Origin of the sequence: Alteromonas sp. KUL106 (assembly GCF_009811415.1) — a bacterium.
Classification (GTDB): domain Bacteria; phylum Pseudomonadota; class Gammaproteobacteria; order Enterobacterales; family Alteromonadaceae; genus Alteromonas.
Map to the genome: position 1 here is coordinate 57,672 of NZ_BLIG01000051.1, position 41,486 is coordinate 99,157.

Genomic DNA, 41,486 nt, shown 5'->3' on the forward strand with positions numbered 1-41,486 from the left:
AGAAATATAATTCTCCCGAAGATCCTTACTTCGAAGATGCGCAAGCAGATGAGTTCGAAGAGGAAGAATTAGTCAGTAAAACTGAGCTGAAGCGTCAGGCTAAAGAACTTCACAAGCTAGGTGAAACCCTTGTGAATCTGACCGACGCTAACGTCGCTACTATCCCTATGGATGAAGAGTTAGCAGAGGCTGTAGCCATAGCTCGCAGAGTCAACAAGAAGAAGGATGGTTATCGACGCCAACTTCAGTTCATAGGCAAAACCTTGCGTAACCGGGATACCACTGCAATAGAAGAAGCCTTGGCAAAACTGACCCATCAGCATCAAGCAGCTAACGCAGCCTTTCATGCGTTAGAGAAAGCCCGTGAATCGATAATTGAACAGGGCGACCCAGCTATTCAAAAGCTGATCGAAGCACACCCTGAGCTAGACCGTCAAAAACTGCGTCAGTTTCACCGCCAAATTAAGAAAGAGCGTGAAAAGAATGCCCCACCCAAAGCGTTTAGAGAGCTGTTTCAATATCTAAAGGATGTGATGCACGACGATAAGTAGTATTTCACTTTCGTAGAGACAAAAAAGGTTGGTACTAACGCCCAACCTTTTTAGTTTCGCTACGTGTTGACTACCGTCTATTTACGCAGTTCCGCCCACAGTAAGTTCATCTATTTTAAGGGTTGGCTGACCCACACCCACTGGCACACTTTGACCGTCTTTACCACACACGCCCACGCCTTTATCAAGCGCGGTGTCGTTACCAATCATGGAAATTTTTCGCATCACTTCAGGCCCATTACCGATTAAGGTAGCGCCTTTAACTGGGGCGGTAATTTTGCCATTTTCAATAAGGTACGCTTCTGCGCTAGAGAACACGAATTTGCCTGAGGTAATATCTACCTGACCACCCGCAAAATTCGGCGCGTAAATACCTTTATCGATAGACGCAATAATTTCTTGCGGGTCGTGTTGCCCTTCCAGCATATACGTGTTTGTCATGCGCGGCATAGGCAAATGAGCATAAGATTCGCGGCGACCGTTACCGGTTGGCGCAACGCCCATCAGTTTGGCGTTGTGCTTATCCTGCATGTAACCTTTTAAAATGCCGTCTTCAATTAACACGTTATGCGCCGTAGGCGTACCTTCGTCATCCACTGATAGTGAACCTCGGCGGTCGCTTAATGTGCCATCATCGACAACGGTGACACCTTTAGCCGCTACCTGCTGGCCAATGCGGCCACTGAACGTCGATGCGCCTTTGCGGTTAAAATCACCTTCTAGACCGTGGCCTACTGCTTCGTGAAGTAGCACGCCGGGCCACCCGTTACCTAGCACAACGGGCATAGCGCCTGCCGGAGATGCCACAGCCTGCATGTTAACGCGTGCCATGTGAAGGGCATCTTCTGCCAACGTTTCGTAATACGGTTTACCGTTCTCGTCCTGCTTAAAGAACGAGTAGGCATAACGACCACCAGCACCAGCAGAACCACGCTCGCGTCTATCGCCTTGTTCTAGCAATACTGAGCAGTTTAAGCGCACTAGCGGGCGAATATCGGTAGCCAAAGTACCGTCGCTTCCAGCAACTAAAATTTCTTCATACACACCGCTTAAGCTCACCACTACTTGGTTGGCAGACGGTTCTTGCTTGCGAATATAAGCGTCTACCGCTTTTAATAACGAAATTTTTTCAGCGTCCTGCATAGCAAGGATCGGGTTATTTTCGCTATAACGTGCTTCAACGTTTTTTTGACCCAGTGCCGCAACTTGCTGTGTACCACCACTTGGAGCAATACCCCGAGCCGCTTTACAGGCTTTAGTTAACGCTTCTTCACTTATTTCGTCTGAATAAGCGAACCCCGTTTTCTCGCCGCTTATAGCACGCACACCTACGCCGCGTTCGATGTTGTAGCTGCCTTCCTTGATAATGCCGTCTTCCAGCACCCAACTTTCGTGCTGGCTAGACTGAAAATAGAGATCGGCATAGTCAGTGTCGTGGCGATGAATGGTGGCGAGAGCCTTCTCTAGCTTAGAAATATCTAGCCCTGAGTCAGATAATAAATGACGCTCAACAGATTTAGACAAAGTGACTCCTGAATCGGTTATGTTCGGCAACCGGCATATTCTGTTTAATGGTTCTTCTTTCTGCAATATCGACTTTGGCCGATACCAACCCTACATCGGTTGCGCGTTCGGCAAGGGTTTTACCCCATGGCGACAAAACGATGCTATGGCCGTAAGTCTCACGACCGTTGGCATGCACACCGCTTTGGTTTGCTGCCACAACAAAGCACTGTTTCTCTATGGCCCTAGCCTGCAACAGAGCATGCCAGTGCGCTTCGCCAGTGCGTTGGGTAAACGCCGCAGGCAATACTAAAATATCAATATCGCCCATTGCAGAAAACAATCCTGGAAAGCGTACATCATAGCACACCGCAAGCCCAATGTTGCCAATTGGCGTATTAATGGTAACAACTTCGGTGCCTGCCTGCGTTGTTGCCGATTCGCGATAACTTCCCGTATTGTCGTTTACCGAAACATCAAACATATGTATTTTTCGATAGTCGGCAAGTAACTCGCCATTCGTACCAAACAACATGCACGCAGCCGAAAATTTTTCAGGGTTCCCCGTTTTTACTGGAAATGTACCTGACACGATATAACACTGATATTGTGCAGCAAGCTTTGACAAGCGAGCCTGTATTACACCTTCGCCTTTATTTTCAGCAACGGCTAACTGCCCTTTGTCTTTGCCACCAAAAAACGCAAAACATTCAGGCAGTACAACCAAGCTATTTTTTTCAATATTAGCCGCGGCCATCTCTTTTGCTACTGTATCAAGGTTTTCATCAACGTCGGGCGTTGATGTCATTTGCAGTGCAACTAAATTAACCATCGATCACCTCCATTTTCACCCTGCGCAAATCATCTTCCGTTAACGGCCTGTCCTGAGGATTTGCAGGCGCAGGCGTATTTTGCGCAGGTAAACTAATGTCTTTACTGTTGCGTTCAACTTCATCGAACTTGGGATCTTTTATGGTGCCGGTCACGCGATAGTTCACATTCGAAATCACTTTCGCAGAGGTTAGCACTTGGTCTATTGCCAGTGCCGCCAACGCAGTAGGGGGTGTCGCCAAAAAATACACCAAGAACGGTAAGTTACCCGTTACATTTGGCGCAAACGACACATTGTAGTTCAGACCGCCTGTATTTAAGTCTGTGTAACCGTTGATTTCTATCTCACCTGCGCCGCCGTCAATTTCGGTGTCATCCGTGTACGCTTTCCCGTTGACAATATTGAGCGTTCCGCTCATATCATCGTAAAAGAACCCTTTTGCGAATACATCTCTAAAATCAAGACTGAGTTTTCTTACAATCGAGTTCAAGCTAAACAAGGTGAATATTCTGGAGCCTTTGTCACTGAGCTCAGTCAAATACCCATCAGATAAAGACCATTCTACGTCGCCATTGAGTGCTTCAAACCCGAAATCCATTGGCGCATTTGGCCAATTGATATTGAATTTAATATCAGCGTTTGAATCTTTGATACCCGACTCAACCCCGTATTCTTTTAGCATTTGTCCAACGTCAGGTGATGTGAGCGTACCGCTTAACGCGCTGAGTATTTCTCCATCGACATGTTTCCAATAACCACTTGCAGTAATGTTAGTTTTGTCAGATTTAAGTAAAAGCTGACGTATGGCTAACCCATTATCTTCTTTCGCAATATTGAGCGTCACTTCACCTAAATCTATGCCGTGGAAACCACAGGACTGGCAATAAAAATAAATAGGCGGTAACGAGTTAGGGTCAATATTGTAGGGCGAGCCGTCCTTTGATGAATCTTGCTCTACAACAATGATGTTACCCGCGGAAGTCATATCGTTATTTGATGCGGTGGACGCTAAATTCACCGGCTTGTCTAACGACAAGTAGTCTGCGTTTACCTCAATACCCTGCTCTGTTAAGTCACTATTAATCCTGATGGTGGCGCGCGCCTGAGGTGACGCTAAATCTACTATCCAGTCTTTATTCCGTTCAGCCGCATTAAGCTCAGCATTTTTGATGATGTGCCCCGCAAAGCTGAGTCGCTCGGCTTTTGCAAAAATGCGTGACGGTGTACCAAATAAATTCGGACGCTTCGTTTCTTCAAGATCGTCCGCTAGAGCGCGCTCGGCACTGGCTTTTTGCTTAATGCCCTCTCCTGTACCAGATAGCAACATATCAATCGTGCTAAACCACTCTTGCACGTCGGCGTCCGCTAAGTTCGCGCTAATGCTAAAACCTGTTCCAATATTGGCGATGTCGCTGTCACCTAATGCAAGATGGGCGCGAGAAAACTGCATTTCTTTGTGCGGTAAAATACCGTCAAAACGAATACTGTCGCCAAGCGTCGCTACAATATTTGAGGCTTTGCCGTTACCCTTACTGCTAATCACCAAGGGCAGGCTACTTCCTGCAGGTGTGTTAAAAGGAGCAGGTAAAACGCTTTGTGTTGCCGTCAAATCTGCTGTTAAGTTTGCCGCATATTCAAAGCCATCGTTTGACAGTGAAAGGTCAACGTGGGTCTTCCACTCACTTTCACCATCAACATAATCGGTAAGGTCAGTATTGACATAATTGGCCAGAGGATGCGCATGCCAACGCCCTCCTAACTCAACGGACAGGTCGTATGTTTCGTTCTGTCTACCCGATAGCGAAAGATTGATGGGCTGCTTTAGAAAGTTTGCTTTTATATTGCTGGCATCTATGTCACCGTTGGTAAATGACACATCTCCCGATGCATTATCGAATAGCATGTGGGTCGTTGCGACATAAACGGGATTGTTAGCTAAATGCGCCGTGCCTGACGCCATCACGTCTTTACCTTTAAAAGGAATGTCGAGCTTGATATTTGCAGAGAGCGGGCCGCTAATTTGTACTTCTTCATTAAGGACTTTGCCTAAAGAGTTTTCAAGAGATGAGTCCATCATCAGTGCAGTAAGCGCATCTCCAGTTCCCTCTCCGGTAGCATAAATTGCCAGCCTTGCGTCAGGCGCAAAGCTCGGAATGGCCGCTGACATATCGCTTATTCGCATACCCGCCAGCATCGCGCTTGGACTCTCCATCACCAATGCATTATTGACAAAGTAAAGCGAAAGGTCTAACTCACTTAGCGCAGGCCAGTCTGGCGCAAATAAGAAATCCCCCTGCTCTATTTCTACATACGCTTGAAAAATGCCTGAGTTGTCATCGAAAGGAAATTTACTGGCTGCGCCATGCCACAGAATTCGCGCATTATCTACTTTTCCTTTTCCGTTGAAGGCCCGAGTCAGGTAACTGTCAATATTTTTGCCCATTACGCCCACGGGGAATAAATCGCTGACTTCATTTAGAGGTATTGAGCTTACGTTCATATAAAGAGACATGAACCCCGTGGATGTATTAAGCATAAATTGGGGCTTAAGCGTGACCGCATCGCTGTCAAACAGCATGTTGTTGCCTTTCACTATCCACTGCTTACGCGCGTCGCCTTCCGTCTCGGGATAAATATATAAGTGCGATGTGAGCGATTTTATCTGAAGATCTTTTTTAATCACCCCATTGGCACTTAAAACGCTGTCGGTACTTTCTAAGTAAATAGCACCGTTGTTCTTATACCAAAATAGTTCTGCATTTAGTGAGGATAATCCCGGGATCTTTTCTGTTTTATCCCACTGCAAATCTAACACTTTTGCGGCCAACGAAGGTGCACCGTTATGTAATTGAATCTGCAGGGTCGCGAGCTCACCTGTGGGATTTAAACCGCGTATTTCGTCCTCACCCGTATCGTCCATAAAAAGGGGAAGAAGCAGTAAAAAGGGGTTTACCTGAACGGGCTTTACGGTATTTATCAATACATCGCCACTTGGCGCGATACTGCCAATGAGATCCGTCGTCATCGTCTCATCGTTTGAGCTAAGTACAAGATTGTCTAATCTGACGTTCCAACCACCACGCTGGCTCGCCGTGTTAGGTATTACTTGCAAACTTCCGCTGCTGATACCTGTTACAGTTTTTGCGCGACCGCCGCCCCATTCCAACAAGCTATTATCGAGTTCAGCCTGCACACTGGTAATTTCACTATTAGTAAAATCAGCCCACACCTCAAAATTGGCGCGACTTTGCGTAAGCGGACGCTTTGTATTAATTAAATCGCTGACCCACGGTGATATGTCGAGTTCTTCTGCTTTGGCATAGAAAACCCCCTTAAAGTCTTCACGCGTACCATTGATATCGATAATAAATGAAGCAGAGTTTGCCGCTAATTCGGCAACTTTTAACTGGCCTAAACCTTGGTGTCGTTCGTCTTGGTTATTCCAAGACAAGCTCTCTATATTGAAGGAGTTTGTCTCGTTAAGATGTGTGATTGAAACGGCGCCATCTTCAAGCGAAAAGCTTTGTAACTGCTCTAGAAATAAACGTTCTAGCGCACTCACTACAGGGAAGTTATTTTTTCCTCCACCTGATAAACGGTCTGCATCCACATCTAGACGAAGACCTCGTAACTCAAAACGATTAGAAGAAATAAGCCGATGGCGCAGGGATTGCCAAAAATCAAGTTCGACATAAATTTGGCGAATATCAAGGGCAACGGGCGAGGCATCATCTTTGGCAAGCGATACCGAATTTAATACAATGCTAGGGCCACTGCGCTGCCAAACAGCATGCACACTTTTGATGGATAGGTTAACGCCATACTGCTCGTTAATATAGTTTTCCAACAAATGTTTGTTGTGCTCAATATGCGGCAAAGCATAGCGTGCAGCGCTTAAAAGAAGCGCGAAAAGTACCAGTAATACGGCGAGTAGCAGCCAGAACTTCTTGAGTAGATAAGCCGCTACCGACGAAAAATTTGTCACATTTTGCCTTTGTATAACGTTAATGCATTACATCATGACGACGTCGTACTTATCCTGGTTGTACAATGTTTCTGTTTGAACCTTAATTTGCTTAGATACAAACACTTCGAGCTCGGCCAGCATATGAGACTCTTCTCCCATTAGGGCTTCAGCCACTTTTGGAGAAGCGTAAACCACAAATTTGTCAGCGTCGTAAGCGCGATTAACGCGCACAATTTCACGCATTATTTCAAAACAAATGGTTTCTATGGTTTTCACTGTGCCTCGCCCTTTGCATACGGGGCACTCACCACAGAGAATATGCTCAATGCTTTCACGGGTCCGCTTACGGGTCATTTCAATTAACCCTAACGCAGTAAAACCGTGGATGTTAATTTTGGCTCTATCCTTGTTCGTCGCTACCTCTAATGAGTGTAAGACACGGCGTTTGTGATCTGGTTCAATCATATCGATAAAGTCGATAAGGATCATTCCGCCAAGATTACGTAGTCTTAGTTGACGTGCTATTGCCTGCGTCGCCTCAGTATTGGTATTGAAAATGGTTTCTTCTAAATTACGGTGCCCAACAAAGGCCCCGGTATTGATATCGATAGTGGTCATGGCTTCAGTTTGATCAATAATCAAATAACCACCAGACTTTAAGTCGACTCTGCGTTCGAGGGCTCTTTGCGCTTCGTTTTCAACGTCGTACAGATCAAAAATCGGTCTATCGCCAGTATAGTACTCAAGCTTGCCATTCATTTCCGGCACGTACTCTTTGGTGAACTGAAAAAGCTCTTGGAACGATAACTTCGAGTCTATGCGTATTCTGTCAAGTTCTGTACCAACGAAGTCGCGCAAAACACGCCGTGCAAGCGGTAGATCCTCGTAAAGAACATTCGACTTTCGCTTTTTCATGCGAGACTGAATTTTATCCCACAACCTGCGTAAGAATGCGGCATCTGACTGTAATTCATTCTTGCCTACCCCCTCTGCTGCAGTGCGCAAAATGAAGCCGCCGTTCTCATCACAAAACTCTTGTACCAGCGATTTTAGACGCTCACGCTCGGCTTCTTCTTCAATGCGCTGAGACACGCCCACGTGCGTGACTGACGGCATAAAGACAAGATAGCGACTTGGAATAGTAATGTCTGTCGTTAAGCGTGCGCCTTTTGTACCGATTGGATCTTTTACCACCTGAACGACAATGTCTTGCCCATCGCGAACCAGTTCACGTATATCCTGTTTTTGGATATGACTCGCCGAGACTTCTTCTGCAATTTCATTGTGAATAACGATATCCGACGCGTGCAAAAAGGCGGCTTTTTCAAGCCCGATATCAACAAACGCCGCCTGCATGCCCGGCAATACGCGGCTTACTTTCCCGCGATATATATTGCCAACCAGGCCGCGCTTGGTGTGACGCTCTACATGTATCTCTTGCAGTATTCCGTTTTCAATCAGCGCAACGCGTGATTCTGACGGAGTAACGTTAATAAGTAGTTCAGCACTCACGACACAACTCCAAATGCATTGAGTAATTGGCGGGTTTCGTACAGAGGTAAACCGATCACGGCGCTTGCACTGCCGTTTATTGAGACCACAAATTCACCGCCAATACCTTGAATAGCGTAACTACCTGCTTTATCGGCAGGTTCTCCGGTTTCCCAGTATGCGTCAATTTGCTCATCCGTCAACGTTGCAAAGGTCACAGATGTCGTAATGACTTGCGTCTCTTGCTGAGTATCACTCGCTGCACAGATAGCCGTGAGCACATCGTGGGTATTACCAGAAAGCATAGTAAGAATACGTTTAGAATCGGCCTTATTTTCAGGCTTACCAACACTTTGCCCGTTGAAGGATATTAGCGTGTCGCTTGCCAGAATGACGGTATCTTCCGTCATGGCTTGCGAAGACAAAAGCTGCGCTTTTACTGCTTGGGCTTTTTCACCAGCAAGCCTTGCTACAAGTGCCATCGGCGACTCGTTTTCACGGGGCGATTCATCAATATCGGCAGGATGTATTGTGTGTGCTATGTTCATCTGCCTGAGCAACGCAGTGCGTCTAGGTGATGCTGACGCTAACACGACCGATTTTGTCATTAACTTACCTTTGGTTCTAGCAAAAAGAAGGATGAATCACACTATAGAAAACTGTCTTCGGGTACGTCTAAGCAACCAAAATACCCAAGGCCATAACACCATGGACGTTAATACCGGCCACAAATAGTCAACCTGAAAATAAATAGCTGTCAAAAGATGTTGAACCCAAAATGTCATCAGGTGATATAACGATGACATAAGACCAATAATAATCGCTTGCTGCCAAACAGAATAGTTACGTAAGCGTTGGTAATTCGCCGCCAATATGTACACGCTAAGGCTCAAACCTAAACTGTGAATACCTAACGTCGTGCCGACTAACACATCCATTGCCACACCGGTTAAAAAGGCCACTCCTACATTCACTCGGTGAGGCAGTGCCATACTCCAGTATGCCAACACCACCAACACCCAATCAGGGCGATAAACATCCACCTGCGTAGGTAGGGGCACAATTTGAAGTACCAGTGCGACCAAAAGGCTGATCCAGATAACGAGGTTACGTTTACGCATCTGACGTTTTCTCCTCGTTTTCAGCGGCTTCTTCCAATTCGTTATCAGGTGCAATGTCATCCTGATTATTCCGCCAGAGAAGAAGAAGATGGCGAAGCCTGTCTAAATCGGCTAAGGGTGCAACGGTAACGCGGGCAAAGGGCCGACTTTCGTCGCGTACCACTTGCGTGACTTTAGCCACTGGGTAGCCCTCTGGAAAAACGTCACCTAACCCTGAAGAGATAAGGGTATCGCCTTCTCGAATATCAACGCTATGGGGGACATGTTCAAGAAAGAGTTCATTAAGCGCACCACTTCCTGTTGCTATAAATCGGATGTCATTGCGAAGTGACCGCACGGGAATAGCATGAGTGACGTCCGCGATAAGTAAAACACGGCTGTTTGTCGACCCGACTTCCATCACTTGGCCTACAATGCCTTTGTCATCTAGCACCGGCTGAGACAAATAAACGCCGTCTATGGCACCTTTATTTATCACCACCTGCTGGCTGTATGGGTTTTTATCAACGGCCATGAGCTCGGCAACCATTTTATGCGAAGACTCGCGCACTGGTGCTTGTAATAACTCACGAAGCTGCGCATTTTCTTTGGAAATAACATCGAATTGCTGAAGCTTTTCACTCATAAGCAGCAGCTTGTTATTTAACTTTTGGTTCTCAGCTAAGAGTTGTTCTTGCGAAGTAAGACGCTGCGCGCTCTCGCTCAGCATGAGCCCCGGAAGATTAGCAATGTATTGAAGAGGACTCATAAGAGAGTTTAGATAGACTCGCGTAGATTTAAAGCCATCCATTTTATGATCGACAAATATCAGGATAACCGACAGGACAAGTGCCAGTGTTAATCTGATATTTAAAGAAGGCCCACGAGTAAAAATAGTATCCATGATACAAATAAGGCAACCTTACGGTTGCCTTTCCTGTTTATTCGTAGCTAAACAGGTCGCCACCGTGAAGGTCAATCATATCGAATGCCTTGCCACCGCCGCGCGCCACACACGTTAACGGATCATCAGCGATAACCACTGGAATACCCGTTTCTTCCATGAGCAGCCTATCTAAGTCTTTCAACAATGCACCACCGCCGGTCAGTACCATACCGCGCTCAGAGATATCAGAAGCGAGTTCAGGTGGAGACTGCTCTAGTGCCACCATGACGGCAGACACGATACCCGTTAGCGGCTCTTGAAGCGCTTCAAGAATTTCATTTGAGTTAAGTGTAAATCCACGAGGTACGCCTTCTGCAAGGTTACGGCCGCGCACTTCAATCTCGCGCACTTCTTCACCAGGATAAGCTGCACCAATTTCATGCTTTATACGCTCAGCGGTCGCTTCACCAATCAGTGAGCCAAAGTTGCGACGAATATAGTTGATAATCGCTTCGTCGAATTTATCACCACCAATACGAACAGAAGAGGAGTAAACCACGCCGTTTAAAGAGATGATAGCAACTTCAGTTGTACCACCACCAATATCTACCACCATCGAACCTTGCGCTTCAGATACCGGTAAGCCAGCGCCGATCGCCGCAGCCATTGGCTCGTCGATAAGAAAAACTTCACGGGCGCCCGCGCCTAACGCAGACTCTTTGATTGCACGGCGTTCTACTTGAGTAGAGCCACACGGCACACAAACCAAAACACGAGGACTAGGGCGAAGAAAATTATTGTCGTGTACTTGTTTGATAAAGTGTTGAAGCATTTTTTCTGTGACGTAAAAGTCCGCGATAACACCGTCTTTCATTGGGCGTATAGCGCGAATATTGCCTGGTGTTCGGCCAAGCATACGTTTTGCTTCTGCACCAACCGCAGCGACGCTTTTAGGTCCTGCTGCACGTTCTTGGCGAATAGCAACGACGGAAGGTTCATTAAGTACAATACCTTGGTCTTTTACGTAAATCAGCGTGTTAGCTGTTCCGAGGTCGATGGACAGATCGTTAGAGAACATGCCTCGAAGCTTTTTAAACATGAAGAGTGTATTCCTGTTTCTATGTTAACGCGTATTTGCAAAGGTGAGATGGCGACGCTTTAACGTGAAGTCGATAGTTATTCGCACACTTTAACAATGGGGGCAATTTTGGGCAAGCGATGCTGTAACTTAGAGTCAAAATAACTGCTAAAAAATAAAGCGACGTTAGCGCTTACCCAACAAAGGTATACCACAATACGCATTTATCCGTTGAATCTGAAGTTAGACCCACATAATGACCGCGTGAAAACGAGAAGGTTCAACATGCGTTGGGTTTACTGAGGATTTTATTACTCGTTTTCGCTGCTCGATTATTTAATACCAATTCGCACAGATAATTGCTCTTAAAAACAGATGGAGTTACAGAAAAGATTACTGAGTAAGATTGGTCGCTGTACCTGAGGCAGGAAAATAATCAAAGTAACTTCCACTACTAAGACTAAAGCGGCACCAGTAGTTGTCTTCCCCCTCGTCTAACTCTGCATAATAACGTGCGTTAACTTTGAAGCCGTCAACACGAAGAGGTGCAGCGACCAAGGCTTTCCATGTTTTCTCACACCCTAAGTCTGAAGACTCATAACTTGGCCAACCATCGTGATTCATGCGAACTGGCGTTCGGTTAATTTCACTGCCAGACTCATCAAAATGAATAAGCATGATCATGGTTGTTGATGGGTGGACTCGCCACTGCCAATGGGAAGCAACAATATGGCGTTTAAATTTGTCAAATTGAGCGGCAAAAGCTTTCGTCGTTGTATCTTCTTCACCCGTGTGAAGAAAGCTCATGGTAACGCCCAACGTTAAAGCAAAAGCAATGGCAGCAGCGGCCTTTGCGATACTTGCTTTGGAAGACACTTCTTTTTCTTTTTTTGTCATTGGCCTTCTCACAATCTACATCTAGAAATAGCACGGTTGATTTGTTGACATATCACCTTATCGGCATGGTACAGATATTTTGAAGTAAGGCGTTACCGATACTGTGACTTTAAGATGATAGGCATTTATCAAAGTTATATCATTTGGTTTCTTTATCATCGTGTTTTTGAAGTACTGTCACGCCCCAAAAATCTCCATCTTTCTGAAGAAGTTCCCATCCACTTTTCATCAAAGATCTTCGCGTAAAGTAATTCGTCATACCATGACCAAAAAGTACAATCCGTTGATGGCTTTTGCTCAATTCATCAATATGTCTAGAAAGCGTGTTAACTCTCTGTCGCGCAAATTGAAAGCTTTCGAAGCGACCTTTAAACCCCATAAACCACAACGCACGGCATACGACAACCCAGTGCCAACTGCGCAAAATAAATGGAAGTTTATAATAAGGAATATCCATTTCTTTAAGATAAGAAAGCTCTTCATTAACCTGAGTTACGCCATAGTAGGCTGCAGACAATTTGGCCCTCAATAATGGACTCACAATAATGTAGCTATTTTCGACCGGCACTTTTTGTTTAGGATGGCTGGATGGATCTAATATAGATTTGTTGTAATTACGAACCCAGTTAGCGTAATCCGCTGAATTTACTTTTTCATTGTGGGCAGAAAGAGGTTTTCCGTGGCGTATTAGCACAACTTCTCTAATAGGTATCTTAGCCATAACATCCCTTCCTTGGTAAGCTGCTAATCAGCACGATAAAAATTGTTTAGGTCACGCAGTAAGTCATTCAGCACGTAAGGATATTGTTTGTGCTAGTTATGACGTAAAGCCCAGAACGGGCTTTACAATATACAGAAGATTATGCACTTTCGGCTGTAGCGTTTACGACATCAGCAATTGCATTAACCGTGCTATCGATATATTGCGCCAATGACGCCTGCTGAGATTTGTCTAAACGCAGCCCATGTTTAGTCCTGCGCCAAATCACGTCTTCTAACGTGCAAGCCCATTCACAATTTATGAGGTAGTCGACTTCGGCACGGTATAGCCCTGCGCCAAAATCTTCTCCCATCTCTTTTATCGCTGTGAGGCCTGTTAAAAATTTATAGCATAACAAACCGTATTGACGGGCGTATCGCTCTGCAATCGACTTTTCTAGCCATGGAAAATCGCTTCCCAATTTTGCAACGAGAGAAGCATGGTTCTCGAATGCACCGCCAGGAAGGGGAACTGTCTTCGTCCATGCTTTCTTGGCTTTGGGAAAACACGTTACGAGTTTGTCGACAGCGTGCTCAGCCAGTTTTCTATAGGTTGTAATCTTTCCGCCAAAAATATTGAGCAGAACAGGTTCTCCGGCTTTGCCTTTCAACTCGACCTTATAATCTCGGGTAAGCTCTTGCGCCGATGCATTCTTCTCTTCTAACAAAGGGCGCACGCCACTGTAGGAATGTATAATGTCGGACTGCGTAATCTTCTTTTTAAAATAGTTATTCACTACTTCAACAAGATAGTCAGTTTCGGCTTTGGAGATTGCAGCATCAGAAGGATTGCCTTTAAAATCTTCATCTGTCGTACCCACCAATGAAAACTCCCCTTCATAGGGGATCACAAAGACAATTCTGCCGTCTTTGTTCTGTAGAATGTATGCTTCCTCTGTGTCGTAAAGCTTTGGCACAATAAAGTGGCTGCCTTTAACCATTCGCATCGCGTTGGGGTTGTTCACATTGACTAAGCGATCCAGGAACGAAACAGCCCAGGGACCTGCGGCATTAACAATAGACTTGGCCTTTATTGTAAACGTTTTCCCTTTTGCGCTTTTAAGTTCAACCTGCCACAAATCATCCTGTTTCTCAGCTTTGACGCACTCGGTCCGCGTATAAATTTCTGCGCCTTGATCTTGCGCAGCCAATGCATTCAACACCACCAAACGGGCATCATCGACCCAGCCATCCGAATACTCAAAGCACGTTGTAATGTCGCTTACTAAGGGACTATCGCTTGTGGTTGAAAGCTTGCGTGAACGAGGCAAAATATTACGTTTGGCTAACGAATCATACATAAATAAGCCAATTCTAATCATCCAGGCAGGCCTAAGATGCTTTTGGTGTGGTAAGCGAAAACGTAGCGGCCACATTATGTGTGGGGCTTTTTTTAATAGAACTTCGCGCTCGGCCAACGCTTCTTTTACCAATCGAAACTCATAATGCTCTAAATATCGAAGACCACCGTGAATAAGCTTACTACTAGACGACGAGGTAGCACCGGCAAGATCACCCTTTTCACACAAAGCAACTGAAAGACCTCGGCCTGCGGCATCAAGTGCGACGCCCACACCATTCACTCCGCCGCCAACGACGAGAACGTCTACCGTTTTTTCAGATTGATTGCCGTGTTTCATAAAAAGCTGCCTTTGATGGTGTTCATTTATTTGGCTATTTGACCGCCAAAAAGAAAACATGTCAACATAAAACGAACATTTACGAACATTAAAGGAATGTAAGTGAAAGTGCTAAAAGAGAGTTCTTACACGACTACAACGGACGAATAGAGGATGAGACACGGCGCACGGGCACTGATAATAACGCAGAGAAGAGCCAGTTTATGCTGTCCAGAGACAGTGAGATTTGTATGCCTTAATCGGCCAATGATTATGCTTTGACGAAAGTAATATTATTTTCTTTAATAATTTTGCTTATGCTGGGCGGCGGCGTTTTATCGCAGACCAAGCAATCGACCTGAGAGATATGCCCTTGCTCGACCATAGCGCGACGCTCAAATTTGCTGTAGTCAGCAGCGAGAATAACATGTTGAGTATGTTCCAAAATGGCTTGTGAAACTTTGACTTCACGAAAGTCAAAATCGAGCAGCGCACCGTCTGAACTAATACCACTTATACCTATTATGCCGTAGTCCATACGAAACTGACTTATAAAATCACACGTTGCTTCACCAATGATACCACCGTCGCGATAGCGTACTTCGCCAGCAGCAATAATTACCGAGAAGTCTTCTTTTGCTGACAAGATAGTTGCAACATGGATGTTGTTTGTTACAACATGCAGGTTTTTATGATTGAGCAGTTTAGTAGCAATAAGCTCAGTCGTTGTACCTATATTGATAAATAAAGACGCACCATCGGGGATCATGGCGGCAACAGCTTCAGCAATTTTCTCTTTTACTTCACTGTTTTGCGTTTTACGTTCTTGATAAGGCGTATTTTCCCAACTTCTATTTAACCCTGCTCCACCGTGATAGCGACTTACCACACCGTTTTCAGCAAGTTGGTTTAAGTCTCGTCGAATAGTCTGAGGTGTGACATCGCAAGTTTTCACCAAGTCGTCAATCGACATAAAGCCATGCTGTTTTATAAGGCCAACAATTTTTTCGTGTCGTTGCGTTTGGTTCATTGCGCGTCCTCGAGTTAAAAATTGCCGTAGATTATACGTGCTTAAAATAAAAGTTCCCATTATTAAACGAACACCAAATGTTCGTTTTCGAAAATATAGCATTGTTAAACGGGTGTAAATAATGCAAACTCTACGAAAACTATCTTCAGGAGTGGTCTCATGGGACAACATATTCTTGCCATTGATCAAGGCACAACAAGCTCTCGCAGTATTATTTTTTCGTCGAACGGAAGTATAGAAGCTATTGCTCAACAAGAATTTTCGCAAAAATACCCGAAAGATGGCTGGGTTGAACATGATCCAGAAGAGATTTGGGAAAGCGTTACCGCTACCCTTAAGGAAGTTTTTAACAAATGTAACTTAGTGCCATCTGATATTGCTTCTATTGGTATCACCAACCAACGAGAAACCACATTAGTATGGAACAAAACCACAGGTAAACCTGTGTATCCAGCCATTGTTTGGCAGGACAGACGCACCGCACAGTATTGTAGAGATTTCAGTGAAGATGAATCATTTGTCTCTTATATCACTGAAACTACAGGGCTCTTACTTGACCCTTATTTCTCTGCAACCAAAATAGCCTGGATACTGGATAATGTGGAAGGTGCCCGCGAAAAAGCAGAAAACGGCGAGCTACTCTTTGGAACGGTCGATACGTTTTTGATTTGGCGTCTCACTGGTGGAGAGTCACATAAAACCGATGCCACAAACGCGTCTCGCACTATGTTGTTTGATATTAATAATCAGCGTTGGGACGAGAAATTACTGAGCAAGTTCAATATTCCCCTATCAATGCTGCCAGAGGTAATGGACTGTGCCGCTGACTTTGGTGTTATCAAGGAAGACATCATCGGTAAAGCCATTCCTATCCAAGGCGTAGCAGGCGACCAACAAGCCGCTCTCGTCGGTCAGGCGTGTTTTGAAAAAGGCATGGCGAAAAGCACTTACGGTACTGGATGCTTTATGATCTTAAATACCGGAGAGAAGCCTCTAACGTCGAAAAATCGATTGCTAACCACTGTAGGCTATCGTCTTAATGGAAAGACTACTTATGCGTTAGAGGGCAGTATTTTTATGGCCGGCGCTACGGTGCAATGGCTTCGAGATGGGTTAAAGCTCATTGACGACGCCGCAGAAACTGAAGCGCTCGCGCAGCGTGCCAGACAAGACAACGGCGTATTCCTTGTGCCGGCATTTACAGGGTTAGGCGCACCGTATTGGGACCCAGATGCTCGAGGTGCAATTCTGGGGCTGACACGTGACACAGGCATAAGCGAAATTGTTGCCGCAGGCTTGCAATCTGTTTGCTATCAAACCAAAGACCTTCAAAAAGCCATGGAAAGCGACGGCGCGCGCCCAACGACCATTCGTGTCGATGGGGGCATGTCGCGTAATGACTGGGTTATGGGCTTCTTGTCCGACATTTTAGGTGCTGAAGTAGAGCGACCCGAGATCACCGAAACTACGGCGCTCGGCGCCGCATTTCTCGCAGGATTGCAGTCTGGCCTTTTCAATTCTATTGATGACTTAACCCAGTGTTGGAAGAGTGATAGCGTTTTCACTCCTAGATTGACAAAACAACAGCGCGATAAAGCATATGACGGCTGGAAAGAGGCAGTTGCCCGTATTCGCTGCTCCTAATTTTCCCTTATTTTTCTGATTGTTAATAAAGTGCGGTTATAAACCGCACTTTTTTTATACAAAAATATTTTTTATAACATTGTAATTACATTGTCATTTTGTGCTAGTATTGGAATCAAGGTAAACGTTTCACCTTTTACCTTGAAACATAAACCCTATATTTTTCATAATGTTACAAATAATAATCACGAAAATATAAGGTTAAATGTGTAAAAGTATTGTTAATAAGCTTGATCCGCACATACTAAAAACGTAATTTAAGTGCAAAATACGTTAAAACGTAGCCTACTCACGGAGAAAACACAGTGACACATAAAATTAACACATCACAGTTAGGCCCTATTGCAAGACGCTCACTTTTAGGTGTTGCTATCGCCTCTGCCCTACACGCACCGATTGCATTGGCCCAAGAGGAAACAGCCGCTACTGAAAAACAAGTTGAAGTCATCGAAGTTAAAGGTTTTACCAGCTCATTAAAGGCATCAATGTTAGACAAGAAAGCTTCAGACGTCGTTTATGATGGTATTACGGCTGAAGACTTAGGTAAATTTCCTGACCAAAACGTTGCAGAATCACTTCAGCGCATCACCGGTGTCGCCATTGACCGTTCAGGTGGTGAAGGTCAATTTATAACCGTGCGTGGTTTCGGTCCAGACTTCAACACCGTATTAGTAAATGGTCGTCAAATAGCCACAGAAAACCAAGGCCGTGCGTTTAGTTTCGATACGCTTCCAGCAGAACTGATTAGTGGCGCAAAGGTTTATAAGAGCCCGTTAGCGTCGATGCAAGAAGGTGGTATAGGTTCAACCGTTGAAATCACAACGGCCCGCCCTTTTGCATTTGATGGCTTCAAAGCAGTAGCCAGCGTTAAAGGCATGTATGAGGACATTTCAGAAGAAACCTCTCCTCAAATGTCAGGCCTTGTGACTAACACTTTTGCAGACGGCAAACTTGGCGTTTTAGCCGCAGCATCATTCCAACAACGCGAGCTACAAACAAACATTTTAGAAACGCGTTATTGGCGTCCGGGCGTCAGCATTACTGACCGCTCTCAACTAGGCAACCCTGAATACGCAGACTCAGCGCAATACAATGGCGTATTTATCCCTCAAAACTTTGACCAGATTGTAGACCTTGTAGACCGCGAAAGAACATCAGGCACACTTGTCGTTCAGTACGCACCTAACGACGACATGACGCTAACATTAGACGGCCTTTATTCAAAGTTCGAAGTAGACTCTGATGCGCACAGTGTTGGCCACTGGTTCTCAGACGGTAACCTTGACAATATGTCATTCACCGATAACGGCAGTCTTTCAGGTGTTACGAGCACCGTTGTTGACGGCGTAGGTGGTGCAACAGATTTTATTCGTCGCCGCTATGGTCGCGATGTTGAGATTCAAGCAATCGGTGCTAACTTTGAATGGATCGTTAGTGACAATCTTACTGCGAATATTGATTTGTCTACGTCAACTGCAGAAGACAGCAGTGGTGGGGATAACTTCTTCACTGTTGTGGGTTACAACAACGAATATAGCGTAGATTTTTCTGGTTCAACGCCGACTTTATCCGTTGCTGGCGGTGATGCAGCATTGCAAACCCCCTCTTTAGGTCGTATGCATTACAACGAACGTAATGGCTTCGACACAGAAGATACTATTTCTGAATATCGCGCCGACTTTACGTGGGTACCAGACTCAAACAACGCATTCTACAAAGCAGATTTCGGTGTTTATTATCAAGATCGTGAAAAATCAAATACGCGTCGTTTCGCTTCTGCTTGCGGCGTATATTGCGGTTATCAAGTAGACTTACCTGATGAATTACTCACTTTGTTTACAGCAGACAACTACTTTGCGGGTGTGCCTAATCAATGGCTAACTTACGACCCTGAAGCATTTTTTGAGTATGCTGCATCTGATGCGGGTGTTCAGGCATTTGCAGATGCTTACGGCGTTCCGTTTGATGCCGCACGTGCACTGGTTGATTCTACAAACATTTCAAACCCACAGCCGGGCAACGATTCTTTCGTAGTGAGTGAAGAAGTATTGAGCGCTTACGTGCAATTCTATTTCTCCACTGAAATTTCTGATATGCCTTTAGACATCAACTTCGGTTTCCGCTACAGCGAAACAGACACGTCTGTTGATGGAACGAGTCAGATAGTACGAGATCTTGAACCTATTCCAAACGATCCGTCAGACCTTAACATTGTTTATGAGACTGATTTTGGAACACCGGTGAATGAGAAGAACAGCTACTCTTCACTGCTTCCTAATGTCAACGTTAAGCTTGAATTAACGGACGAGTTATATCTTCGATATGCGTATTCAGAAACGCTTACCCGTCCGATGATGGATGACTTGGTTCCTGTATTCAACGTAACAGTAGCACGTCCAGGCAACTTACAAGCTCAGGCGGGTAATACCGCGCTTAAACCTTATAGCGCAACAAGCTGGGATGTGTCATTAGAGTGGTATTATGACGATACAAGCTACTTCTCTGCAGCAGCGTTTAACAAAGAAGTGGAAGACTTTATCGCTGGCGATGTAGCTGACGAATCACTTTTCCTTGATAGTGGTGAGTATATCTTCAGCGTATTACGTCCTAGAAATGGCGAGACGTTAGAAGTAGAAGGGTTAGAGCTTGCTTGGTTGCATACGCTTGAAAGTGGTTTTGGTATTCAAGCTAACGCCACCATTGTAAACTCTGACGCAGAGTTCAGTCTTCCTGGTTTAGGCAACTCGCAGAATATCACGTTGTTCTACGAAAAAGACGCGTTCCAAGCGCGTGTAGCTCTGAATAATCGTGAAACGTTTATGCAAGAAGCGGTAAGTTCACTTGGTGGAACAGAGCCTCGCTTCACTGAAACGTATACTCAAGTTGATATGAGCGTAAGCTATGACATCAACGAGACATTTACGGTATTCTTTGAAGGTATAAACATTACTGACGAAGAGCTCACACGTCGTGGCCGCTTGACAGAACATTTCGTTCAGCAAGTTGCAGACGGTGCTCGTTACGCTGTAGGCGTACGTGCTAACTTCTAGTAAAACATAGTATTTCAAGGGGGCGTTTCTGCCCCCTTTTTGTCTTTAATCTGCTGAGGAGTTTTTCGTGTCAGGCAGCTTAACCCAACTTGTCGTTTTTATTTTTATCACCGCGCTTATTGGCCTTCTTACCTACTTGAAATGTCGCGGTCACGGGCACAGTAAAGCTAACGAAAACAAAGAATATTTTCTAGCAGGCGGCGGACTTACATGGATTTTCGTCGCGGGCTCAATTACCTTAACAAACCTGAGTACCGACCAACTTGTTGGTATGAATGGCAATCAAATGGCCCTTCTAGCTTGGTGGGAGTTTGCTGCTGTAGCTGGATTGATCATTTTAGCAAGAGTGTTTCTACCGGTTTACTATCATTATCAATGCACAACAACCACTGAACTGCTAGAAATGCGCTATAACAACAAGCATATTCGTGCGTTGATAGGACTGCTTTTTTTCTTAGGAAGTAGCCTTATTTTCATGCCTGCAGTCATTTATTCAGGCTCCCTGTTCATGATCAACATGTTTAATGTAGACATTCCACTTATGTACGTGGCGACTGCATTTGCACTTATTGGTGCGTTTTACGCCATTTTTGGCGGTTTGCGCGCGGTGGCCGTATCAGACACTTACTCTGGAGTCCTTTTACTTGTGATGGCAATAGTGGTGGTGGTTTTAGCATTAATCGCTATTGATTTTGATTTTTCGGGTATTCCAGCAGAACGTCTTACCCTTATCGGGGACAATGATTCACCTCTTCCTTGGCACACCTTACTGACGGGTATGATTTTCATTCAAACCTTTTATTGGAGTACCAATCAGGTCATTACACAGCGTGCAATGGCGGCACCGAACCTAAAGGAAGCGCAAAAAGGTGTTTACGCTGCCGCGATTATACGCTTCATCATAGTACCGACTATCATCGTTGTGCCGGGCATTATCTCATTTAAACTTTATGGTGACATAAACGACGCGGCTTATGGCACCTTGGTAGGTGATGTACTCCCAGAATGGTTATCTGGAGTGTTTGCTGCGGCATTGGCAGCAGCCGTTTTAACAACTTACAACAGTAACTTGAACTCTGCCACCGCACTTTATGTATGCGACATACACGAAGCTTATATACAGAAAAAGCCTAATGTGGCCCGTTTAAGCGGCATTGTTACCGCAGCATTGACCATAGTATCGCTATTGATGGTACCGATATACGCCCAAGCGGAAAGTATTATTAACTTACTCCAGCAGCTTTTCGGTTTATTAAGCATGCCGATTCTATCAATCTTTATTGTCGGGTTATTGTTTAACAACGTAAACGCTAACGCTGGCATTGCAGCTGTGGTATTCGGCGTAGGGCTTTACGCCTACTTTAGCTTTGTACATGCTCCTTTCGGTTTGCACTATATTCATTTAATGTTAGTGACTCTCGTTTGCTGTATCGCACTTGCGCTTTTACTAAACCGGCTTGTTTTCAGGCAAAAAGCGGAGTGGCGCGGTCGACTTGTAGACGATGAAAGCGTTCATGGCTAAAAGAGCTTTTTTCATGGTGTTGCTCAAATGAATCAGATAGTTATTGTTGGCGGGGGAACAGCAGGATGGCTTACGGCCGGCCTGCTCGCTGCAACACACTGCAAACCTGATGATGCGGGCAATTTATTGTCCATCACAGTTATTGAATCAGAATCAGTTCATCCCATCGGCGTTGGCGAAGGAACATGGCCTACCATGCGCCATACGTTATCTAAAATTGGGATATCTGAGTCAGATCTGGTTAAACGCGCCAGTGCCACCTTCAAGCAAGCTAGCAAATTTGTAAACTGGCATCATAGTGGATTAGGTAATGCATATTACCATCCATTCAGTGCACCCCAAGGCTCTGCCAATTTGGATATCAGCCCATATTGGCTTTCAATGAATACAGAGCAAGGACAGTATGCGAGTGATGTTTGTTTCCAACCCTCTTTATGCGATGAAGGGTTGGCGCCAAAAATGTCACCACAATCCAATCAAAGCTTCGTTGCAAATTATGGATATCACTTAGATGCAGGGCAATTTATCGAGTTACTTCGTTCGCATTGCGTTCATAAGCTAGGCGTCAATCGCATAGTAGATGACGTCACATCGGTCCAGCAAAATGAAATGGGGATCAGTGGTCTTAGCACTCGTGGACACGGTGAAATTCAAGCTGATTTATATGTCGATTGTTCCGGTTTTAGCGGCCTACTCATAGATAAAGCGTTAAATATCGAGCTAACTGATGCTTCCCATATTCTTTTTGCTGATAGAGCGCTGGTTTTTCAACTCCCTTACCAAGACCCGAACGCTCCTATTGCTTGCTATACCCAATCTACAGCGCAGAAAGCAGGGTGGGTGTGGGATATTGCCCTACAGCATCGCAGAGGAACAGGCTATGTTTTCAGCTCTCGCCATCAAGACGATGAAGCGGCAAGGGAGACCTTCGCAGACTACTTAAAGCTGCATACTTCAGATTCCATAGATACCTCATCATTCAGGGAAATACGTTTTAAAACAGGTTATAGGAAGAAGTTCTGGGAAAAGAATTGTGTAGCGATAGGGCTCTCTAGTGGGTTTTTAGAACCTTTGGAGGCTTCTTCATTGATGCTTATCGAACAAAGTGCAACTTTACTTGCCGAACAACTTCCTGCTGACAAATGTGTTATGGCATCTGTAGAAAGACGCTTTAACGAACAGCTTAAAGGTATGTGGGAAAGCGCGATAAACTTTCTTAAACTTCATTATGTACTTAGCAATAACGACTCGCCGTTTTGGAAAGACAATCGCAGCAGTGAATCCATTCCCTTTGAACTATCTGAGTTACTAGAAGAGTGGCGTTTAAGACCCGTGTTAGAAAGTGACTTTTCGCGAACCAGTGATACGTTTAGCGCACAAAGTTACCGCTATATTCTTTATGGAATGCTTGATAAAGCCGAAGGCGCGACGGCCAACAGTTTTTATAAAAGGGCATTAAAGCACGTCGATTTCGCCAACAAACAATTGTCTTTAAACAAAGCTCTCATTAAACAACTACAAGCCCGTATGCCCTCACATAGAGGCCTAATCGACAGCTTTTTTAAGTGAATGAATTATGTCTAGAACTCGTTTTATTCCTCTTGAACCTGTTAAACACAAGAGCATCAAACTTAAAAATGACCCAACGTTTAGTCATTCAAAATTATTCAACTTCGTAAACATTGGGTTTAATGAAATCGCCACTCTGAGTGGCTGCATGCCGCTTGTTTTAGTGCACGATGAGGCCTCAGACGTTTTATCTTTAACCTGTTGTTTGGGTTTTGAGGGGTTTGGTAACGTGTTCTATCACGAGCGACAGTGGCTGGGCCATGCTGTTCCATTAAGTGTTCAGTGCTACCCATTCAATTATTCAATTGATGAACAACGAGTGAGTGTTTTAATCGACGAAAACAGCACACGCTTTACCAATATTGATGACGTTGGGGCTGCGCTGTTCTCAAGTGATGGACACCCCACCACATTGCTCAAACAACAGCAGGAAAATCTTGCAGCCTTGCTTGAAGGCCAACAACAAGCTAATGCGTTTGTCGATATATTAAAACAATACGACTTACTGGCTCCACTTTCTGTTTCAATAACGCGCGCCTCGGGGCAAATAATTCATTCAAGCAACCTCTATTCTGTTAATGAAGAAAAATATGCGCAATTAGAAGCTGACACGATTGTTAAGTTTCATAAAGAAGGTATTTCTATGGCGATAAACGCCATGCTACTTTCCCTGAGACAATACAATAGGCTAGTGCAGCTTACTGAATCACTCGAAGACCCTGCCACACGGGTTGGTATTAAACTTAACAAACCTATGTAAAACCTAACACAAGGCGCAGCATATCCTGCTGCGCCCGTCAGTTCTATTCTTAAAACAACATGTGCCACAATCATCTATACATGTAAAATGAGGTTTTTATGTCGTCACTTTCTCAATTCGTACGCCTGTCGAACGAAAAAGTCACCTTAATATTCGACTGTCAGGGTCGTATGCCAAAAGTCATTTACTATGGTGCGCCATTAAGTGACAGCACAACGCCTGAAATGCTCAGCGTTTTAAACACACGCCAAGAAGCTAAGTGTGCGCCTGTTATTGAGCCTCCTATTTCACTCGTGCCGACCCACGGTGAAGGTTGGACAGGTCAGCCTGGGCTTGAAGTATCAGGCGATGCAGATCAATGGTCGGCGGGCTTCAGTTTGATTGACATTAATCAAGAAGGGTTATGCGCCTCTTTTATCGCTGAAGACACTCATCGCGGCATGCGCCTTATTACTACTGTTGAACTCGATGCAGAGACTAGCGTTGTTAAATACGTTTCTCGCATTGAAAACAGCGGAAGCAGTGCGCTAAACCTCAGTTATTTAAATGCTGCGAGTCTTCCACTGCCGACGACAGTAACCAAAATCAAGACATTTGAAGGCCGCTGGTCAGCAGAGTTTCAAACTAAAGATCACGATTTATTCTTTGGTAGCTATGTGCGTGAAAACCGCCGTGGCAAAACCTCTCACGACACCTTCCCTGGCCTGATTGCATTCCCTCAAGGGACGGGAGAACTGCAAGGCGAATGCTATGGTTATCACCTGGGCGCTTCTGCAAACCATAAGCTTCGCGCAGAACTAATGGCTGACGGTAGAAGCTATGTTCAATTTGGTGAATTACTATTCCCAGGGGAAGTGGTTCTTAGTGCAGGAGAAAGCTACACATCACCTGTGCTTTATACTGGCTATGGCTGTGAAGGTTTCTCTTCCCTGTCGCAACAGTTCCACAATTTCATTCGCAGCAATGTGCTAAATCACAGCGCTGAATCTAAGCCTCGCCCTGTACACTACAACACGTGGGAAGGGATTTATTTCAACCATAATGAAGAAGAACTTAAAGCCTTAGCTGATAAAGTAGCGCCATTGGGTATTGAGCGTTTCGTGTTAGACGATGGTTGGTTCAAAGGACGCAGAAACGATAAAGCGGGTCTTGGTGACTGGTTTGTGGATGAAGCGATTTATCCTGAAGGATTAGATGGGCTAATTGACCATGTTACTGGTCTTGGCATGGAATTCGGCATTTGGTTTGAGCCAGAAATGGTTAACCCAGACAGCGACTTATACCGCGCACACCCTGAATGGGCACTGCATACTGAAAACAACCCTCACGTTCCGTTCAGAAACCAATATGTGTTGGACTTAACCAACCCTGAAGTGGTTGAGTACCTGTATAAAGTCATTACCGATGTCCTAAAAGCGTATCCCAAAATTAGCTACATTAAATGGGACATGAACCGCGACGTAAACCATCCAGGCAATCTTCAGGGTAAACCGGCAATGCATGGTCAAATGGCCGCGCTTTACAGCTTAATTGACCGTGTCAAAGCCGCAAAGCCAGGCATTGAGATTGAAAGCTGCTGTTCAGGCGGCGGCCGTGTAGATTTGGGCATATTGCCACACACTGACCGCTTCTGGACGTCGGACTCTAACGACGCACTAGACCGATTGTATATTCAACGCGGCTGCTCTTATTTTTTCCCGTCTGAAGTAATGGGTGCCCATGTTGGCCCACGTGACTGTCATATTACGGGCAGACACTTACCTATTGAGATTCGTGCGGCTGTGGCCTTGTTTGGTCATATGGGTATCGAGATGGACCCGCGTGAACTGACAGATCACGAGCAAAAAGTATTGGCCAATGCCATTTCGCTCTATAAGAAATATCGTCATATAACACACGGCGGCGATCTGTTTCGTATGGACGATGACGGCATGAATGTGAAATTTGGTTATGTATCAAAAGACAAACAAGAAGGCATTTTTGCTTATAACAGTGTGATAGAAACCGTACGCACCACGCCTAACCGTTTTTACTTCGCAGGGCTTGATGCTGACAAGCAATACACCATTGAGCGAGTATGGCCTGAAAAGCTAAAAGAATACACGCCATCTATTTTGCAGCAAACTGAAGGGCACGTATTCTCGGGTGAAGTCCTAATGAAATATGGTATGCAGCTGCCGGTACTCTTCCCACAAACTGCATTAATTTATACCGTAAAAGCGGTGTAGCTTGTTAAAGCACGACGCGCGATACAAAACATAGACTACAAAAGACGAGGCGAGTGGCGAGGCGTTAAGCCGCCGCTCGCTTTTTTAATGCCTTTTTAATTTTCTTGAGTGTTTTAGAAAAACGCTCGTCCTTATCCTCTTTGATAGCTTCAACCACCTCTTGTGCTTCACTGAGGTTGTTGGCGTTAAGAAGGAGTTCGGCTAGGCGCAGCTGGGCCCATTTGGCAGTCGGCAGGCCGTCGGTATCAATTGTCGCGGTTTCATAATCTTTCAAATAGCTTTTTAGCGTGGTGATGCCCAGATCCGTGTACTCGCCACTTTCAACAGCAACTTGCCCTAAACGATATTTTCCATACATAAGGCTAGCTTTACGCTTCTGGTAAGTATCCCATTCTTCACCGTCTGTTTTCGCAACCGGAGCTAAATCCGTCTCTGATAAGGGCAGCAATGTATTGTAAGACGCAGCGTACTGCTCGTTGCCTAAATAGAAACTGCCTAACTCAACTCTGGCACGAATTTGAGTATTATTATCTTTAATTAAAGAAGCAAATATTGCCTCGGCTTCAGCTTGTTTATCTTCATTGAGGTAAACGTTAGCGAGAGCAAATTGGCCTTCCGCAGGATCCAGTTTTGAAATTGTTTGAGCAAGCCTCATTGCCTCATCGGTGTCACCTCCAGCAATCGATGGCGCCATTAGATGAAACTGCATCAATGCTTGGTAGACAGCCACCTCATCAGGGGCAATTTCTACAGCTTTTTCTAGACTCTCCTTGGCTTTTTTAGCATAACTCAGGGCTGAGAATATACTACTTGAAGCTTGGGCCCCCATTACGCTAGCGTGAGTGTGATAAGCCTTATAATTGTTACTGTAATACTGAATAAATTGATCCGCAGCCTCTTCCGCATCATCTAAATCTATGTTCATAAGCGCAGAAATAAGCATGTTGTGCTGTTCTGGCGACTTTTCTTTAATTGATTCGAGGGTTTCTACAACGTACTTAAAGTCGCCCTGTTTGAAGTAGGTTTGTAACACCTCAATATCACCGACGCTCCCTGGGACACTGCTTTGATCTTTTGCAAGACTTTGGGCCACGATGGTTGAAGGCAATATTATTAGAGAGCAAAGACACAACACTGACACGGTTAACTTACGCATCTTCATATCCTTATGGTTGGGTTTGAAGGTCTATTCCCAGAAAGCACCTTCGGCTACAAGGAGAAAAAAATCATGTTTAATACGTTACGTCAAAAAAAGTGGGGGTACAGCGAAAAGATGTAACAAGAAATAAAAAAGGGTGCTCGCGCACCCTTGATAGAACATTACTTACTTTCTATTTCTAAGCCTAATGCCCAGCGATCATCAAAGCCCTTCCAAGGCTCTGGCTTTTTACCGTCAACCGGCACTTGCGCACTTGAACCTTCGACATTTAGGAACTCACAGTAGTCGGACATTCCTTTGACATGACAGTTCATAAGCGCCAGTGCAAAGTGCTCGTTTATTGCGTTTAACTTTTGCACTTCCCACGCGGGCTCAATGTAGCTACCTAAGTCAAACTCACTACCATAGGCTTCTTTAGGCGCGGGGTGAGGCGCTACATTATGACGCGCATTCTTAATAGTCAGTAATTTAGAACCTTTACTGCCGGTATTTTCAAATAACCACTTAATGCCGTCGTAACCAGAAATATCGTCGTTATCCCCTGCTACATAAAGAACCGGCACCTTGATGTTATTTAGTGATTCAACGTCAAATAGCTGATGTTGACCACCCCATGGTGCAAGTGCGAGTGCCGCTTTCCATGAAGGAAGCACATCATCGCTGCTGTCGTTACCACCGGCACAGGTGTTAAGCGCATTCTTTATTAGAGCAGCTACTTTAGGGTCTTGTGTACCGGTAAAGGTTGCCGCCGCTTGGTCGTTAAATGCGTAGCAACCACCTACGGTACTTACCGCCCCGTAGCCACCCATTGAATAACCAATAATCCCAGCTTTGCTTGCATCTACATTGTCTTTAAAAAATTCGTTTTCGCTGATGCTGTTTAACGTCAGTACTTGGTCTCGTGAGCGATTTAATAATGTGCTTGGAAAACCTGAATACGGGTTTTCTGCAAAATTAACATCTTTGTTCGTGGAGTCTGTATGGTCGATAGCGGCAACGACATAGCCATGAGACGCAAGGTGTTCGCCCAAATAATACATAAGCGTACGGTAGCCAGTATAACCGTGAGAAATAACAATAACGGGATAGCGGGCTTCAGCTTTAGCAATGGGAGCTTCACGACTTGCGTCTGCCTGAATTTCAAATACCTGGCCGCTTCGAGTTTCATTAATATAGGTTGCGGTTTCTCCGCTGCTTTCTGCGGGGTACCACACTTCAAGAGTAAGTGTGCGTTCAACATCATTGCCGGCAATATTTTTCACTGTGTCTGGAAATGTCGCTTCTATCGTTTTGACGCCTACATGATGCGCACCTTTATCACTTAGCGACGGCATCACGTCAGCGGGGAAAGGTTTATAAAGCGTTTGTGCTGCAGATACTGATGTGGATAACATCGCTGTCGTAGACGCTAGAGCAACAGCGCCAAAGAAAAGGGATAACGTTTTCATAATTTTGTTCGTTTTCTCGTTATTTATGGGCGAATTTATAATACCCCCTATTAGAAGCCACACAAGGAAACCACCATTATTATTGGTGATAAAAAGAAATAAAAAAAATTAATGAAACAGAAATTTACTGCTTTGCAGCGTTTATAAAGGCGTTTGAATTTCATGAGCACAGAAAAGAACGGGTATACCCTGCGACTATCAGACTTCTTAACCTCAGCATAAATGTCACTGAAAAAAATGGGTTAAACGTAACACCTAATGTTTGTTATTTATTCAGATAAGCCTTCTACATTTCATCAACAACTGGCTTTAAGCGTGTTAAATCACCATCGACAGTAAAATGAATATCAGTCTCGCATTAGGGGGAAATTACCTCAAAAAAAAGCCGCTGAGAATGCGGCTTTCAATGATTTATTGAGCAATTTTCGGTTTGTTATTGATTAGAACGGGATATCGTCGTCAAAATCAAAATCAGGTTCAGCCATAGGTGGGTTTTTAGGCTGAGAAGGGCTACCACCTTGTGGCGCTTGATTGTATCCACCGCCTTGGTTTGAGTTATATCCCTGCTGACCACCGCCTTGTTGCGGAGCTTGGTTATAACCGCCTTGTGCAGGTGCCTGGTTGTAACCACCTTGGTTGTTCTGAGGACGCTGATAGCCGCCGTTACCGCCGCCACCTTCACCGCCGCGACCGCCAAGCATTTGCATTTGATCGACGATGATTTCAGTCGTGTATTTATCTTGGCCTTGCTGATCTTGCCACTTGCGCGTTTGCAATTTACCTTCAACGTAAATTTGCGAGCCCTTTTTCAGGTACTCTCCGGCAATTTCAGCTAAGCGACGATACATTGTAAGGCGGTGCCACTCAGTGCGCTCTTGAACCTGACCTTGTTGGTCTTTCCAGCTTTCGCTAGTTGCTAGGCTTAAGTTCGCAACGGCGTTTCCGTTAGGCATGTATCTAACTTCAGGATCATTGCCAAGGTTTCCAACAAGAATAACCTTATTAACGCCTTTCGTTGCCATTGATGTCTCCTGTAACGTTTTTAGTGGCTTGCTGCATGAATCGTCTTATTCGGACATCAGCAAGCGCGAAATTTCATCGAATATTAGCCGGTTAGTATATCGTATTTTGTGAGGGAAAATTACAGTTTTTCGCCCTACGTTTACGATACTAACTGCAACACATTCTAGAACTTAACAAAATTTGTTGTCAGCGTCTTCTGAACTTTCGCGTTGTTTTTAGCAACCCTTAGTCAGGGCGTTTAGGTTTAAACGCCCTTTACTGAAGCTACCACCACGTGATGTAAAACGCTGCGGTAAGTATTACTACAGCCAAAGACGCTACGTTAAATCCACTCGTTGTTTTAAATTGCACTTCGTTTAGGTCAACCGCGCTTTCACTAATGCCTTTTTTCTCTAGAAGAGAAACAACCACAGCCAGCGCAACGCAAAGTAAGAACACAATGCCTACTCGGTCGATAAACGGCAGTTCTGGCAAAAATTGTCTAAATAAGAGGCTTAAAACAAATGAACCTAGTGCGGCTAAAAGGCCACCGTTTGCCGTGGTTTTCTTCCAGAACATGCCTAGCACGAATAGCGCGCAGATTCCTGGTGTAAAGAAGCCGGTAAACTCCTGGATATACTGGAATGCTTGATCAAAGTTTCCTAACAACGGTTTAGCCACGATCATTGCTATAATAAGTGCGACAAGGCTCACGATTCGACCCACTTTTACGTAGTGCTGCTGAGACTCGTTTGGACGCTTATCTTTATAAAGGTCCATGGTAAATATGGTAGATACGCTATTTGTCATAGACGCTAGCGAAGACACGATCGCCGCGACTAATGCCGCAAAAATGATACCTTTTAGACCAACAGGCATTAGTGTCATGAGGCTTGGGTATGCTTGGTCTGGCTTCGACAGATCCGGCACGATAAGCACCGCAGCAATTCCTGGTAGTACGACAATTAGCGGCATAAGCAATTTTAGGAATGCCGCAAACGCAATGCCTTTTTGTGCTTCTTGTACGCTTTTCGCCGCTAACGTGCGCTGGATAATGTATTGATTAAACCCCCAGTACGACAGGTTCATAATCCACATTCCCCCTACTAGCACTGAAATACCGGGCAAATCCATGTAGTGAGGGTTATCTTTCGACAAAATCATGTCGAACTTTTCAGGCAACTTATTGGTTAAATCAATGAACCCTTGAATTGCACCGTTGCCGTCGCTGATAAGGTTGAGCGCGGTGTATGATAGAAATAGGCCGCCAAGCACAAGCAGCACCACCTGAATGATGTCGGTTAACGCCACTGCCTTTAACCCGCCATAGAGTGAATAAGTTAGCGAGAAAAGACCCAGGAACATCATACCGTAGATCATATCGACGCCCGCTATGGTATTAATAGCAAGCGCACCAAGCCACAGCACCGCTGTGAGATTTACAAATACATAAACCCCTAACCAGAAGATAGCCATCACTTTGCGCACGCGATGGTCATAACGCTGCTCTAAAAATTGAGGCATGGTGTATATTTTATGTTTCAAGAAAATAGGCAAAAAGAACTTACCCACAATAAGCAGCGTAATGGCAGCCATCCACTCATAAGAAGCAATTGCCAAGCCTAATTGATAACCCGAACCAGACATGCCAATTATTTGTTCAGCAGATATATTGGCTGCGATAAGCGAGGCGCCGATAGCCCACCAGGGTAAGCTCGAACCTGCTAAAAAGTAATCGTTGGTGTCCTTTTGATGTCCCTGCTTTTCACGAGATACCCACCACGCAATTGCAATGAGCGCGACGACGTATATCACAAACAAAGTGATATCTATTGATGCTAATTTCATAGTTTTTCCCAAAGTGTTTATTTTGGGTGCGGCGGTTGTATTTATGCAGGGAACACAGGTGAAAAATTGTTTTTATAATTATTATAGTTTTTGCCACACCAGCGTTGCGCCTTTATATAGACGCATTAACAATCCACTAACTACACAGTTAATGTTCTAAGAACATAAATAGTGAACAGCGAGTAATTGCGGACCTATTAGTACCACACTTTGTTTACTTTTTTTAAGAAGAAATGTGTGTTTTATGTAAAAAAAAAGCCGCAACCTGAAGGTGCGGCTAAGGGAACAACACGTCTTAAAAGTAAAATTGTTTCATGAAGTAAAAATTCATACTTAAAGAGAGGTTTAGTCAGCAGGACACTGTCGCTACGCGAATGCCCCTTGTGTCGCTGTACACACATAGATATCGGCTTTATAGCCGGTTTCATCAAAGTATTTGTCTTCAACCACTTGCTTCACAGCATCCACTTTGTCGGTAGGGGCAAGCGCGACTACGCAACCACCAAAGCCACCGCCAGTCATTCGTACTCCACCTGACTTACCTAGAACATCGTCAATGATCTCAACCAAGTAATCGATAGGGCGTACGGTAATTTCGAAGTCATCACGCATGGAGACATGTGATTGAGCCATCGCAATACTTACGGTTTCGATATCACCGCTTTTCAATGCGTTGCTTGCCGTTAACGTACGGGCATTTTCAGTAATAATATGTCGTGCACGACGATAAACGACCTCTGGCATATGCGGCTTTGCATTTTCCAGCATTTCCATCGTGGCCTCTCGAAGTGACGAGACGCCTAATAATGAGGCACCTTGCTCACATTGTTCGCGACGCAAGTTATATTCGCTATCAACTAAGCCGCGCTTCACATTTGAGTTGATAATAACGATTTGGTGTGAATCAGGTAGAGGTGAATGCTCAATCGCCAGCGACTGACAGTCGAGAAGCATGGCGCTCCCTTCGTTACCCATCGCAGAAATAAGCTGGTCCATAATGCCGCATGAACAGCCCACAAAGGTATTCTCTGCTTTTTGACCAAGAAGTGCTGCTTGCACCCCGTCTAACGGCAGTTCGTACAAAGCACTCAACGCTTTTAATATAGCCACTTCGAATGACGCTGAAGAACTCAAACCAGCACCTTGAGGTACATTTCCAGTTACCAATAGGTTTGCACCACCCACATCTGGCATTGTTTCTTTTAATACTTTTACAACGCCGCGAACGTAGTTCGCCCAACCCTGTTCTTCGTCGTAGACAATGTCAGATAATGGAAATTGATTTTGCTGGCCTTCGTAATCCAGCGCTGTTACCAAAATCTCGCTATCATCTCGTTTAGTAGCTGCAACCCAAGTACCGAAATTAATCGCGGCAGGAAATACAAAACCTTCATTGTAGTCCGTGTGTTCTCCAATTAGGTTTACTCGGCCAGGAGCATGGGCAATAAGTTCCGGCATATGGCCGTATTGCGCTTCAAACTTAGTTGAAAGTACTTGGTTATCCATTCGCATTCTCACGTTTTTTATAATGCACGGTAGACAGCGCTTTTAATCTGTCTGCTGCTTGTTCGGGTGTTAAATCTCGCTGCGCCTCGGCCATCATTTCATAACCAACCATGAATTTTCGCACGCTGGCTGAACGAAGAAGCGGAGGAAAGAAATGCGCATGTAACGTCCACTCTGGGTGCGCCTCATGGTCGAATGGAGCACTGTGCCATCCCATCGAATAAGGGAAAGAGGTCTCAAATAAATTATCGTACTTCGACGTTATCTCGCCGATGATCTTAGCGAGTGAGAGCGACTGGGCACTTGATAGCGAGTGCATTGATTGTACGTCGAACCGCGGTAGCAATAGGGTTTCAAATGGCCATGCAGCCCAGTACGGTACCACAACTACCCACTCATCGTTTTGGCATACAACACGCTCTTGCTTCGCCACTTCCTGTTCTGCATAGTCGAGAAGCATGGGGGTGTTGTTTTCATTGAAGTACTGCTTTAACTGCACCACTTTTTTTGCTGGATCTGTGGGAATATGCTGTTGTGCCCATACCTGACCATGAGGATGCGGGTTTGAGCAGCCCATCATTGAGCCTTTATTTTCAAAAACCTGTACCCAGCGGTACGTTTCACCCAGCTCAGCGGTTTGCGCTTTCCACGTATTAACAACGTCTAAACGCTCTTCATCAGTAAGCTCAGGCAGCGTTTTGCTGTGATCAGGCGAAAAGCAAATTACACGACTACAGCCCTGTTCCGTTTCAAATTGAAAAAGTCCCTTTTTCTCACTCGCTTGTTCTGTGTCTTGCTTGAGCGCAGCAAAATCGTTTTGAAAGACAAATGTCCCCGTGTAGTCGGGGTTAACTTCACCATTGACTCGCGTATTGGTTGGACACAAGTAGCAGGTAGAGTCGTAAGATGGCTTTTGCTCATTGTTAGGCTCTTCTGAAGCGCCTTGCCAAGGACGCTTAGCTCGATGAGGCGACACTAACACCCACTGCCCTAACAACGGATTGTAACGGCGATGTGGATCATTTGTAGGGTCGAAAGGCGTTCCCATAATCACTCTCTCTGAATTGGTCAGTTGCGCAATATTACGCAACACCTAATAGGGTTAAACGTTTACCCTTTCAATCATATATTATGCGTCATTTTTTATCAATTAAGTAACAAAGAAAATTATTTGTTAAATTAGTAACAAATAATTTTCTTTTGCCATTATAGCGGATTTACTGAAGGCTAAACTTATATTTGATTACCGCCTCAAACGTGTCTTCAGGTTTAACGAAACAATTAGGAAATTCGGGTTTGTTTGGTGCATCAGGAAAATGTTGCGGCTCTAAGCATAACGCACCAAGCTGCTCTTCACTCTTGAGACTGCCCGTATAAAATTGCAAACCAGGTAATGTAGTATAAAGCGCCATCACAATTCCCGTGTCGGGTGCTTTAACTGTCGCTTGTGGCTCTTCGCCATTTGGCGCCCGAAGCACATAGTTATGGTCGTATCCGCCCACCATATCAAATAAGCGATGCGTCGCTTGCTGATTTGCTCTTTGTGCTATTGGCGTTGACGTTAAGAAATCAAAAGGTGTGTCGCGTACGTCAACGAATTGTCCGGTTGGCAATAGCGTCCCATCGGCATCTGTTACTCTTTCAGCATCAATATGCAGCTGCGTGGTGCCGACCTTAGTATCCTCACTCAAGGTAAAATAGGCATGCTGGGTAAAGCTCAGCGGGGTTTCTTTATCTGTGGTGGCTGATAACTTCAGTAAAAGTTCATTATCATTATTCAGCGTATAGCAAGCTGTCACCTTGACATTGCCCGGGAAGCCTCCTTCCCCGTCAGGACTGGTCAACGTAAAAATTACGCTAGCGCTTTCCTCTGATTCTTGAGTGTTTGCTTGCCACACCTTTTTGTGAAAGCCGGCAAGACCGCCATGCAGATTATGCTCTCCGCCATTTTTATCAAGCTTGTGTTGCACGCCATTTAAGGTAAATGTGCCTTGGCCTATTCTATTTGCATAGCGACCAACAATTGCACCGCGATAGCTTGAGTCGTCGATATATTCTTGCAACGTATCAAAGGTCTGAACACAACTTATTACCTTGCCTTGTGCATTCTCAACGTTGATTTCTTTGATAATGCCGCCGTAGTTTAACAAGATAACAGACATGCCACTGGCGTTCTTTAATGTGTAAGCACTGACGTTTTCACCGTTCACTTTACCGAATGCAGATACCTTTATTTTCATAACAAATTATTTACCTTAATATGTGCCAATAAGGTAAACATAAACCTACCTTAGGCATATCACTGTGAATATCAGTACTTGAATCCAAAAATTAAAACGTAGAGAGGTTATACGTTTTCCATTTTTTTTTATAGCGTTTAAAACGATAAATATAAAAGGCGGGATCTCTTATAGGCTAATTTCGTGGTGATAAAATTCACACTAGCTTACTGCGCTGTGGGCGCCTTTAGATGAGATGTTTTATCTTTTTTTGTAAATATAATGTACGCTATAGCTATCAGGTGTAACGGCCCTCAATGCATAAAAAACGAAGTTAATAAAGAAAATGGCAACAATAAAAGATATAGCCCAAGCCGCCGGCGTTTCCCTAGCAACCGTATCACGGGTGATCAACAACGGACCGAAAGTGGGGAACGATACTCGAAAACGCGTTAAAAAAATCATGGAAGAAATGGGATACCGTCCCAATGCTAACGCCCGTGCGCTTGTCACTAAACGAAGTGCCTCCTTAGGTGTGGTCATTGCCGAACTTCACGATCCGTTTTTTGCGATGCTCGCCCATGGCGTTGAGTCAGTTACCCGTAAAAATAATGTACAAATTCTGCTTAGTGCAGGCTCTATCGAAAAGGAAACCGAGCTTCGCGCTATTGAAACCTTGTTAGAACATCGGGTTGAAGCCATGGTTGTTCATAGCAAGGCGTTAGACGATGACACCCTTATTGGCTTTGCTAATCAAGTTCCGGGATTTGTATTGATAAACCGTTATATTCGCGAAATTGCAAACCGATGCGTATGGCTAGATAACGTGACCGGCGGTCGATTGATGGCTGAATATGCAATTAACCAAGGCCACGAACATGTTGCCGTTATTAGTAGTCAATATCGAATCGATGACCCCAATCATCGTCTTGAGGGCATAAGAAACGCTATCGACAATGCGAAATTAAGTTTGCCTGAGAGCATGATTGAATACGCGACGCCCGACCAAGAGGGTGGTGAGTTAGCCATGCAAAACTTACTGGCCACAGGGGCTAAGTTTACGGCTGTGCTAGCGTATAACGACGCTATGGCATCTGGCGCAATGACCATGCTGCAAGACCATGGAATCTCTGTTCCCGACCAAGTATCTGTCGTGGGTTACGATGATGTTTTACTTGCGAAATACTGCCGTCCAAAATTAACTACACTTCGCTACCCTGTTGAGATGATGGCAGCAAAAGCAGCTGAGCTAGCGTTAAAATATGCGTCTGGAAGTACCCCGGAAGAGGGACTGACATTTAAATATACCCCTACGGTGGTAAAACGCGATTCCATCGTGAGAATTTAAGCTTAGGCTGTTCACACTTTTTCAAGCTGATGCCTTAAAAACGAAATGTACCTGCCGATGGCGGGTATTTTTTTAGCGATTACGCACCGCTTTGATAGCCTATTAAATGGCCTATCAAAGCGCAGTTTGCGGTATTCCTGCGCAACAAAGATCAACACGCCCTAGACTATTGACAAAAATACCCGCTTGATCGGTTAGCTTATAACTTTTATCCCCAAAGAAGAAATTTGCCTGATCCTACACACGTTTACGATCAAAAATTGCCATGATCTATAGATATAGCGCTACAGGGCTTGATTTAACTAGCATTTCGTGATCACACCATCGACAAGTTAAATGATCGTGATCGACTGTCAAATAAGGCTATTAACAGACTTACCAACAAGGTTTTCCACTAGTTATCCACAGCGAGTTAGAATGGCTTATTCGGTGAATCTGACTAAAAATTGTTTGTACTGTTCAATAGCATAGTCACTTTTCAACGTCGCGTTATGTGTTGCTTCAGGGATGACTGAAATATATTTTTCACTGCTTGACGCATCTTCCAGTAACTGCTGACTAATGGGATAAGGCGTTATTTTATCTTTCTCTCCAACCACCAGCCATAGCGGACCTTCGTAGTGACGCAGAATTGGGGCAATTTGCATACTATGGACTTCGTCATGCAATTTCATCGCGGTAAACGAATTTGAAAAACCCGGCACCATGTTCGCAATCAAATCTGAGATATTGTTAAATGCACCATCTAACACCAAAGCGTCAATTTTTCTGTTCGCCGCAACATAACTTGCAAAATAACTGCCTATACCCCGACCATGAACAATCGTTGGGATAGACGTATCAAACGCACTTTCTACATAGTCAAACTGCGTCAGTGCATCTTGTTTTATCGCGTTAATGCTTAACGCTTTGGCTTTATCGCTAGCCCCCACGCCTTGATAATCTAACCACAAAATATTGGCTGGCAGCTTACCCAATCTGTGAATAACACTGTTGTTTTCACTTATAGGCATGCGGTTATCTGCAAAAAATACAATATTAACAATCGGGTTGGGATAAGACACTGCCACACCTCGCAGTGTCAGGCCTTGTTTGTTTTTAACTTCGATACGGGTAATACCCGCCGCTGTTTTATCGTTTTGGATAGCGCCATGCAGCTTGGTAACATCTAACGACTGTTGTTCACTGTCTTGGTAGAAAAAAGCAGAGGGTGAAACGTTTATTGCGCACCCGCTGAGAGACAGACTCGCTAACAGGCCGAAAAATGCATTTTTAAAGGTCATCATTTAAAACTGTCCGTGTTGAATCATTGCTGTGAAAATCTTCGTTGGCTTTAATCTGGCTGATTCTGTCTCATCATTAAGCCACTCACTATATCGCCACTACGACTATGCTAAGTAAGCTGTTACAGTTTGCAACAGTTGTTCTGTTTCTTAGCACGGCTCATTTTCTTATACTTGAGTGTAGTTTATCCGCACAAAACAAAAATAACTTAATGAAAAATTTAATCTTTTCTATATCTCGCTTCAGGTTCTCAACGCCAGCGTTATTTATCTGTACCCTACCTTTGTTAGTCGCGTGCGAGTCTACTCCTCCTGAACTCGATTCTTCACTCATTCCTGAAGCGCAACAAAAAGACTATCAACTAACGTTATCAAAAGCTAAGGCGTGTCCCATAAAATTAATGGAACTAAGCGATTCACGGGCGAGTAGAGATTTACTTGTAGGCAGCGGCAATGTAGCAGAAGACACGTTATATACGCTTCTTCAACAAAGCTTAGAAAAGATGAATGTTAGCTCAAATATTGACGCAAACAATAGTGTGAAGGTAGCGCTCAATCGTGCGTTTGTGAAAAGTTTGGGAACTAATATGGTTGCCACGGTTTTACTTAACGTTGAATACATGCCCGCTGATGCTGAAAAATACTCACCTGTCACTGTGTTTAAGGGGAAAAGCATGAGTGTCAATGTCAGTGAAGAAGAGAGCAATCAAATTGCCATTGATGCCATAAAAGCCGCCATTGATGATGCCACCAAGCGTATCAAATCGTCCTTATTACACAACTGTGGCGACGGGCTTAGCGAAATAGAGGCGATATAATACCAGTCCGCATAGATGTAAAACATTGAAGTACTGTCAATGAGCGACCCCGTTTGAGCGTTGTTTTCACCACGCTGCGCTCACAGGCTCCCTAGCAGAACCTTTAGTAGATAAGCCGCGTGTTGTGCACCATAAAGCACGACATGCCGCCATCAATAGCCGCCTTCCTGCCCATGTCGGTATCTTCAAACACCACACAATGCTGGGGTGCTACACCCATTAATTCTGCTGCACGCAAAAAGGTTTCAGGGTGTGGTTTACCTTTAGACACATCATCGGCCGTTACCAGCGCTGCTAATTGGTCGAGCAAGCCATGTTCATTTAACACCCATTGGGCGTGCTGCCTGTCTGATCCTGTACCCACAGCAATGGGCATGCACCCCTTGTAGTGATTAAACACATCCAGAGTATCTTGAATAAGCCTTGGAACATGATCAAGCCCTTCAAAGGCCTGTTTCTTATACGCGGCCACTTCTGACGGCTCATGGCTTTTGCCATATTTAGCATTCATCAGATGCACGGTTTCAAAGGTTGGAACACCACCTAAACTATATTGATAATCTCGGTCGAAGGGATAGCCAAATGCCTGGCACGTCAGCGCCCAAGCATCAATATGGGCGCCCATGGAATCAACCAAAGTACCGTCCATGTCAAAAATAATGGCTTTATAGTGACTTAGGTCAATCATGCTGCTCACTTCCTTTTCAAATATTGTAGGGTCCATACCATTAATCCGCATAGATAATTACCCGCTCAGCGAGATTTAAAATGTTCATCGTCGCGGCGTGTTGCAGTAGATACAGTGGTTCTACATCAAGGCGACGCAACAAAAAGTAAAGACATTTTAAGCTGACAACACATCTCGGGCTTTTACCGCGTCAAAGTCACGGTCAACTTTCAGATATACCGCGTTATTTTGACTGTTTAATGTCACTTCCAATACACCAGGCACTAGACTCAGCTCGGCTTCGATGGAAGCAACATTTGAGCTATTTAACTCGGCGTTCATCATCACGCGTTTAACACGGCTCACTTCTTTAACACCAAAAATAATGAACAGCCATAGCAGAGTACTAGCAGCGCCAATGCCATAAGCTAATTCTTGCGACCAAACATCCGTGACTAAACCAGAAATCACACCACCTAAAAACGCGCCAAAAAACTGGAAGCTAGCATAAAGGCCCATGGCCGTTCCTTTTTGCCCCGCCGGTGCGATGCTCGATACCAAGGCAGGAAAATTGGCTTCCAAATAATTAAAACCAGTAAAGAAAAGCACGACCGCGGCACACACCCACCACCAGCTATGGTCTTCTAAACTGAGCGCCAAAAAAGCACCGCCCATTAACACTACACCTGTCACAAGAAGTGACTTAGGGGTGCGACCCCTTGCCGCTCCCATCATAACAATGAGACCCACAATAGACGCGCCAAGCAGAGGTAAATAAACGCTCCAATGGCTGTCTAAAGTCATGTCGAAATTAAGTAGAGTTACCGGTAATTGAACAAACAATAGCGTTATCAGCATGTGAAGAATCATGACGCTCACGTTTAAACGCCATAGCTGTGAAGAGAAGATTAAACGTTTTAACTGGTCTTTTTGTGGAAGTGTATCGCCACTGCTAAGCTGCACTCCGTTTGGCACTACCCATTTCACCAGTGGCATGCAAAGAATGGCCAGAATACCAGTAATACCAAACACACCGGCAAGCCCATAGTTGTTCGCAATAAGTGGCCCCAAAATAACCGCTAGATAGAATGAAAACCCAATGGCGATACCGATAACCGCTAACACTTTGGCTCGCTGGCTTTCTCGGCTTACGTCGGTAGCTAGCGCCATTATCGCGCCGGCAATTGCCCCTGCGCCTTGAAGAATACGCCCCACAATCATCATGGCCATACTGTCGGCACTGGCCGCCACAAAGCTACCCAAAGCAAAAACTGTCAGCCCCAGTAAAATGACGGGCTTACGTCCCCATTTGTCAGACATCATGCCCATAGGAATTTGCAGTGCCGCCTGGGTTAGGCCGTATCCACCCACGGCAAGCCCGACTAATAGCGGCGAATAATCGGGGTAATCCATCGCGGCCACAGCCAACACAGGCATAACCATGAACAACCCCATCATGCGTAGTACGTAAACGGAGGCGAGTGCAAGCGCGGCGCGCAATTCCAAAGCGTTCAAAGCGTCTGTTTCCCTCAATAAATAAAATCAAAAAACAAAAAAACAAAAAAGCGCGCAGAGAATACCTGTTTCTGCAGCATCAAGAATACGGTCGCGAAGTGTAGCATAATACCAGTCCGCATAGATAATTACCCATTCAGCGAGAGTTAAAATGTTCGTCATCGCGGCGTGTTACCGCAGGTATAGT

31 protein-coding genes (1 of these 31 only partly in view) are annotated in these 41,486 nt (G+C 44.8%); 9 read left to right on the forward strand and 22 right to left on the reverse strand.

The window, feature by feature from the left end; translation table 11 throughout:
• Window positions 1-551, forward strand: the 3' portion of a protein-coding gene (gene yjgA, locus GVO63_RS17885) for a ribosome biogenesis factor YjgA (RefSeq protein ID WP_159492289.1). Its footprint begins 10 nt before the window's first position; the window shows 551 of its 561 coding nt (coding positions 11-561); its start codon lies off the left edge, out of view; its stop codon occupies window positions 549-551.
• 81 nt (window positions 552-632) lie between these two features.
• Here the strand turns inward: yjgA and tldD are convergent, their stop codons facing one another.
• The 12 genes from tldD to GVO63_RS17945 all read right to left on the reverse strand — a co-directional run bounded on the left by tldD (window position 633) and on the right by GVO63_RS17945 (window position 15,713).
• On the reverse strand, window positions 633-2,075 hold the full coding sequence (gene tldD / locus GVO63_RS17890; RefSeq protein WP_159492287.1) for a metalloprotease TldD: 1,443 nt from the start codon (window positions 2,073-2,075) through the stop codon (window positions 633-635).
• Window positions 2,068-2,886 (reverse strand): carbon-nitrogen hydrolase family protein, encoded by an 819-nt coding sequence (locus GVO63_RS17895; protein ID WP_159581654.1) that lies wholly within the window; start codon window positions 2,884-2,886, stop codon window positions 2,068-2,070. The genes tldD and GVO63_RS17895 overlap by 8 nt, the downstream gene beginning before the upstream one ends.
• Window positions 2,879-6,871: a YhdP family protein gene (locus tag GVO63_RS17900; RefSeq protein WP_159581656.1), complete on the reverse strand. Its 3,993-nt coding sequence runs from the start codon at window positions 6,869-6,871 to the stop codon at window positions 2,879-2,881. Before GVO63_RS17900 ends, GVO63_RS17895 begins: the two co-directional genes overlap by 8 nt.
• Window positions 6,872-6,898: 27 nt before the next feature.
• Window positions 6,899-8,365: a ribonuclease G gene (gene rng, locus GVO63_RS17905; RefSeq protein WP_120962836.1), complete on the reverse strand. Its 1,467-nt coding sequence runs from the start codon at window positions 8,363-8,365 to the stop codon at window positions 6,899-6,901.
• Window positions 8,362-8,952, reverse strand: coding sequence for a nucleoside triphosphate pyrophosphatase (locus GVO63_RS17910; RefSeq protein WP_159492281.1), 591 nt, complete (start codon window positions 8,950-8,952; stop codon window positions 8,362-8,364). Before GVO63_RS17910 ends, rng begins: the two co-directional genes overlap by 4 nt.
• 36 nt (window positions 8,953-8,988) lie before the next feature.
• Window positions 8,989-9,465 (reverse strand): rod shape-determining protein MreD, encoded by a 477-nt coding sequence (mreD, locus tag GVO63_RS17915; protein ID WP_159492279.1) that lies wholly within the window; start codon window positions 9,463-9,465, stop codon window positions 8,989-8,991.
• Window positions 9,458-10,348, reverse strand: coding sequence for a rod shape-determining protein MreC (mreC, locus tag GVO63_RS17920; protein ID WP_159581658.1), 891 nt, complete (start codon window positions 10,346-10,348; stop codon window positions 9,458-9,460). The genes mreD and mreC overlap by 8 nt, the downstream gene beginning before the upstream one ends.
• Before the next feature lie 37 nt (window positions 10,349-10,385).
• On the reverse strand, window positions 10,386-11,429 hold the full coding sequence (locus GVO63_RS17925; RefSeq protein ID WP_012516782.1) for a rod shape-determining protein: 1,044 nt from the start codon (window positions 11,427-11,429) through the stop codon (window positions 10,386-10,388).
• A gap of 372 nt (window positions 11,430-11,801) precedes the next feature.
• A complete protein-coding gene (locus GVO63_RS17930) occupies window positions 11,802-12,305 on the reverse strand; it encodes a hypothetical protein (RefSeq protein ID WP_159492275.1) in 504 nt (167 codons plus the stop codon).
• Between the two features lie 139 nt (window positions 12,306-12,444).
• The gene (locus GVO63_RS17935; protein ID WP_159581660.1) at window positions 12,445-13,026 is read right to left on the reverse strand and encodes a phosphoglycerate mutase family protein; all 582 of its coding nucleotides are present in this window, start codon (window positions 13,024-13,026) and stop codon (window positions 12,445-12,447) included.
• 139 nt (window positions 13,027-13,165) lie between these two features.
• Window positions 13,166-14,704, reverse strand: a complete 1,539-nt coding sequence (glpD, locus tag GVO63_RS17940) for a glycerol-3-phosphate dehydrogenase (protein ID WP_159581662.1) — start codon at window positions 14,702-14,704, stop codon at window positions 13,166-13,168.
• A 250-nt stretch (window positions 14,705-14,954) separates the two neighbouring features.
• Window positions 14,955-15,713 carry a DeoR/GlpR family transcriptional regulator gene (locus tag GVO63_RS17945; RefSeq protein ID WP_159492268.1) on the reverse strand — a complete coding sequence of 253 codons (759 nt, stop codon included), beginning with the start codon at window positions 15,711-15,713 and terminating at the stop codon, window positions 14,955-14,957.
• A gap of 159 nt (window positions 15,714-15,872) precedes the next feature.
• On the opposite strand from GVO63_RS17945, the gene glpK reads away from it, so the two are divergent.
• From glpK to GVO63_RS17975, 6 genes are all read left to right on the forward strand, one after another.
• Window positions 15,873-17,357: a glycerol kinase GlpK gene (gene glpK / locus GVO63_RS17950; protein WP_159581664.1), complete on the forward strand. Its 1,485-nt coding sequence runs from the start codon at window positions 15,873-15,875 to the stop codon at window positions 17,355-17,357.
• Window positions 17,358-17,662: 305 nt separating this feature from the next.
• Window positions 17,663-20,407, forward strand: a complete 2,745-nt coding sequence (locus tag GVO63_RS17955) for a TonB-dependent receptor (RefSeq protein ID WP_159492264.1) — start codon at window positions 17,663-17,665, stop codon at window positions 20,405-20,407.
• Window positions 20,408-20,474: 67 nt separating this feature from the next.
• Complete coding sequence (locus GVO63_RS17960) at window positions 20,475-21,929, forward strand: SLC5 family protein (protein ID WP_159581666.1); 1,455 nt, start codon at window positions 20,475-20,477, stop codon at window positions 21,927-21,929.
• A gap of 27 nt (window positions 21,930-21,956) precedes the next feature.
• Window positions 21,957-23,498: a tryptophan halogenase family protein gene (locus GVO63_RS17965; protein WP_159581668.1), complete on the forward strand. Its 1,542-nt coding sequence runs from the start codon at window positions 21,957-21,959 to the stop codon at window positions 23,496-23,498.
• A gap of 7 nt (window positions 23,499-23,505) precedes the next feature.
• Window positions 23,506-24,258, forward strand: a complete 753-nt coding sequence (locus GVO63_RS17970; protein WP_159581670.1) for a SapC family protein — start codon at window positions 23,506-23,508, stop codon at window positions 24,256-24,258.
• 98 nt (window positions 24,259-24,356) lie between these two features.
• Window positions 24,357-26,486, forward strand: coding sequence for an alpha-galactosidase (locus GVO63_RS17975; protein WP_159581672.1), 2,130 nt, complete (start codon window positions 24,357-24,359; stop codon window positions 26,484-26,486).
• Window positions 26,487-26,550: 64 nt separating this feature from the next.
• Here the strand turns inward: GVO63_RS17975 and GVO63_RS17980 are convergent, their stop codons facing one another.
• From GVO63_RS17980 to GVO63_RS18010, 7 genes are all read right to left on the reverse strand, one after another.
• Complete coding sequence (locus tag GVO63_RS17980; protein ID WP_236552204.1) at window positions 26,551-27,642, reverse strand: lipopolysaccharide assembly protein LapB; 1,092 nt, start codon at window positions 27,640-27,642, stop codon at window positions 26,551-26,553.
• Between the two features lie 164 nt (window positions 27,643-27,806).
• Window positions 27,807-29,093 carry a dienelactone hydrolase family protein gene (locus GVO63_RS17985; protein ID WP_201281931.1) on the reverse strand — a complete coding sequence of 429 codons (1,287 nt, stop codon included), beginning with the start codon at window positions 29,091-29,093 and terminating at the stop codon, window positions 27,807-27,809.
• 440 nt (window positions 29,094-29,533) lie between these two features.
• On the reverse strand, window positions 29,534-30,115 hold the full coding sequence (locus tag GVO63_RS17990; protein WP_159492252.1) for a single-stranded DNA-binding protein: 582 nt from the start codon (window positions 30,113-30,115) through the stop codon (window positions 29,534-29,536).
• Between the two features lie 265 nt (window positions 30,116-30,380).
• The gene (locus GVO63_RS17995) at window positions 30,381-31,943 is read right to left on the reverse strand and encodes a sodium/sugar symporter (protein ID WP_159492250.1); all 1,563 of its coding nucleotides are present in this window, start codon (window positions 31,941-31,943) and stop codon (window positions 30,381-30,383) included.
• Between the two features lie 366 nt (window positions 31,944-32,309).
• Entirely contained in the window at window positions 32,310-33,449 is a 1,140-nt protein-coding gene (gene galK, locus GVO63_RS18000) for a galactokinase (RefSeq protein ID WP_159581676.1), read from the reverse strand.
• A complete protein-coding gene (locus GVO63_RS18005; protein WP_159492246.1) occupies window positions 33,442-34,497 on the reverse strand; it encodes a UDP-glucose--hexose-1-phosphate uridylyltransferase in 1,056 nt (351 codons plus the stop codon). The genes galK and GVO63_RS18005 overlap by 8 nt, the downstream gene beginning before the upstream one ends.
• Window positions 34,498-34,666: 169 nt before the next feature.
• Window positions 34,667-35,689: an aldose epimerase family protein gene (locus tag GVO63_RS18010; RefSeq protein ID WP_159581678.1), complete on the reverse strand. Its 1,023-nt coding sequence runs from the start codon at window positions 35,687-35,689 to the stop codon at window positions 34,667-34,669.
• A 325-nt stretch (window positions 35,690-36,014) separates the two neighbouring features.
• Here GVO63_RS18010 and GVO63_RS18015 point away from each other — a divergent pair, with 325 nt between their 5' ends.
• Entirely contained in the window at window positions 36,015-37,016 is a 1,002-nt protein-coding gene (locus GVO63_RS18015) for a LacI family DNA-binding transcriptional regulator (protein WP_159581680.1), read from the forward strand.
• Window positions 37,017-37,438: 422 nt separating this feature from the next.
• Here the strand turns inward: GVO63_RS18015 and GVO63_RS18020 are convergent, their stop codons facing one another.
• Window positions 37,439-38,302, reverse strand: a complete 864-nt coding sequence (locus GVO63_RS18020; RefSeq protein ID WP_159581682.1) for an alpha/beta fold hydrolase — start codon at window positions 38,300-38,302, stop codon at window positions 37,439-37,441.
• A gap of 209 nt (window positions 38,303-38,511) precedes the next feature.
• On the opposite strand from GVO63_RS18020, the gene GVO63_RS18025 reads away from it, so the two are divergent.
• Window positions 38,512-39,117 carry a hypothetical protein gene (locus GVO63_RS18025; protein ID WP_159581684.1) on the forward strand — a complete coding sequence of 202 codons (606 nt, stop codon included), beginning with the start codon at window positions 38,512-38,514 and terminating at the stop codon, window positions 39,115-39,117.
• Window positions 39,118-39,220: 103 nt separating this feature from the next.
• Here GVO63_RS18025 and GVO63_RS18030 read toward each other — a convergent pair whose 3' ends face one another.
• Window positions 39,221-39,805, reverse strand: a complete 585-nt coding sequence (locus tag GVO63_RS18030) for an HAD family phosphatase (RefSeq protein WP_159581693.1) — start codon at window positions 39,803-39,805, stop codon at window positions 39,221-39,223.
• A 156-nt stretch (window positions 39,806-39,961) separates the two neighbouring features.
• Window positions 39,962-41,299 carry an MFS transporter gene (locus GVO63_RS18035; RefSeq protein ID WP_159581685.1) on the reverse strand — a complete coding sequence of 446 codons (1,338 nt, stop codon included), beginning with the start codon at window positions 41,297-41,299 and terminating at the stop codon, window positions 39,962-39,964.
• Window positions 41,300-41,486: the final 187 nt, after the last annotated feature.

Bases quoted from the DNA above. Each gene is read 5' to 3' on its own strand.
- GVO63_RS17895 (WP_159581654.1), bottom strand. From the start codon at position 2,886: ATGGTTAATTTAGTTGCACTGCAAATGACATCAACGCCCGACGTTGAT.
- GVO63_RS17910 (WP_159492281.1), bottom strand. From the start codon at position 8,952: ATGACAAAATCGGTCGTGTTAGCGTCAGCATCACCTAGACGCACTGCG.
- mreD (WP_159492279.1), bottom strand. From the start codon at position 9,465: ATGCGTAAACGTAACCTCGTTATCTGGATCAGCCTTTTGGTCGCACTG.
- mreC (WP_159581658.1), bottom strand. From the start codon at position 10,348: ATGGATACTATTTTTACTCGTGGGCCTTCTTTAAATATCAGATTAACA.
- GVO63_RS17925 (WP_012516782.1), bottom strand. From the start codon at position 11,429: ATGTTTAAAAAGCTTCGAGGCATGTTCTCTAACGATCTGTCCATCGAC.
- GVO63_RS17930 (WP_159492275.1), bottom strand. From the start codon at position 12,305: ATGACAAAAAAAGAAAAAGAAGTGTCTTCCAAAGCAAGTATCGCAAAG.
- GVO63_RS17935 (WP_159581660.1), bottom strand. From the start codon at position 13,026: ATGGCTAAGATACCTATTAGAGAAGTTGTGCTAATACGCCACGGAAAA.
- glpD (WP_159581662.1), bottom strand. From the start codon at position 14,704: ATGAAACACGGCAATCAATCTGAAAAAACGGTAGACGTTCTCGTCGTT.
- GVO63_RS17945 (WP_159492268.1), bottom strand. From the start codon at position 15,713: ATGAACCAAACGCAACGACACGAAAAAATTGTTGGCCTTATAAAACAG.
- glpK (WP_159581664.1), top strand. From the start codon at position 15,873: ATGGGACAACATATTCTTGCCATTGATCAAGGCACAACAAGCTCTCGC.
- GVO63_RS17965 (WP_159581668.1), top strand. From the start codon at position 21,957: ATGAATCAGATAGTTATTGTTGGCGGGGGAACAGCAGGATGGCTTACG.
- GVO63_RS17970 (WP_159581670.1), top strand. From the start codon at position 23,506: ATGTCTAGAACTCGTTTTATTCCTCTTGAACCTGTTAAACACAAGAGC.
- GVO63_RS17975 (WP_159581672.1), top strand. From the start codon at position 24,357: ATGTCGTCACTTTCTCAATTCGTACGCCTGTCGAACGAAAAAGTCACC.
- GVO63_RS17980 (WP_236552204.1), bottom strand. From the start codon at position 27,642: ATGCGTAAGTTAACCGTGTCAGTGTTGTGTCTTTGCTCTCTAATAATA.
- GVO63_RS17985 (WP_201281931.1), bottom strand. From the start codon at position 29,093: ATGAAAACGTTATCCCTTTTCTTTGGCGCTGTTGCTCTAGCGTCTACG.
- GVO63_RS17990 (WP_159492252.1), bottom strand. From the start codon at position 30,115: ATGGCAACGAAAGGCGTTAATAAGGTTATTCTTGTTGGAAACCTTGGC.
- GVO63_RS17995 (WP_159492250.1), bottom strand. From the start codon at position 31,943: ATGAAATTAGCATCAATAGATATCACTTTGTTTGTGATATACGTCGTC.
- galK (WP_159581676.1), bottom strand. From the start codon at position 33,449: ATGGATAACCAAGTACTTTCAACTAAGTTTGAAGCGCAATACGGCCAT.
- GVO63_RS18005 (WP_159492246.1), bottom strand. From the start codon at position 34,497: ATGGGAACGCCTTTCGACCCTACAAATGATCCACATCGCCGTTACAAT.
- GVO63_RS18010 (WP_159581678.1), bottom strand. From the start codon at position 35,689: ATGAAAATAAAGGTATCTGCATTCGGTAAAGTGAACGGTGAAAACGTC.
- GVO63_RS18015 (WP_159581680.1), top strand. From the start codon at position 36,015: ATGGCAACAATAAAAGATATAGCCCAAGCCGCCGGCGTTTCCCTAGCA.
- GVO63_RS18020 (WP_159581682.1), bottom strand. From the start codon at position 38,302: ATGATGACCTTTAAAAATGCATTTTTCGGCCTGTTAGCGAGTCTGTCT.
- GVO63_RS18025 (WP_159581684.1), top strand. From the start codon at position 38,512: ATGAAAAATTTAATCTTTTCTATATCTCGCTTCAGGTTCTCAACGCCA.
- GVO63_RS18030 (WP_159581693.1), bottom strand. From the start codon at position 39,805: ATGATTGACCTAAGTCACTATAAAGCCATTATTTTTGACATGGACGGT.